The organism is Achromobacter kerstersii, from assembly GCF_902859595.1.
Classification (GTDB): domain Bacteria; phylum Pseudomonadota; class Gammaproteobacteria; order Burkholderiales; family Burkholderiaceae_B; genus Achromobacter; species Achromobacter kerstersii.
This window is the reverse complement of sequence record NZ_CADIJQ010000001.1, coordinates 114,711-170,328: the sequence shown is the minus strand read 5'-3', so window position 1 is coordinate 170,328 and position 55,618 is coordinate 114,711. Positions and strand designations below refer to the sequence as shown.

General features: G+C 63.6%; 58 protein-coding genes and 1 pseudogene (2 of these 59 only partly in view). 25 read left to right on the top strand and 34 right to left on the bottom strand.

The window, feature by feature from the left end; genetic code table 11:
- The 4 genes from HV765_RS00790 to HV765_RS00775 all read right to left on the bottom strand — a co-directional run.
- Positions 1–1,076 carry the 5' portion of an enoyl-CoA hydratase/isomerase family protein gene (locus HV765_RS00790; protein WP_054425812.1) on the bottom strand. Its footprint begins 100 nt before the window's first position, so 1,076 of the gene's 1,176 nt are visible here — the first part of the coding sequence; the start codon lies at positions 1,074–1,076; its stop codon lies beyond the left edge, outside the window.
- Complete coding sequence (locus tag HV765_RS00785; protein WP_175168452.1) at positions 1,073–2,227, bottom strand: acyl-CoA dehydrogenase family protein; 1,155 nt, start codon at positions 2,225–2,227, stop codon at positions 1,073–1,075. Before HV765_RS00785 ends, HV765_RS00790 begins: the two co-directional genes overlap by 4 nt.
- 208 nt (positions 2,228–2,435) lie before the next feature.
- Complete coding sequence (locus HV765_RS00780) at positions 2,436–2,801, bottom strand: RnfH family protein (protein ID WP_175168451.1); 366 nt, start codon at positions 2,799–2,801, stop codon at positions 2,436–2,438.
- Entirely contained in the window at positions 2,791–3,225 is a 435-nt protein-coding gene (locus HV765_RS00775) for a type II toxin-antitoxin system RatA family toxin (RefSeq protein ID WP_054425818.1), read from the bottom strand. The genes HV765_RS00780 and HV765_RS00775 overlap by 11 nt, the downstream gene beginning before the upstream one ends.
- Positions 3,226–3,286: 61 nt before the next feature.
- Between HV765_RS00775 and smpB the strand changes: the two genes are divergently transcribed.
- On the top strand, positions 3,287–3,892 hold the full coding sequence (gene smpB / locus HV765_RS00770) for an SsrA-binding protein SmpB (RefSeq protein WP_276529717.1): 606 nt from the start codon (positions 3,287–3,289) through the stop codon (positions 3,890–3,892).
- Between the two features lies 1 nt (position 3,893).
- Here the strand turns inward: smpB and HV765_RS00765 are convergent, their stop codons facing one another.
- The 3 genes from HV765_RS00765 to HV765_RS00755 all read right to left on the bottom strand — a co-directional run bounded on the left by HV765_RS00765 (position 3,894) and on the right by HV765_RS00755 (position 6,610).
- Positions 3,894–5,087, bottom strand: coding sequence for a GGDEF domain-containing protein (locus HV765_RS00765; RefSeq protein ID WP_175168450.1), 1,194 nt, complete (start codon positions 5,085–5,087; stop codon positions 3,894–3,896).
- Between the two features lie 25 nt (positions 5,088–5,112).
- Entirely contained in the window at positions 5,113–6,039 is a 927-nt protein-coding gene (locus HV765_RS00760) for an SPFH domain-containing protein (RefSeq protein WP_156336837.1), read from the bottom strand.
- Between the two features lie 133 nt (positions 6,040–6,172).
- The gene (locus HV765_RS00755) at positions 6,173–6,610 is read right to left on the bottom strand and encodes an NfeD family protein (protein WP_054425824.1); all 438 of its coding nucleotides are present in this window, start codon (positions 6,608–6,610) and stop codon (positions 6,173–6,175) included.
- 169 nt (positions 6,611–6,779) lie between these two features.
- Here HV765_RS00755 and HV765_RS00750 point away from each other — a divergent pair, with 169 nt between their 5' ends.
- Together HV765_RS00750 and HV765_RS00745 are read left to right on the top strand one after the other, a co-directional pair.
- Positions 6,780–7,517 carry a glutamine amidotransferase gene (locus HV765_RS00750; RefSeq protein ID WP_175168449.1) on the top strand — a complete coding sequence of 246 codons (738 nt, stop codon included), beginning with the start codon at positions 6,780–6,782 and terminating at the stop codon, positions 7,515–7,517.
- A gap of 96 nt (positions 7,518–7,613) precedes the next feature.
- Positions 7,614–8,459, top strand: a complete 846-nt coding sequence (locus tag HV765_RS00745; RefSeq protein WP_054425827.1) for a bifunctional transcriptional activator/DNA repair enzyme AdaA — start codon at positions 7,614–7,616, stop codon at positions 8,457–8,459.
- A gap of 67 nt (positions 8,460–8,526) precedes the next feature.
- Here the strand turns inward: HV765_RS00745 and HV765_RS00740 are convergent, their stop codons facing one another.
- A complete protein-coding gene (locus HV765_RS00740) occupies positions 8,527–9,303 on the bottom strand; it encodes an alpha/beta fold hydrolase (protein WP_175168448.1) in 777 nt (258 codons plus the stop codon).
- A gap of 116 nt (positions 9,304–9,419) precedes the next feature.
- Here HV765_RS00740 and HV765_RS00735 point away from each other — a divergent pair, with 116 nt between their 5' ends.
- A complete protein-coding gene (locus HV765_RS00735; protein ID WP_175168447.1) occupies positions 9,420–10,205 on the top strand; it encodes an AraC family transcriptional regulator in 786 nt (261 codons plus the stop codon).
- 225 nt (positions 10,206–10,430) lie between these two features.
- On the opposite strand, the gene ppsA is transcribed toward HV765_RS00735, so the two are convergent.
- Positions 10,431–12,794 carry a phosphoenolpyruvate synthase gene (ppsA, locus tag HV765_RS00730; RefSeq protein WP_175168446.1) on the bottom strand — a complete coding sequence of 788 codons (2,364 nt, stop codon included), beginning with the start codon at positions 12,792–12,794 and terminating at the stop codon, positions 10,431–10,433.
- A 181-nt stretch (positions 12,795–12,975) separates the two neighbouring features.
- Between ppsA and ppsR the strand changes: the two genes are divergently transcribed.
- Positions 12,976–13,803, top strand: coding sequence for a posphoenolpyruvate synthetase regulatory kinase/phosphorylase PpsR (gene ppsR, locus HV765_RS00725; RefSeq protein ID WP_054425834.1), 828 nt, complete (start codon positions 12,976–12,978; stop codon positions 13,801–13,803).
- Positions 13,804–13,865: 62 nt separating this feature from the next.
- Here the strand turns inward: ppsR and HV765_RS00720 are convergent, their stop codons facing one another.
- The 19 genes from HV765_RS00720 to rpsB form a co-directional block, all read right to left on the bottom strand.
- Positions 13,866–14,336: a DUF2846 domain-containing protein gene (locus HV765_RS00720; protein WP_054425836.1), complete on the bottom strand. Its 471-nt coding sequence runs from the start codon at positions 14,334–14,336 to the stop codon at positions 13,866–13,868.
- Positions 14,333–14,758, bottom strand: coding sequence for a hypothetical protein (locus HV765_RS00715; RefSeq protein ID WP_254600383.1), 426 nt, complete (start codon positions 14,756–14,758; stop codon positions 14,333–14,335). Before HV765_RS00715 ends, HV765_RS00720 begins: the two co-directional genes overlap by 4 nt.
- A 65-nt stretch (positions 14,759–14,823) precedes the next feature.
- Positions 14,824–15,285 carry a DUF2846 domain-containing protein gene (locus tag HV765_RS00710; protein ID WP_175168444.1) on the bottom strand — a complete coding sequence of 154 codons (462 nt, stop codon included), beginning with the start codon at positions 15,283–15,285 and terminating at the stop codon, positions 14,824–14,826.
- Positions 15,286–15,394: 109 nt separating this feature from the next.
- A complete protein-coding gene (locus HV765_RS00705; protein ID WP_175168443.1) occupies positions 15,395–16,183 on the bottom strand; it encodes a TrmH family RNA methyltransferase in 789 nt (262 codons plus the stop codon).
- A complete protein-coding gene (gene rnhB / locus HV765_RS00700; protein ID WP_054425844.1) occupies positions 16,180–16,788 on the bottom strand; it encodes a ribonuclease HII in 609 nt (202 codons plus the stop codon). The genes HV765_RS00705 and rnhB overlap by 4 nt, the downstream gene beginning before the upstream one ends.
- On the bottom strand, positions 16,775–17,971 hold the full coding sequence (gene lpxB, locus HV765_RS00695; RefSeq protein ID WP_175168442.1) for a lipid-A-disaccharide synthase: 1,197 nt from the start codon (positions 17,969–17,971) through the stop codon (positions 16,775–16,777). The genes rnhB and lpxB overlap by 14 nt, the downstream gene beginning before the upstream one ends.
- Positions 17,968–18,762, bottom strand: coding sequence for an acyl-ACP--UDP-N-acetylglucosamine O-acyltransferase (gene lpxA, locus HV765_RS00690; RefSeq protein ID WP_175168441.1), 795 nt, complete (start codon positions 18,760–18,762; stop codon positions 17,968–17,970). Before lpxA ends, lpxB begins: the two co-directional genes overlap by 4 nt.
- The gene (gene fabZ / locus HV765_RS00685) at positions 18,763–19,218 is read right to left on the bottom strand and encodes a 3-hydroxyacyl-ACP dehydratase FabZ (RefSeq protein ID WP_006219108.1); all 456 of its coding nucleotides are present in this window, start codon (positions 19,216–19,218) and stop codon (positions 18,763–18,765) included.
- A gap of 65 nt (positions 19,219–19,283) precedes the next feature.
- Positions 19,284–20,381 (bottom strand): UDP-3-O-(3-hydroxymyristoyl)glucosamine N-acyltransferase, encoded by a 1,098-nt coding sequence (lpxD, locus tag HV765_RS00680; protein ID WP_054425849.1) that lies wholly within the window; start codon positions 20,379–20,381, stop codon positions 19,284–19,286.
- Between the two features lie 17 nt (positions 20,382–20,398).
- Complete coding sequence (locus HV765_RS00675) at positions 20,399–20,959, bottom strand: OmpH/Skp family outer membrane protein (protein ID WP_046807180.1); 561 nt, start codon at positions 20,957–20,959, stop codon at positions 20,399–20,401.
- A 107-nt stretch (positions 20,960–21,066) separates the two neighbouring features.
- Positions 21,067–23,394, bottom strand: coding sequence for an outer membrane protein assembly factor BamA (gene bamA / locus HV765_RS00670; RefSeq protein WP_054425852.1), 2,328 nt, complete (start codon positions 23,392–23,394; stop codon positions 21,067–21,069).
- Positions 23,395–23,447: 53 nt separating this feature from the next.
- Positions 23,448–24,779: an RIP metalloprotease RseP gene (gene rseP, locus HV765_RS00665; RefSeq protein WP_175168440.1), complete on the bottom strand. Its 1,332-nt coding sequence runs from the start codon at positions 24,777–24,779 to the stop codon at positions 23,448–23,450.
- 43 nt (positions 24,780–24,822) lie between these two features.
- Positions 24,823–26,022: a 1-deoxy-D-xylulose-5-phosphate reductoisomerase gene (locus HV765_RS00660; protein ID WP_054425856.1), complete on the bottom strand. Its 1,200-nt coding sequence runs from the start codon at positions 26,020–26,022 to the stop codon at positions 24,823–24,825.
- Complete coding sequence (locus HV765_RS00655; protein ID WP_175168439.1) at positions 26,019–26,876, bottom strand: phosphatidate cytidylyltransferase; 858 nt, start codon at positions 26,874–26,876, stop codon at positions 26,019–26,021. Before HV765_RS00655 ends, HV765_RS00660 begins: the two co-directional genes overlap by 4 nt.
- A 52-nt stretch (positions 26,877–26,928) precedes the next feature.
- On the bottom strand, positions 26,929–27,693 hold the full coding sequence (gene uppS, locus HV765_RS00650; RefSeq protein ID WP_054425860.1) for a polyprenyl diphosphate synthase: 765 nt from the start codon (positions 27,691–27,693) through the stop codon (positions 26,929–26,931).
- 179 nt (positions 27,694–27,872) lie between these two features.
- A complete protein-coding gene (frr, locus tag HV765_RS00645; RefSeq protein ID WP_054425862.1) occupies positions 27,873–28,433 on the bottom strand; it encodes a ribosome recycling factor in 561 nt (186 codons plus the stop codon).
- A 15-nt stretch (positions 28,434–28,448) separates the two neighbouring features.
- Positions 28,449–29,165: a UMP kinase gene (pyrH, locus tag HV765_RS00640; protein WP_054425864.1), complete on the bottom strand. Its 717-nt coding sequence runs from the start codon at positions 29,163–29,165 to the stop codon at positions 28,449–28,451.
- 180 nt (positions 29,166–29,345) lie between these two features.
- A complete protein-coding gene (gene tsf, locus HV765_RS00635) occupies positions 29,346–30,224 on the bottom strand; it encodes a translation elongation factor Ts (protein ID WP_054425866.1) in 879 nt (292 codons plus the stop codon).
- Positions 30,225–30,404: 180 nt separating this feature from the next.
- Positions 30,405–31,154, bottom strand: a complete 750-nt coding sequence (gene rpsB, locus HV765_RS00630) for a 30S ribosomal protein S2 (protein ID WP_050446560.1) — start codon at positions 31,152–31,154, stop codon at positions 30,405–30,407.
- 205 nt (positions 31,155–31,359) lie between these two features.
- Here rpsB and HV765_RS00625 point away from each other — a divergent pair, with 205 nt between their 5' ends.
- The 6 genes from HV765_RS00625 to HV765_RS00600 all read left to right on the top strand — a co-directional run bounded on the left by HV765_RS00625 (position 31,360) and on the right by HV765_RS00600 (position 37,275).
- Complete coding sequence (locus tag HV765_RS00625; RefSeq protein ID WP_156336818.1) at positions 31,360–31,596, top strand: hypothetical protein; 237 nt, start codon at positions 31,360–31,362, stop codon at positions 31,594–31,596.
- Positions 31,597–31,939: 343 nt separating this feature from the next.
- Positions 31,940–32,761 carry a type I methionyl aminopeptidase gene (gene map / locus HV765_RS00620; protein ID WP_175168438.1) on the top strand — a complete coding sequence of 274 codons (822 nt, stop codon included), beginning with the start codon at positions 31,940–31,942 and terminating at the stop codon, positions 32,759–32,761.
- 19 nt (positions 32,762–32,780) lie between these two features.
- Complete coding sequence (locus HV765_RS00615) at positions 32,781–35,387, top strand: [protein-PII] uridylyltransferase (protein ID WP_054425870.1); 2,607 nt, start codon at positions 32,781–32,783, stop codon at positions 35,385–35,387.
- Positions 35,388–35,466: 79 nt separating this feature from the next.
- Entirely contained in the window at positions 35,467–36,180 is a 714-nt protein-coding gene (locus HV765_RS00610; RefSeq protein ID WP_054425872.1) for a MarC family protein, read from the top strand.
- A gap of 51 nt (positions 36,181–36,231) precedes the next feature.
- Positions 36,232–36,717 carry a disulfide bond formation protein B gene (locus HV765_RS00605; protein ID WP_175168437.1) on the top strand — a complete coding sequence of 162 codons (486 nt, stop codon included), beginning with the start codon at positions 36,232–36,234 and terminating at the stop codon, positions 36,715–36,717.
- A gap of 36 nt (positions 36,718–36,753) precedes the next feature.
- Positions 36,754–37,275: a M48 metallopeptidase family protein gene (locus HV765_RS00600; RefSeq protein WP_054425876.1), complete on the top strand. Its 522-nt coding sequence runs from the start codon at positions 36,754–36,756 to the stop codon at positions 37,273–37,275.
- A 150-nt stretch (positions 37,276–37,425) separates the two neighbouring features.
- On the opposite strand, the gene purF is transcribed toward HV765_RS00600, so the two are convergent.
- The 4 genes from purF to folC all read right to left on the bottom strand — a co-directional run bounded on the left by purF (position 37,426) and on the right by folC (position 41,645).
- Positions 37,426–38,946, bottom strand: a complete 1,521-nt coding sequence (gene purF / locus HV765_RS00595; protein ID WP_054425878.1) for an amidophosphoribosyltransferase — start codon at positions 38,944–38,946, stop codon at positions 37,426–37,428.
- Positions 38,947–38,976: 30 nt separating this feature from the next.
- Positions 38,977–39,465, bottom strand: coding sequence for a CvpA family protein (locus HV765_RS00590; RefSeq protein ID WP_050446568.1), 489 nt, complete (start codon positions 39,463–39,465; stop codon positions 38,977–38,979).
- Positions 39,465–40,271 carry an SPOR domain-containing protein gene (locus HV765_RS00585; protein ID WP_175168436.1) on the bottom strand — a complete coding sequence of 269 codons (807 nt, stop codon included), beginning with the start codon at positions 40,269–40,271 and terminating at the stop codon, positions 39,465–39,467. The genes HV765_RS00590 and HV765_RS00585 overlap by 1 nt, the downstream gene beginning before the upstream one ends.
- A 63-nt stretch (positions 40,272–40,334) precedes the next feature.
- Positions 40,335–41,645 (bottom strand): bifunctional tetrahydrofolate synthase/dihydrofolate synthase, encoded by a 1,311-nt coding sequence (gene folC / locus HV765_RS00580; RefSeq protein ID WP_175168435.1) that lies wholly within the window; start codon positions 41,643–41,645, stop codon positions 40,335–40,337.
- A 174-nt stretch (positions 41,646–41,819) separates the two neighbouring features.
- On the opposite strand from folC, the gene HV765_RS00575 reads away from it, so the two are divergent.
- The 4 genes and pseudogenes from HV765_RS00575 to HV765_RS00560 all read left to right on the top strand — a co-directional run bounded on the left by HV765_RS00575 (position 41,820) and on the right by HV765_RS00560 (position 45,677).
- The gene (locus tag HV765_RS00575; RefSeq protein WP_054426340.1) at positions 41,820–42,236 is read left to right on the top strand and encodes a cupin domain-containing protein; all 417 of its coding nucleotides are present in this window, start codon (positions 41,820–41,822) and stop codon (positions 42,234–42,236) included.
- Positions 42,237–42,305: 69 nt separating this feature from the next.
- Positions 42,306–43,277 carry a Bug family tripartite tricarboxylate transporter substrate binding protein gene (locus HV765_RS00570; RefSeq protein WP_054425884.1) on the top strand — a complete coding sequence of 324 codons (972 nt, stop codon included), beginning with the start codon at positions 42,306–42,308 and terminating at the stop codon, positions 43,275–43,277.
- Entirely contained in the window at positions 43,274–44,521 is a 1,248-nt protein-coding gene (locus HV765_RS00565; protein ID WP_054425885.1) for a CaiB/BaiF CoA transferase family protein, read from the top strand. Before HV765_RS00570 ends, HV765_RS00565 begins: the two co-directional genes overlap by 4 nt.
- Positions 44,521–45,677: pseudogene (locus tag HV765_RS00560) on the top strand (acyl-CoA dehydrogenase family protein). Before HV765_RS00565 ends, HV765_RS00560 begins: the two are co-directional and overlap by 1 nt.
- A gap of 55 nt (positions 45,678–45,732) precedes the next feature.
- On the opposite strand, the gene HV765_RS00555 reads toward HV765_RS00560, so the two are convergent.
- Positions 45,733–46,470 (bottom strand): IclR family transcriptional regulator, encoded by a 738-nt coding sequence (locus HV765_RS00555; protein ID WP_054425889.1) that lies wholly within the window; start codon positions 46,468–46,470, stop codon positions 45,733–45,735.
- Positions 46,471–46,612: 142 nt separating this feature from the next.
- Here HV765_RS00555 and HV765_RS00550 point away from each other — a divergent pair, with 142 nt between their 5' ends.
- From HV765_RS00550 to HV765_RS00520, 7 genes are all read left to right on the top strand, one after another.
- Positions 46,613–46,990, top strand: a complete 378-nt coding sequence (locus HV765_RS00550; protein WP_054425891.1) for a flagellar protein FlaG — start codon at positions 46,613–46,615, stop codon at positions 46,988–46,990.
- A gap of 144 nt (positions 46,991–47,134) precedes the next feature.
- Positions 47,135–48,517, top strand: coding sequence for a flagellar filament capping protein FliD (gene fliD / locus HV765_RS00545; protein WP_054425893.1), 1,383 nt, complete (start codon positions 47,135–47,137; stop codon positions 48,515–48,517).
- A gap of 18 nt (positions 48,518–48,535) precedes the next feature.
- Entirely contained in the window at positions 48,536–48,964 is a 429-nt protein-coding gene (fliS, locus tag HV765_RS00540; RefSeq protein ID WP_175168434.1) for a flagellar export chaperone FliS, read from the top strand.
- 49 nt (positions 48,965–49,013) lie between these two features.
- Positions 49,014–49,367, top strand: coding sequence for a flagellar protein FliT (locus HV765_RS00535; RefSeq protein WP_054426342.1), 354 nt, complete (start codon positions 49,014–49,016; stop codon positions 49,365–49,367).
- Positions 49,364–50,713, top strand: coding sequence for a flagellar hook-length control protein FliK (gene fliK / locus HV765_RS00530; protein ID WP_175168433.1), 1,350 nt, complete (start codon positions 49,364–49,366; stop codon positions 50,711–50,713). The genes HV765_RS00535 and fliK overlap by 4 nt, the downstream gene beginning before the upstream one ends.
- Positions 50,713–51,054 carry an EscU/YscU/HrcU family type III secretion system export apparatus switch protein gene (locus HV765_RS00525; RefSeq protein ID WP_054425899.1) on the top strand — a complete coding sequence of 114 codons (342 nt, stop codon included), beginning with the start codon at positions 50,713–50,715 and terminating at the stop codon, positions 51,052–51,054. Before fliK ends, HV765_RS00525 begins: the two co-directional genes overlap by 1 nt.
- Positions 51,055–51,078: 24 nt before the next feature.
- Positions 51,079–51,882: a flagellar brake protein gene (locus HV765_RS00520; protein ID WP_054425901.1), complete on the top strand. Its 804-nt coding sequence runs from the start codon at positions 51,079–51,081 to the stop codon at positions 51,880–51,882.
- Between the two features lie 69 nt (positions 51,883–51,951).
- On the opposite strand, the gene fliE is transcribed toward HV765_RS00520, so the two are convergent.
- Positions 51,952–52,284 (bottom strand): flagellar hook-basal body complex protein FliE, encoded by a 333-nt coding sequence (fliE, locus tag HV765_RS00515; protein WP_054425903.1) that lies wholly within the window; start codon positions 52,282–52,284, stop codon positions 51,952–51,954.
- A gap of 330 nt (positions 52,285–52,614) precedes the next feature.
- Between fliE and fliF the strand changes: the two genes are divergently transcribed.
- The 3 genes in view from fliF to fliH are tightly spaced (each overlapping or abutting the next) and all read left to right on the top strand, a layout consistent with a single transcriptional unit that may run on beyond the window.
- Positions 52,615–54,294, top strand: coding sequence for a flagellar basal-body MS-ring/collar protein FliF (gene fliF / locus HV765_RS00510; protein ID WP_054425905.1), 1,680 nt, complete (start codon positions 52,615–52,617; stop codon positions 54,292–54,294).
- Positions 54,284–55,294, top strand: coding sequence for a flagellar motor switch protein FliG (gene fliG, locus HV765_RS00505; protein ID WP_054425907.1), 1,011 nt, complete (start codon positions 54,284–54,286; stop codon positions 55,292–55,294). Before fliF ends, fliG begins: the two co-directional genes overlap by 11 nt.
- Positions 55,287–55,618, top strand: the 5' end (the start) of a protein-coding gene (gene fliH, locus HV765_RS00500) for a flagellar assembly protein FliH (protein WP_175168432.1). Its footprint extends 412 nt past the window's final position; only the first 332 of its 744 coding nucleotides appear in the window; the start codon lies at positions 55,287–55,289; the stop codon falls past the right edge of the window. The genes fliG and fliH overlap by 8 nt, the downstream gene beginning before the upstream one ends.

The following is a 55,618-nucleotide window of genomic DNA, read 5'->3' as shown; positions in this document are numbered from 1 at the left end:
ATGACGGCGGGATTCCAGCGCGGGTTCTTGTCCTTGTCGACCAGCAAGGCCCGGATGCCTTCGGCGAAATCGCCATGCGCGGTGCACGCCAGCGCGGCGATGTACTCGGCGCGGAATACGTCATCCAGCGAACGCAGGCGCGTGCGCTGCTGCAAGGCGAAGGCCAGGCGCACCGAACCCGGCGAGCCCGCCAGCATGGTCTTGGCGGCGCGCGCCAGCCAGGGGTCGGCGTGGTCTTTCAGCAAGGCGAGTTCTTCGTAGATCTCATCCAGGCGGTTGCCGTTGCACAGGTTGTTGATCAGGAAAGAATGCTGGCGCAGGTGGCCAGGTTCAAGCGGCGCCTGCGGCTCCAAAGCCGTCAGCGCGCGGCGCAGCAAGCCATCGTTGAGCGAACGCGGTGCAATCGCCTCCTCGGACGCGCCACCTGCCTGCCCGGCCCAGGGCTGCTCTTCCAGCGACGCCAGCAGCTTCGGCCAATCAGCGTGGTTCAGCCGGAAGTCCGCCAGCCCCGCAAAAAATGCGTCAGCCGTATTCATCTGCGCGCCGGTCAGCGCCAGGAACAAACCGATGCGGCCCGGCATGCGGTTCAGCAGCCAGCTGCCGCCCACATCAGGAAACAGGCCGATCGATACTTCGGGCATGGCCAGCCGGGACGATTCGCTGACCACACGGTGGCTCGCGCCCATCATCAGGCCAATACCGCCGCCCATGACGATGCCATGGCCCCAGCACAGGACGGGCTTCGGATAGGTGTGGATGCGGTAGTCCAGCCGATACTCGTGCTCGAAGAAGCGGCGCGCATAGGCATTGCTCCAACCGTTCTTGCCCTGGTTCTCGCTCATGCTGCGATACAGGCCGTGCAGGTCGCCGCCTGCGCAAAACGCCTTTTCGCCCGCGCCTTGCAGCACGACCAGCGCAACCCCCGGGTCGCGCGCCCACTCGTCCAGCCGCGCCGCCAGCAAGTCCACCATTTCCAGCGACAGGCCGTTCAGGGTCTGCGGCGCGTTCAGCGTCGCAATCCCGAACCGCATGCCGTTCGCCGCGCTTCTTTCTTCGAACAACACCGGTGCATTCATCTTATGTCGGCTCCTTTTTCCAACAATTGGCGGGCAATGATCACTCGCATGATCTCGTTGGTGCCCTCCAGAATCTGATGAACGCGAGTATCGCGCACCAGACGCTCCAAGGGATAGTCCCGCAAGTATCCATAGCCGCCATGAATCTGTTGCGCATCCAGACAAATCTGAAAACCCATATCGGTGGCGAAGCGCTTGGCCATCGCGCAGTAGGTGGCTGCGTCCGGCGACCCTGCATCCAGCTTGCACGCGGCCAGGCGCACCATCTGGCGCGCTGCGACCAAATGCGTGGCCATATCCGCCAGCTTGAATTGCAACGCCTGGAATTCGGCCAACCGGCGGTTGAATTGCCGGCGTTCGTCCATGTAGCGGCGGGCGGCGTCCAGCGCGCCCTGCGCCGCGCCAACCGAGCAGGTGCCGATGTTGATGCGTCCGCCGTCCAGGCCTTTCATGGCGATCTTGAAGCCTTCGCCCTCTTGCCCGAGCATATTCGCGGCCGGCACGCGCACGTTCTCAAAGGTGATGGGACGCGTGGACTGGCTGTTCCAGCCCATCTTTTCTTCCTTGCGCCCGTAACTGATGCCCGCGCTATCGGCCGGCACCGCGAAGGCGCTGATGCCGCTGGCGCCCTCACCGCCCGTGCGCGCCATGACCACCAGCAGATCGGTGTCGCCGCCGCCCGAAATGAAGGCCTTGGCGCCGTTGAGCACATAGTCGTCGCCTTGGCGCTGCGCCCGCGTGGACAGGGACGCCGCGTCGGAACCGGCGCCAGGCTCGGTCAGGCAGTAGGACGCCAGCTTCTGGCCGCTGGCCAGCAAGGGGCCCCAGTGTTCGCGCAAGGCAGGCTGACCCCATTTTCCGACCATCCAGGTGGCCATGTTGTGGATCGTCAGGAAGGCTGTGGTCGACGGGTCCACCGCCGCCATTTCCTCGAACACCAGGGTGGCGTCCAGGCGCGGCAGCCCCAGGCCGCCGATGTCTTCACTGGCATAGATGGCGCAAAAGCCCATTTCGCCAGCGCGGGCGAAGGCCTCGCGGGGGAAGATACCTTCGGCGTCCCAGCGCGCCGCATGGGGCGCGAGCTCGCCCTCGGCGTAGTCGCGGGCGGCTTGCGCAAAGGCGCGCTGCTCGTCAGTCAGTTCCAAGTCCACAGCCTGTCTCCTGTTGTCATCAGTATTGTCTGCTGGCGTTGCTGCCGTCTCGTGAACGCCAGCCCGTCGATTTTGACATGACGTTAACGTAAACGTAAGTACGAAACGGTGCCTATGTTACGCCGGAAGGCCCGGCGCCACTTGTCGCGATGATGACAATGTGTACCCGGTTATCCGGGTCCGACAGGCGGCTGGCCCGCCCCCACGCCTACAACAGACCGGCCGGCCGGACCCTGCCGTTTCTGGCGGTTTTGGCGCGGCGGTGCTCAGCGCGGCGGCGGCGCGATTCCTTGGGGTCGAAGCTCAAGCCCCGATAGATTTCAACGCGGTCGCCATCGGCCAGCCGCGCTTGGGGTTCCGTGGCGCGGCCAAAGATACCCACGCCGCGCTCCCAGGGCTGCACCACCGGGAACGCCTGCGCGAAGCCGCTGGCCGCCAAGGCGTCAGCCACCGTCGCCCCCGCCGGCAGGCTCAGTTCGCGCAACCACACGTGGCCCGGCAAGGCGTAGCAGACGCTGACGCTGACGTTAGCGCTGGCGTCGACCTGCGGCGCGGCAGTCGGCTCATTCGCCATACTTGGACTGCGCCCGCTTGGTGAAGGAATCAATGAAGCTGGTGGCGATGCGGTTGAACACCGGGCCCACCACCATTTCCAGTGCGCGGTTCGAAAACGCGTACTCCATTGTGAACAACACCTTGCACGCGTCTTCGGCCAGGGGCTGGAATTCCCAATGGCCGACCAGGCTGGAGAACGGCCCGTCCACCAGTTCAAGGTCGATCCGGTCGGGATAGACGTGGGTGTTGCGCGTGGTGAAGCGCTGCTTCATCCCCGCGAAGCTGATCAGGATAGAGGCCTGCATGCCGTGCTCGTCGCGGGTTTGCACCTCGGCGCCGCCACACCACGGCATGAACTCGGGGTACTTTTCCACGTCGGCAACCAGATCAAACATCTGGGCGGCGCTGTAAGGCACCAGGACGGATCGTTGTACTTTGTGCATCGACTATCGCAAATGGCTAGAATGGCAAGATTTTACCGGCACTGCACGACCTAAGCCTAATGTGGGTATCCACCGGGCCATCAACCCTCAGGCAAAACCCTCAGGCAAAACCCCCAGGCGAAACCTCAGGCAAAAAACAAGCCCCGGGCAAAAGACACGAGGGGCAAAAAAGCAATATGAGCAAAAAGGCGTTATGAGCATTATCGACAATCGCAAAGCCACGCACGACTATTTCATCGAAGACCGCTACGAAGCCGGCCTTGTCCTGCAAGGCTGGGAAGTCAAAGCGATTCGCGATGGCCGCGTGCAGCTCAAGGAAAGCTACGTCATCGTACGCGATGGCGAACTGTACCTGCTGGGCATGCACGTCAGCCCGCTGCCCACGGCGTCCACCCATATCCACCCCGACGCCATGCGCACGCGCAAGCTGCTGCTCAAGGCCGAAGAAATCAGCAAGCTCATCGGCAAGGTCGAGCAGCGCGGCTACACCTTGGTGCCGCTGAACCTGCACTATAAGAACGGCCGCATCAAGCTGGATTTCGCGTTGGGCCGCGGCAAGAAGCTGTTCGACAAGCGCGACACCGCGCGCGAGAAAGACTGGCAGCGCGAGAAAGAACGCATCATGAAGCACGACACGCGCGCGCCGCGCAAAGACAAAGACGATTGATTCACGCAGCAGCCGGGACGGGCGGCGCCAGCACCTCGGCCGGCTCACCCGGCCCGACGATGCGGTTGCGCCCCGCCGCCTTGGCGGCGTAGAGCTTGCGATCCGCCCGTTCAAAAAAGGCCTCGAAGTTCTCGCCCGGCACCCAATCCGCAACGCCCGCGCTGAACGTGTACGAGATCGTGCTGCCGCCGTGCGCACAAGGCGTGCGCCGGGTGGAGTCCAGCAATCTGGCCGCCACCTCCATCACCGCGTCGCTGCGCAGGTCGGGAAACAGCACGCCGAATTCCTCGCCGCCCACGCGGCCCACATGATCTCCCGTACGCAGCGTGACCGTGGCCAGCAGGCCAAAATGCCGCAGTACCGCATCGCCCGCCGCGTGCCCATGCATGTCGTTGATGCGCTTGAAGTGGTCGACATCCAATAGCAACAAGGTCAGCGGCCGCCGCGTGCGCAGCGCCTGCGCGCAGTAGCGCTCGGCCTGCATCCACCACGCCTTGCGCGACATCAGCCCGGTCAGGAAGTCGGTATTCAGTTCGTGCTCGCGATCCGCCAGCATGCGATCGTGAATGATCATGATCGTGCCCAGCGTCAGGCACGGCATGGTCAGCACACCCAAGGTCAGGAAGGTGATGTTCCAGACCGTGGGTTCCAGCAAGGTCTGGGGAATGGCCAGGTCGAACAGGTAGACCGCCGCCCGCAGCGCGCAGACCAGGGCCGAAATCAGCGCGGCAACCCACAGAAAGCGATAGCTATAGCGCGAGCGGTGGGCAGGCATGTTGCGCTGGAGGGTGTGCGCCACGGCCAGCATGAAGCCCATCTGCAAGAACGACATCGCCACGATGCGCGGCCCGATCTGCCAGTCCAAATAGGTGCAGACCAGCACCACCGGCAGGGCCAGCAGGCAGCCCAGCATCATCAGATGCCGCGGAACGCTTAGGCCCAGCAGCCGCCTGACGCCCGTGTAATACGAGCACAGCGCCAGCGCGACGGCCACGTTGGGTACCAGCACCGACAACCACAGCGGCGCCGCCGTGTTCTGTAGCCCGAACGTAAAAAACGCCAACAGCGTGAGCAAGTTGGCGCGTATGGTTTCGCGGATGCCCGCCATGCCGCTGCGAGCCAGGGACCCCAGCACGCAAAGAGAAAGGACTCCCGCCAGTGCTGCTATCAGAAGCAAATTAACGGGAGCGATCATGGGCGGCGCGCGGTAAGGCGCGAGGTCAGGTGTTGCGCGTGGACTTCACGATGGTCATGGCCGAGGCGATCATGCCGCCAACGTCGGACATGTTGGCCGGCAGGATCAGCGTGTTGCCTTCCTTGGCCACATTGGCGAACGCTTCGACATAGCGTTCTGCGACCTTCAGGTTGACGGCTTCCATGCCGCCCGGCTGACGCACGGCGTCGGCCACTTGCGTGATGGCCTTGGCGGTGGCTTCAGCAATGGCCAGCACTGCGGCAGCTTCACCTTGCGCCTGGTTGATCTGCGCCTGCTTTTCACCTTCCGAGCGGGCGATGGCGGCTTCGCGTTCACCGGTGGCGATGTTGATCTGTTCCTGGCGGCGGCCTTCGGAAGCGGCGATCAGCGCACGCTTTTCACGCTCGGCGGTGATCTGCGCCTGCATCGAACGCAAGATCTCGTTGGGCGGCGTCAAATCCTTGATCTCGTAGCGCAACACCTTCACGCCCCAGTTCAGCGCGGCCTCGTCCAACGACGCGACGATATTGCTGTTGATGGAATCACGCTCTTCGAACGTGCGGTCCAGCTCCATCTTGCCGATGACCGAACGCAAGGTCGTCTGCGCCAGCTGCGTGATGGCCGAGATGTAGTTCGACGAGCCATACGATGCACGCATCGGATCGGTCACCTGGAAGTACAGCACGCCGTCGACTTGCAGCTGCGTGTTGTCACGCGTGATGCAAACCTGGCTGGGCACGTCCAGCGGAATTTCCTTCAGCGAATGCTTGTAGGACACGCGCTCGATAAACGGAATGACAAAGCCCGCGCCCGGTGACAGAACGCGGTCGAATTTGCCCAGGCGTTCGACCACCCAGGCGTGCTGCTGGGGCACGATGGCGATCGCTTTGATGACGATAAGAATCGCCAGTGCGACGACAACGAGCAGGACGATAGTGGAAGTATCGATGATCATTTGGAACTTCTCCTGGAGTGAGTGCGGAGGCGGCCTTGCTTGCCGGCAAGGGCGCCCGCCTCGGGCTGCGCGAAGCGTGGCCCGGTGTTACTGCGCCGACATTTCTACGCCGGCATTTTTTACGCCGAGATTATTGCGCCGAATCCGGCTTGCCCCTTGGGGTCAGCACCAGCGTCGAGCCGCGCAATTCGGTGATGGTGTGTTCGCCCGCATGCGGCGTTTTGCCTGGGGCCAATTCCGCTTGCCAGTGCGCGCCGCGATACCAGACGCGCGCGGTGCGGTGTTCCGACCAGGCCTCGACGGTAACCGTCTGGCCGATATCCAGATTCACATCGACATTGCGGGCCGAATTGACTTCACGCTTTTTCAGGACACGCGTCTTGCGCAGGACCAGCAGGCCCAGCAGCAACACGACGCCGCAGGCCACCAGTTGCCATTCCTGGCCAATGTTCAACCACGCGGCAACGCCGCCGGCCGCCAGCCCCAGGGCCACCAGCAGCAAATAGAAAGTACCCGTCGCCAGTTCCCCGATGAGGGCCAGCGCGGCCAATCCCAACCAAATCCACATGGTGTTTAAGTCGCCTGAAAGGATGAGTCGTGAGCGGATTGTACGTATTTCCGGGACGCAACGGGTACGCTGGCGGCGGTCATGAACAATTGCACTGGATTATGATGTGCCCTGACGCGGCGGTCCCACCCGGATTTTCCGCGTCTGCCTTTTCTTCGATCAAGCATCCATGACCGCTGCAACTTCCACTGCCCTACCCGTTCTGATCCTGCACACCGGGGACCCGGACGACACGCTTAAAAGCCAGTTCGGCGGCTATGCCGAACAACTGTCGAAGGCGGCCGGCTTGGCCACGGACGACATCGAGATCGTGGCCGTGCATGAAGGCCAGCGCCCCCAGTTGCCCGCGCAATACCGCGCCGCGCTGATCACGGGCTCGCCCGCCATGGTGACGGATAAGGAACCCTGGAGCGAAGACACCGCCGCGTGGCTGCGCGACGCCGCCGCCGCAGGCTTGCCGATGTTCGGCGTGTGCTACGGCCACCAATTGCTGGCGCATGCCCTGGGCGGCAAGGTCGGCTACAACCCGTCTGGCCGCGAAGTGGGCACGCAAACGGTGGAACTGCTGCCGCAGGCCTCGGGCGACAAGCTGCTGGCCGGCCTGCCGCCGACCTTCCCCGCGCAGATGCTACATGCGCAAACTGTGCTGCAACCGCCGCCGGGCGCCGCCGTGCTGGCGCGCTCGGACCTGGACGAGCACCAGATGATCCGTATCGGCAGAAACGTGTTTTCGACCCAGTTCCACCCGGAATTCGGCCCCGACTTTGTCCGCGCCCACCTGGAGCGTTACGGCCGCCGTTACGCTGCCGAAAACCTGGATATGCCCGACCTGACGGCGAACGTGCGCGCGACCCCGGTGGCGGGCGAACTGCTGCGCCGCTTTCTGGACGCGTACGCGCCCGCCTGAACGCACGGCGCGCGCAATATCCGGAGTGCGGTGCGCGGCGGGGCTTGAGACCATGAGTCATAGCGTATTTCTCCACGCGCATGTCAGGAGTCCCTTATGAGCCCCGCCGTCGCCCCCTTGAGCAAACAGCACGCCGCCGCCGTCGAGCGTGCCTGCCGCGCGCTCGAGGCCGAGCAGCCGCCCGATCTGTCCACGCTGGCCGAGCAGGCCGGCATGAGCCGCTACCATTTCCACCGCATCTTCAAGGCCGTCACGGGCATCACGCCCAAGGCCTACGCCAGCGCCCTGCGCGCCGGGCGCGCGCGCCAACACCTGAAAGCCAGCGCCAGCGTCACCGACGCCATGTATGACGCCGGCTTCAATTCCAGCGGCCGCTTCTATGAAGCCGCGCCCGCCATCCTGGGCATGACGCCCACCGCTTTTCGCAAGAACGGCGAAGGCGTCGACATCCGTTTCGCCGTGGCGCAATGTTCATTGGGCGCGCTGCTGGTGGCGGCCAGCGACACCGGCATCTGCGAAATCGCCCTGGATGCCGATCCCGAAACCCTGGTTCGCAACTTGCAAGACCGCTTCAAGGCCGCCCGCCTGATTGGCGCGGATGCGGAATTTGAAACCTGGGTCGCCGCCGTGGTGGGCTTTGTGGAAGACCCATCGCGGGGCTTGGACCTGCCCCTGGATGTGCGCGGCACCGCATTCCAGCGCCGGGTCTGGGAAGCGCTGCGCGAGATTCCGGTAGGCGCTACCGCCACGTATACGCAAGTGGCCGAACGCATCGGACACCCGCGAGCCGTGCGCGCCGTGGCCCGCGCTTGCGCCACCAACAACATCGCGCTTGCCATCCCCTGCCACCGCGTGGTGCGCACCGATGGCTCCATGGCCGGCTACCGCTGGGGCATCGACCGCAAGCGCGAACTGATCGCGCGCGAGGCGCAGGCGGCCTGATCCTTGCGCCGCGCGCCGTCCGTCTCGGTCAGGCGGTGGCGATACGCCTTGCCGCCGTCCGACTCGATCATGCCGTCGTGATCTCCCTTGCCACCTCCCCCAGAAACGCCTCGATCGCGGCCGCAAGCGCGAGCGGCGTTTCGTTCATGGGATAGTGGCCGGCGTTATCCAGCACCTCAACACTGGCCCGGCGATAGCGGCGCAGATAGGTTTGCGCCATCAACTCCGCGTTGAAGGTCGGGTCGTGCTTGCCCACCAGGACTTTCACGGGATGGCGCCCGTCGATAGCCTCAGTGAAATCCGTATCGGCCCACGCGTGCAGGTAAGCAGCGAAGGCGTCGGGGATTGAGCACGCCACTGAATACGCCGCCTTCCATTCGACCCACTGCGCGGGCAAACGGCCACCGGTGCTGCGGTCAATGATGGTCTGGCGAAGCTCGGCGCGCGTTGCGGCCGCCTCCAGCATCTGGTGCGTCGCCGGGTCGTACCGGATACCCCCGCAAGGCACGGGCGCAATCGCCACCAGTGCGCGTACCCGCTCGGGCGCCAAGGTGGCGATACGCTCGATTGCCATGCCGCCCATGGAATGCCCAATCAGGCTGAAGGTCTCGAATCCGAGTTTGTCTGCAAGCGCCAGCGCATCGGCAGCGATTTCGTCGATGGTGTACGTCCCCGATTCGTCGCGCCTGCCGCCGTAACCGCGGTAGTTCATGAACACGTAGCGATAGGCGTCGCGGGACAGCCACGGTTCGATCGGCTCGAACGCATGCGCGTCGCCAAACCAGCCATGCAGAACAAGAACAGCGTGGGGGCCATTACCCACGGAATGAAAAGTGCCGGGCATCCTGCCTCCGATGCGGATGAAACGTCGCCGGCATCCGGCGACACGAGGCAGGAATCGTATGCCGGCCCTACATGGCCCGCCTTCGTTATCGGGTCATTCTCTGTAGAATTCAGGCCATGCGAAATACCCTGGTCGATCCGTTTGAAGACATTCCGCGCGCGGTGGTCGTGACCGCGAACGAGTATGCGGCCGGGTCGACGTTTCCCGTGCACGCGCACCGGCGGGGCCAGTTCGCGTTTGCCTCGCGCGGCACCATCAGCGTCGCCACGCCAGCGGGCCGGTGGCTCGTGCCCCCGCAACGGGCGTGCTGGGTGCCTGCCGGCGTCACGCACGAAATGACCATGTCGGGCCAGGTCACCATGCTTAACGCCTTCGTATCGCAACGCGAAGCCGACGCCGCCCGGATGCCGGACCATTGCTGCGTCTACGGCGTATCGGCCTTGCTCAAGCAGCTATTGCAGGACGCAGTCGACCTGCCTGCGCTGTACGACACCCAAGGCCGCGCGGGCAAGCTGATGGCGATGCTGGTGGCGGAAATCGCGTTCATGCCCCGCCTGTCGCTGCATGCCCCTCTGCCGCAAGACCCGCGGCTGGTGCGCGCATGCCAGCAAGTGTTCGATACGCCCTCGATTTCGGTCGGGCTCGACGTCATGGCCAGCCAGGCGGGCATGAGCCGTCGCACCTTTACCCGCTTGTTCCGCGCACAAACCGGCGCGAGTTTTGCCGATTGGCGCCAGCAAGTCTGCCTGCTTGCCGCCATCGAACGTTTAAGCCAAGGGCAGCCCGTCACCCGCGTTGCACTGGATCTGGGTTACGCCAGCCCGAGTGCGTTCGCGTCTGCGTTCCGCCGTGCGCTTGGGCAAACGCCGACCCGTTACCTGGAAGCGCGCCGGGCGGCGTGACATCGCCCCTGCCCCCGCGCCCTTGCACCCTTGCACCCTTGCGCCCTTGCACCCTTGTGCCCTTGTGCCCTTGCACCCTTGCACCCTTGCGCCCTTGCACCCTTGTGCCCTTGTGCACTTGCGCCCTTGTGAACGCATCCCCTTGCTCTCACCCCCTCGCATCCGCATAGAAAAAAAGCCCCGCATCCTTTCAGATGCGGGGCTTTTTACTGGCCAGTCAGCCGATTACTTGGCCAGACGCTGCCACGTTTCGACAACGGTATCCGGGTTGAGCGACATCGACAGGATGCCCTCGTCCTTCAGCCATTGCGCGAAGTCCGGGTGATCGCTGGGGCCTTGGCCGCAGATACCCACGTACTTGTTGGCGGCCAGGCAAGCCTTGATCGCGCGGCGCAGCATGAACTTCACGGCTTCGTCGCGTTCGTCGAAGTCGGCAGCCAGCAGCTCCATACCCGAGTCGCGGTCCAGGCCCAGCGTGAGCTGGGTCATGTCGTTCGAACCGATCGAGAAGCCGTCGAAGAATTGCAGGAATTCGTCGGCCAGGATGGCGTTGGACGGCACTTCGCACATCATGATCAGCTTCAGGCCGTTTTCGCCACGCGCCAGACCGTGCTTGGCCAGCAGGTTCACAACCTTTTCGGCCTGACCCACCGTGCGCACGAACGGCACCATGATTTCAACGTTGGTCAGGCCCATGTCGTCGCGGACCTTCTTCAGCGCTTCGCATTCCATGCGGAAGCACTCGGCGAAGTCTTCAGCGATGTAGCGCGACGCGCCGCGGAAGCCCAGCATGGGGTTCTCTTCCTCGGGCTCGTAGCGCGAACCGCCCACCAGCTTGCGGTACTCGTTGGACTTGAAGTCCGACATGCGCACGATGACCGGCTTCGGGTAGAACGCGGCGGCAATCGTCGCCACGCCTTCCGCCATCTTCTCGACGAAGAATGCGCGCGGGCTGGCGTGCCCGCGAGCGGCCGATTCCACGGCCTTCTTCAGCTCGCCGTCCACATTCGGGTAGTCCAGGACTGCCTTCGGGTGGATGCCGATGTTGTTGTTGATGATGAATTCCAGACGCGCCAGGCCCACGCCGCTGTTGGGGATCTGCGCGAAGTCGAACGCCAGCTGGGGGTTGCCCACGTTCATCATGATCTTCAGATCGATGGCGGGCATTTCGCCGCGGCGCACTTCTTCCACTTCGGTTTCGATCAAGCCGTCATAGATGCGGCCTTCGTCGCCTTCCGCGCAAGACACGGTCACGGCCTGGCCTTCCTTCAGCAGGTCAGTCGCGTTACCGCAACCCACCACAGCCGGAATGCCCAGTTCGCGCGCGATGATCGCGGCGTGGCACGTACGGCCGCCACGGTTCGTCACGATGGCCGCGGCACGCTTCATCACGGGCTCCCAGTTGGGGTCCGTCATGTCGGTGACCAGCACGTCGCCCGGCTGGACCTTGTCCATGTCGGAGATGTCGCCCACGACGCGGACGGGGCCGGCGCCAATCTTCTGGCCAATTGCGCGGCCCGTAATCAGGACCTGGCCGGTGGCCTTCAGGCGGTAGCGCTGCTGCACGTCGTTCACGCCCTGCTGCGACTTCACCGTTTCCGGACGCGCTTGCAGGATGTAGATCTTGCCGTCGACGCCGTCGCGGCCCCACTCGATGTCCATCGGGCGCTTGTAGTGCTGTTCGATGATGACGGCGTAGCGGGCCAGTTCATTGACCTCGTCGTCGGTCAGCGAGTAGCGGTTGCGCTCGGACACGGGCACGTCAACGGTACGCACGGCGCGGCCTTCCGGACGCTCCGGGTCGAATTCCATCTTGATCAGCTTGGAGCCAATGCGGCGGCCAACGATCGGGAACTTGCCTTGAGCCAGCGTGGGCTTGAAGACGTAGAACTCGTCGGGGTTGACGGCGCCTTGCACAACGGTTTCGCCCAGGCCGTAGGACGACGTGATGAACACGACGTCTTCAAAACCCGATTCGGTGTCGATGGTGAACATGACGCCGGCGCTGCCCTTGTCGGAACGCACCATCCGCTGAATGCCGGCCGACAGGGCGACATCGGCGTGGGCGTAGCCCTTGTGCACGCGATAGGAAATGGCGCGGTCGTTGTACAGCGACGCGAACACGTGGCGGATCTTGTCCAGCACGTCATCAATGCCAACGACGTTCAGGAAGGTTTCCTGCTGGCCGGCGAACGAGGCGTCGGGCAAGTCTTCTGCGGTGGCGGAGGAGCGCACGGCAAACGAGCCCTTGCCGTCAGCGTCGAGCTTGGCAAAGGCTTCGCGGATTTGTGCTTCGAATTCAGCCGAGAACGGCGCTTCGACGATCCATTGGCGGATCTGCGCGCCGGCGTTGGCCAGCTCGCGCACGTCTTCGGGGTTCAGCGTGGTCAGGCGTTCAGCAATGCGCTGGTCCAGGCCCGAGGCTTTCAGGAAATCACGGAAAGCGTCGGCGGTCGTGGCAAAGCCGCCCGGAACGCGGACACCCGCGCCAGACAGCTGGCTGATCATTTCGCCTAGTGATGCGTTCTTGCCTCCTACCGAGTCCACGTCCGTCATGCGGAGCTGCTCGAACAAAACAACATACGACATTGAAGTCACCTTTTACAATGGAATGAAAGCGAGTTAGGTCAAAGCATGAATCAAGCACAAAACACTGCTTTTTCAGACGCTGACCAAACTGGCCTTGGACCGCCCTTGGGGTGACTTATAGGGGCCTGATTGTACTCGGTGGAGTACCCTCGGCTATCTGACTGGTTGGAATTTTTTACACATGACATCTACCCCGATCGTACGCACGGTATACATCGTTTCCGACAGTACCGGCATCACCGCTGAAACGTTCAGCCAGTCGGTGCTTTCCCAGTTCGAAGAAGTCGATTTCAAGCCGATCCGCCTGCCTTTTGTCGACACGCTCGAAAAAGCCGCTGAAGTCGCCATGCGCATCGACCGCAGCGCCCTGGAAGCCGGCGTGCCGCCCATTGTGTTCAGCACCCTGGTCAACCCCGAAATCCTGGCCCGCGTTCGCCAGGCGAACGGCATTTTCATGGACCTGTTTGGCACCTTCGTCAGCCATATCGAACAGGCGCTAGGCTTGAAGTCCAGCCACTCCATTGGCCGCTCGCACATGCAGGCCAATTCAGAAAAGTACCGCAATCGTATCGACGCCATCAACTTCAGCCTGGCGCACGATGACGGGCAGTTCGTGAACCAGCTGGACCAGGCCGACGTCATCCTGGTGGGAGTGTCCCGCTGCGGCAAGACGCCAACCAGCCTGTACCTGGCCATGCAGTACGCCATCAAGGCGGCCAACTTCCCGCTGACGCCTGACGATTTCGAGCGCGGCACCCTGCCCTCGACCATCGCCCCGCATCGGGCCAAGCTGTTTGGCCTGTCCATCCAACCCGAGCGCCTGGCTGAAGTGCGCAACGAACGCCGCCCCAACAGCCGCTACTCGCAACTGGAACAGTGCCGCTATGAAGTGGCCGAAGCCGAACGCATGATGCGCCGCGAAGGCATTTCCTGGCTGTCCAGCACCACGAAGTCCATCGAAGAAATCGCGACGACGGTGCTGCAGGAAGTGGGCCTGGATCGGGGCTAAAAAAACCAGGGCGCATCATGGATGCGCCCTGGCTGTTTTCGGGTGAAGGAAACGCGGCCGAATTACAGGCCCGGCGCGCGCTCGGGGCTTGCTGCGCCCCAATAGCGCAGCCCGCGCATTTCGTTTTCGGCCACTTCCGCCGGGTCGACCAGTTGCATCGACAATTTTCCGACTGCGCCCGTGGCGCCATACACTTCGGCCATCACCCGCACGTAACGCGTTTGGCCGGGGTCGAGCATGAAGCTCACGCCGTCGCCCGTCCAGTACAGGTTGGTGACCACGTAGCTGCCTGCAGGCCGATCCACAAAGAAAAAGCTGCCCGGCTTATTGCGGCCAACGACGACATTGTTGACGCGCAGTTTTTGCTGTGCGGCCGCCAGATTGGTCGGCTGGGGCTGATAGAAATAGATCCGGCCCTTGCCCTCGGCAATCGGGGGAAGCTGGCCATGCAGCGCGTCGTACTTCGGACCAGCGCACCCTGCCAATACCACTGCAATGGCGGCCGCTGCCACCCCTTTCAACCACGATTTCATTGACGCATCTCCACGGGCAGCGTAACGGGGCGGGAAAGCGGCATGAATGCGCTTTCGCCTGGCAGATAAAAACCCAGCAGCTTGCCGGACGACGCGACCAGATACGCTTCGCCCTGGCGGCGGGTTTGAATGGTGAACAAGCCATTCATCGAGCGGTAGACATCGCCTTGCGGCAACGCGCCGACACGGCGCCATTGCGACCCCGACGGCAGCGTCACGCTGCTGTCATTCGGCAATGCCGCGATGACGACTCGCGACAATTGAATGCTGTAGACCGGGTCTGCGGCGGCCACGGGAACCATGCCGACTTTTTGCGTGCTGACCGACATGCATGCGCTCAACGCCAGCATGCTCGACGTCAACAGCAGCGCCCGGCCCGCACGCGCCCAACCCTGGAATTTGTGAAACGGCGATGACGCCATAGCCACCTCGGAATTTCAAAGCGTGAAGTATATGAGTGCGACCGAATTTTACAAACCGTGCAACATCAATAGCGCAGCTTTTCCCGGTCGCGATGCCCCGCGCCCCAGTACTTCAAATCCGCCAATGATTGCGTAGCCGCCTCGGCCGACGCTTCCGGGCGCAACACCTGCTTGCCGCCCTCGATGTCGACGCGCACGTACCTCGTCTGGCCAGCAGGCAGATCCAATTTAATCCCGGCATCTGGGTCCTTGCGATCCGGCGCCAAGGTCAGGGTGGTCATGCCGGCTGGCCGGTCCACGAAGAAAAACCGGCCGGCCTTCGAGCGACCGACTTTGCGGCCATTGACCATAATGGCTGGCTGCGCGACATCCTTGGCGTTGGCGAGCTGATAGACATAGATGCGGCCCAACCCCGGCTCAATGTCGGGAATCTGCGATGACACGTCCGCATAACGCGGCCCCGCGCATCCGGCCAACAGCAACACCGCACCTGCCATGGCAAGCGCCAACCTGAACATTGTTTTCATTGATCTCCCCTGGGATTCGCGGCATGGGTGAACCGATGTCATGCCCGCGCAACGCGCGAGTATAAACGGGGTCAGTCAAGAAATTGGGGAATGTAAGGAAATGAACAGATCAGCGCGCCGCGCCAGACAGGGCCTGGCGGCGTTGTTCGAACAGGCAGATCGCGGCGGCCGCGCCCACGTTCAGCGATTCGACGGCAGCCATGTCGTGCGGGATGCACACCTTCAGACGCGCGGCGGCCAGCAAGGCCGGGTCCACGCCCTGACCTTCGTGCCCGAAGACCCAGGCGCAACTCGGCGGCAGGCGGCCTTGGTACAAGTCTTGCGCGCCCTCCAGCGCGGTGGCGACCAGCGGCACACGCAGGTTCGGCAACAGCGCTTGAAGGTCGACGTGCTCGTGGATGGCCAGCGCAAAGTGCGCGCCCTGCCCGCTGCGCAACACTTTGGGAGACCAGGCGGCGGCGGTGCCGGTAGCCAGGAACACGCGTTTAACGCCAGCCGCCGCGCAGGTGCGCAGCAAGGTGCCGACGTTGCCCGGGTCTTGAATGCGGTCGAACAACACGCAATTCTCGTCGACCTCTGCGGGCAATTCCATCGCAGGAGGCGTGACCAAAAACGCCACGCCCTGCCCGCTTTCCACGCTGGCCAGTGATTGCATCAGCCGCGCGTCCAGCGCCAGGCAGCGCGCGTCCGGCACTGCGGCAGCAAGCGCCGCGATATCAGGCTGAGACAAGCGATCAATATCAAAGACGGCCTGATCCGGCGCGCCATGGTGTTGCAACCAGGCCTGGCACAAGTGCACCCCGTCCAGCAGCACGGGCGCACCGCGCTTGCCCGCCGTGCCGGCCAGCTTGGCCAGCGCCTTGACCGCGGGATTGTCGCGGGAACTGATGTGCTTCATGGGGTCAGGCCGAATGCCTTGATGGGCGCAAAGCTGCGCCGATGTTCCGCGCAGGGGCCGTGTTCGCGCAGCAGTTGCAGATGCAGCGCCGTGCCGTAGCCCTTGTGCTGATCGAACGCGTACTGAGGATATAGGGCGTGCAGGCGCACCAGATCGGCGTCGCGCGCCGTCTTGGCCAGAATTGAAGCGGCGGAAATCGCCGGCACGAGCGCGTCGCCCTTGATGACCGTCTGCACGGTGCATGTAAGTTTGGGCGCCTGATTGCCGTCCACCAGCGCCAACTGCGCGGGCGTGGACAGGCCTTGCACGGCCCGCTGCATCGCCAGCATGGTGGCGCGCAGGATGTTCAGCGTGTCGATTTCATCCACGCTGGCGCTGGCAATACACCAGGCCAACGCGTGTTCCTTGATTTGTACCGCCAACGCTTCGCGCGTGGCGGCCTTCAGCACTTTCGAATCGGCCAGGCCGTCGATGGGGCGATCAGGGTGCAGGATAACGGCCGCCGCATAAACCGCGCCCGCCAACGGCCCCCTGCCCGCCTCGTCGACACCCGCCGTGATCAAGGCGGGCTGAATCGGGGCCGCGAACAGATCAGGCTGCTCCACCTGCCACCTCCAGAATCGCCTGGGCAGCCAGCGCCGGCGTATCGCGCAACAGCTCCTGGTGCATGGCGGTAAAGCGCGCTTCGACGCGCGCGATCAGCGCATCATCGGTCAACGACGCCCACGTGGCTTCGGCGAGCTTTTCGGGGGTGGCGTCGTCTTGCAGCAATTCAGGCACCGCGAAATCGCGCAACAGCACGTTGGGCAGACCCACCCAAGGCAGATACGGCCGCTGCTGTCCGGACTTCCAGGTCATGATGCGGCGCATCCACGGCGACAACACGTACGAGATCACCATGGGGCGCTTGTACAGCGCGGTCTCGAGCGTGGCCGTGCCGCTGGCCACCAGTACCGCGTTGGCCGCTTCCATGACAGACCACGCCACGGGCGCCTTGCGGTCACCGCCCGCACCATGCAGATCTTCTGCGGTGATGCAGCGCAGACCCGGCACGGGATACTGCGCCAGCAGGGCCTGGAATTCAGCACGCCGCTGGTCATTGACCATCGGTACCACGCATTGCAGCGCCGGATCTTTCTTCAGCAGCAATTGCGCCGCTTGCAGGAAGCGCGGCGCCAACAGCCGGATCTCGGACGAACGGCTGCCCGGCAGAATCGCCAGCACGCGCGCATTCTGGTCGATGCCCAGCCGCTCGCGCGCCGCCGCGCGATCGGGCTCCATGGGAATGGCGCCCGCCAGCGGATGACCCACATACGTGACCGGGATGCCTTCCTTGCGGTAGATCTCTTCCTCGAACGGAAACAGCACAAGCATGTGCGACACCGATTCGCGGATCTTATGAATGCGTTCGTAACGCCAGGCCCAGATGGAGGGGCCGACGAAATGCACCGTCGGCGTACCCGCCAGGCGCAGTTGATGTTCCAAGCGCAGATTGAAGTCGGGCGCGTCGATGCCAACGAAGACGGCTGGCGGCTCGGCCAGCCAGCGGCGCTTGACGTCGCGATACGTGCTCAGCAGGCTGGGCAGGCGCTTCAAGGCATCGACATAGCCGAACACCGTCAGCGCATGCATGGGATGCCAGGTGTCGAACTCGCGTGCCTGCATCTGGGGGCCGCCGATACCTTCACAGCGCACACCGGCGTCGCGCGCTTGCAAACCGGCAATGATGCGACCGGCCAGCAAGTCGCCCGAAGGCTCGCCGGCCACCATGCCGATCCGCGTGTTCATGGACGAATGATGCCGCGCGACGCGACGTCGAGGAAATCGAGCAGCGTTTGCAGATGCTCGGCGGCCTCGGGGATTTCTTGCTGGCGCTTGCGCAATTCAGCGCGCGCCGCATCCAGCGGCAAGCCACGACGGAAGATGATCTTGTAGGCTTCACGCAGCGCCGAGATCATCACCGGGGTAAAGCCACGGCGCTTCAGGCCTTCGACGTTGACGCCCACCGGGCGGCACGGGTTGCCGGCCGCCAGCACGAACGGCGGCGAATCTTGCATGAGCGAGCTGTTGCCGCCCGTCATGGAGTGCGCGCCCACGCGCGAAAACTGATGCACGCCGGTCAGGCCACCGATGATGGCCCAGTCGCCCACGTGAACGTGGCCGCCCAGTTGCACCGAATTGGCCAGAATCGTGTGGCTGCCGATATGGCAGTCATGCGCGACGTGTACATAGGCCATGATCCAGTTGTCATTGCCTATCGTCGTCTCGCCACCATCCTGCACCGTGCCGGTATTCAGCGTGACAAACTCACGCACCGTGTTGCCGTCGCCGATCGTCAGACGCGTCTTCTCGCCCGCGTACTTCTTGTCTTGCGGCATGCCGCCGATCGAGCAATAGCGGTAGAAGCGGTTATTGCGACCGATGGTCGTGACGCCGTCCACCATGCAGTACGGGCCGATTTCGGTGCCCGCGCCGATGGTCACGTCCGGCCCAACCACCGCGAAGGGTCCGATCACGGCACTCGGGTCAATATTTGCCGCCGGATCAACGACAGCGGTGGGATGGATGTTTCCTGCCATTTACTCTTCCAGGCTGCGAATCGCGCACATCAGTTTGGCGGACGCCACTTCTTGTCCGTCGACGGTTGCGCGCGCGGCGTATTTACAGATGCTGCGGCTCAAGCGTTCGGCTTCAACTTCAATGCGCAACTGGTCACCCGGCACGACGGGGCGGCGGAAACGCGCGCCATCGACACCGACCAGGTAGTACGCGGTCTTGGAGCTATCGCACTTCAGGCCGCCGTTTTCGTCCGTGAACGAGAACAGCGCCGAGGCCTGGGCCATGGCTTCCACGATGAGCACGCCCGGCATCACCGGATGGTGAGGAAAGTGACCGTTGAAAAACGGTTCGTTGATCGAGACGTTCTTGATGGCCACGATGGATTTACCGGGCACCATTTCAACGACGCGATCAATCAGCAGCATCGGGTAACGATGCGGCAGCCTCTCCATGATCCCCTTGATGTCGAGTTCCATTTTTCTATGCTTTCCTGCGAAATGAAATAATTTTGGCGCGTGCACGCCACGGCGGCAAACGCGCCTTAGTCTTTTTCCAGCGTGCGCACGCGGCGGCGCAGTTGCGCCAACTGTTGTATCACGGCGGCGTTGCGCTGCCATTCGCCATGCTCCGCATACGGGAACACCCCGGTATAGCGGCCAGGTTTCGAAATGCTGGACGTCACCGCAGTGCCGCCCGAAATATGCACGTCGTCGCCCAGGGTCAAATGGCCTGACAGCATCGCGGCGCCACCAATGGTGCAGCGTTCGCCGATGGTCGTCGAACCCGCGATGCCGACACATGCCGCTACCGCGGTATGCGCACCGATGCGCACGTTGTGCGCCACCATGATCTGGTTGTCGAGCTTCACGCCGTCAGACACCACGGTGTCATCCAGCGCGCCTCGGTCGATGGTTGTGTTGGCGCCGATTTCGACGTCATCGCCCACCGTCACACCCCCCAGCTGGGGAATCTTGCCCCAGGCGCCCTTGCCCAGCGTCGGGTCCGGCGCAAAGCCAAAACCGTCAGCACCCAGCACGGCGCCACTGTGGATGATGGCTCGCGCGCCCACTTTCACGCCTTCATAAAGCGTGACGTGTGCGTGCAAACGGCTGCCCGGCCCGATGGACGAGCCCACGCCAACGACGCAACCCGGCCCCAGGACGGTATCCCGGCCGATGCGCGCACCCGCTTCCACGACGCAATTAGGGCCAATACGCACGCCCTCTTCGAGGGTGGCGTCCGGCGCAATCACGGCGGAAGGATGCGTGGACCCAGGCAGCACAGGCCGGCGCGCAGCGTCGAACCATTGCGCCACACGGGCGTAAAGCAGATAGGGGTGTTTGCAGACGACCAGCGCGAACGGCGGCCGGGTGGCCCCGGGCGCTTCCAGGGCCTCGGCCACGTCGGCCGAGACGATGACCGCCCCTGCCTGCGTCGCGCCGAGTTGGCTCTGGTAGCGGGGGTTGGCCAGGAAAGTGATTTCCTGAGGCCCCGCCGAAGACAGCGTCCCGACGCCGCAGACCTTGAAGGGCTCCGACGCGGGCGCCGCGCTGATACGCCAGTCCATACCCTGGGTGTTGGCGGCGCTCAACAGTGCTTCGAGTGTGGGCGCTCGGGCAAGATCCAGTAAAACCGGCATAACGTCGCGGGTACTGCTTACTTGCCCAGGCTCTGAATCACCTTGTCGGTGATGTCGATGCGCGGATTGACCGTCACGGCGTCCTGAATGATCAGGTCGTAGCTTTCTTGCTCGGCGATGCGCTTGATGGCTTCGTTAGCCTTCGTGACGATGCCCGAGAACTCTTCGTTGCGGCGGCGGTTGAAGTCTTCCTGGAATTCACGACGCTTGCGTTGCAGGTCGGTATCCAGATTGGACAACTCGCGCTGGCGCTTCACGCGATCCGATTCCGACAGAACGGGTGCGTCCTTGTCGAATTTTTCGGCTTGCGAACGCAGGCTGTTATTCAGGCGTTGAAGTTCATCGTCGCGCTTCTTGAATTCGGCTTCGATCTTGCTTTGCGCCGTCTTCGCCGGACCGGATTCACGCAGAATCCGCTCGGTATTGACGAAGCCGATCTTGGTGTTTTGAGCCTGCGCGGGAATCGCAGCAGCCGAACCGAGAATGAGCGCACCCACCAGGGCAATGGAGCCGCCCAGCTTGCCACGGCGCTTGGCGCGCGGCGTATTCGATGATTTAAGTGCGAAATCAGACATCATGAAAATCTCACCTTCCAGTAAGGCAAAGCCAAAGTGTGTATTGTGCCACTAAATAGCAAGGGAGCCGGGCCAGGGGGCCCCTCCCTTGTTTTCAAGCGTAACGGTGCTTAGAAACCGGTCCCGATCTGGAACTGGAAGCTTTGCTTGTCGTCGCCAGCCTTGGAATTAAGCGGACGAGCATACGACAACTGCAACGGACCCATCGGCGACTGCCACGACAGGCCGATACCGGCCGAGAAACGCCAGCCGCAAGGATCTTCCACTTCGCTGCCCGCCTTGCCGGCCGAGCAACCCAGATCCGACGAAACCTGGCCCGCGTCGCTGAAGATGAACCAGCGCAGCGTGCGGTCTTTCGACGCGCCCGGGAACGGCAGATACAACTGCGCGTTGGCGATGATACGGCGCGTGCCGCCCAGGTAGTCGCCCGTCTTGGTATCACGCGGACCCAGCGACGAACCTTCGTAACCGCGGACGGTGCCGATACCGCCGGCATACACGTTCTTGATGACCGGGTAGTCCTTGCCACCGTAGCTCTTGCCCCAATCCGCCATGCCGTTCAGGGCCAGCGTGTAGGAGCCGCCGAGCGGCACAAAATACTGTTGCTGCGCGGTGAGCAGCGTGTACTTCAGGTCGACCGTGGACACGTCGGCCTTCAGGCGGGTGTACGAACCCTTCGTCGGCGCCAGTGCGCTGTCACGGGTGTCGTTGGACCAGCCGGTGTTGAAGATCAGCGAATTGGTCGAATCGCCGTAGTCCTTCACGAACTTGTCGTAGGCGGCGGGCGAGTTGTCGAACAGATCGATCTGGTTGTGTTCGAGGTTCGCGCCCATGAAGATCCGGTCGTATTCCGAAATCGGAATGCCGAAGTTCATGCCCAGGCCGATTGCCTTGACGCGGTAATCACCGTCGTTGTTGTTCCAGGGTTCGGTCACGCGGTAGTACGCAGACGTCGTGCGGCTGATGCCGTCCTTGGTCCAGTACGGATCGGTGTGCGACAGCACAACCGCGCGGTTCGTCTTGCTGGTGTTCAATTGCAGCGTCAGGTTCGTGCCGCTGCCGAAGACGTTGTCTTCGCTGATACCGGCCGACAGAATCGCCTTTTCAGACGAGCCGTAACCCACACCCAGGTTGATCATACCGGTGGGCTTTTCTTTCACGTCGACGTTCACGTCGACCTGGTCGGGCGAACCCGGAACCGGATCGGTCTTGACGTTGACGTCGCTGAAGTAGCCCAGGCGATCCACGCGGTCGCGCGAGGTCTTGATGTCTTTGGCGTCGTACCAGGCGGCTTCCTGCTGGCGCATTTCGCGGCGCACGACTTCGTCGCGCGTGCGGGTGTTGCCGCCAATCTGAATGCGGCGCACGTACACACGGCGGCTCGGGTCGACGTAGAACGTCAGGTCGGCTTCGTGCTTGGCGCGGTCCAGCTGCGGGTTCGGGTTCACGTTGGCGAACGCGTAGCCCAGTTCGCCCAGGTAGTCGGTGATGGCCTTGGCCGAATCGTTCGCCTTGGCGGCCGAGAACGTTTCGTCCGGCTTGACCTGCACCAGCGCGTTGATCTCCTTGTCCAGACCCAGCAGATTGCCGGCCAGCTTCACGCTGCGGACCTTGTACGGTTCGCCTTCGTGAACGGTGATCGTGATGTTGATGTCTTTGCGGTCAGGCGAGATCGTGACTTGCGGCGGCTCAACCGTGAATTCCAGGTAGCCCTTGTCCAGATAGAACGAGCGCAGGCGTTCCAGATCGCCCTCGAGCTTTTCGCGCGAGTACTTGTCGGTATCGGTGTACCAGGTCAGCCAGCCCGGCGTGGTCAGCTTGAACTCGTCCAGCAGATCGCTTTCCGAGAAGGCCTTGTTGCCCACGAAGCGAATTTGCTGAATGCGCGCCACCGAGCCTTCGAACACGTCGAAGCTCACGCCCACGCGGTTACGCGGCAGCGGGGTCACGGTGGAGGTCACTTCAACGCCGTACTTGCCCTTGGACAGGTACTGCTGCTTCAGTTCGTATTCCGCGCGTTCAAGCATGGAACGGTCGAAGATGCGGCCCTCGGCAAACCCCACCTGGCCCAGCGAGGTGGTGATGGCCTTGGAGTCGAACTCGCGCATGCCGTTGAAGTTGACGGAGGCGATCGTCGGGCGCTCTTGCACCACGACGACCACGACGTTGTTGTCCGTCTGGATCTGCACGTCGGTGAAAAAGCCCGTGCCGTACAGGCGGCGAATTGCTTCGGTGGCTTCTTCTTCGGTGAATTTCTCGCCCACCTTGACGGGGAGATAACCAAACACCGTGCCGGCGTCAGTCCGTTGAATACCCTCTACGCGGATATCCCGCACGACAAAAGGGTCGAAGGCTTGGGCCATGGCCGGCAGCAATAAGGCGGCGATGAGACCCGGCAGTACACCCTTTTTGTGATGAAACATCCGGCGAAAAGACATCCTTGAGTATCCTCGGTCGTGCAAATGGCGGGGGATTTTATGCTAAATCGCGCTTAAGTGAATAAGCGCGTGAAATCGTTAAACAGCGCAAGGCCCATCAGGCCGGCTAATAAACCAATGCCAGCGCGCTGTCCGATGTCGATCCACTTGGCTGGCGGCGGGCTGCCCCGCACAATTTCGACGAGATAGTACAGCAGATGGCCGCCATCCAGCATAGGTATGGGAAGCAAATTTAGTACGCCCAGGCTGATACTGATCAACGCAATATAGGCGATGTACGCAACAATCCCGATTCGGGCGGTCTGTCCGGCGTAGTCGGCGATGGTGACGGGCCCACTGACGTTGCGCCAGGAAACATCGCCCGTGACCATGCGGCCCATCATGCGCAGCGAGAACCAGGCCGTGTCCCAGGTGCGGACTGCGCCGCGCCAGACGCTTTCGAACAAGCCGTAGCGCACGGTGACCATGGGGATGTCGCCACCCAGCTGGACGCCAAGCCGGCCCACTTCCTGGCCGTTGACCGTCTCTGCGCGGGGCGTGACATTCAGCGAAATTTGGGCGCCGTCGCGCACCAGGGTCAGCGCCAGCGTCTTGCCTGCGCTTTCCTGAATTTGTTTGACGAGACCGCCCGTGTCCGGCGTGGGCTTGCCATCCACCGAGACGATCAGGTCGCCCGTGCGCAACCCGGCGGCCTGCCCTTCCCCGCCATCAATGACGGCGCGCACGGCAGGCTTGGGTTGGGCCAGGCGGATGCCGGCTGCAGCAAGCGGGTCGCCCGTGGACGGGTCCATGGCGTTCGCGGGCAAGTTCAGTTCACGCTGCTGGACAGCGCCGGAAGGCGTGCTGACTTCAATCAGCGCGCGGCCACCGGTGGCCATGACGTCCATCAGGCGCCAGCGTGCGTCGGACCACGACCCGACTTCCTGGCCGTCGATGGCCAGGATGCGATCACCCAGCAGCAGACCGGCGTGCGCCGCCGGGGTTTCGGCCGCGGGCTGCGCGACGATCGCTTGCGGCTCTTCGGTGCCGGCCATGTTCAGGCCCGCATACAGAAAGACGGCAAGGATCAGATTGAAGATGGGGCCGGCAGCGACGATCGCGATGCGCTTGCCGACGGATTTGTTGTTGAAGGCGCCGGCCGCCTCGGACGGGCTGGCGCCCGCTGGCGCTTCGTCCTGCATCTTGACGTAGCCGCCCAGCGGCAACGCGGACACGGCCCATTCCGTGCCGTGGCGGTCGGTGCGGCGCAGGATGACCTTGCCAAAGCCCACAGAGAACCGCAGCACCTTCACGCCGCACAGGCGCGCCACCCAGTAATGTCCGAGCTCATGAAAAATGATCAGGGAGCCAAGCGCAACGGCAAAGGCCAACAGGGTGAAAAGCATCGGGATCGGAATCTAGGGAATCAGAAGCAAGCGCGGCCAGCCATCAGGCCAGCCCCAGGTTACCTGCGAAGATGCGCGCCTCTGCATCCAGCGCGAGCACATCGTCAAGACTGCTGAGCGTAACAGATGCTTGCCGCGCCTGCCACTCAAGAGAGGCCTCGATCACGCGCGGAATCCAGGTATAGGCCAGCCGGCCGCCCAAAAACGCGTCGACGGCGATCTCGTTGGCGGCGTTGAGCGCCACGCAAGCGCTCTGCCCCGCCCGCAAGGCCGCGAACGACAGCGCCAGGCAGGGAAACCGGGCGAGATCCGGCTTTTCGAAGTCCAGGCGGCCCAGGCGCGTCAGATCCAGCGGTCCGACCCCGCTTTCCAGCCGCTCAGGGAACCCCAGCCCGTAAGCAATGGGGGTCCGCATATCCGGCTGGCCCAGCTGCGCCAGGACCGAGCCGTCGTCGTATTCGACCATGGAATGCACCACGCTTTGCGGGTGCACCACGACCTCGATGCGGTCGGCAGGCATGGCGAACAGCCAGTGCGCCTCGATCACTTCCAGGCCCTTGTTAAGCATGGTCGCCGAGTCCACCGAAATCTTGCGGCCCATGCTCCAGTTGGGATGGGCGCAAGCTTGGGCTGGCGTTACGTCGTGCAGGTCTTCCAGGTCGCGTCCGCGGAACGGGCCGCCAGAGGCCGTCAGCAACAGCCGGCGCACACCCGGCGCGGGCGCGTCGGGCGCCTGCGCCCGCCCGCCATGGGGCAGGCACTGAAAAATGGCGTTGTGCTCGCTGTCGATCGGCAATAGTTCGGCGCCGTTATCGCGGATGGCCTGCATGAACAGCGAGCCCGCTGCGACCAGCGCTTCTTTATTGGCCAGCAGCACGCGCTTGCCGCTGCGTGCGGCCGCCAGCGCGGCGGGCAGCCCGGCTGCGCCAACAATCGCCGCCATCACGGAATCACAGTGCGGATCGGCGGCCGTGTCGGCCAAGGCCTGCGCGCCCACGCGGATTTCGGGCATGGGCTGCCCGCCTGCCCACGCGGCGGTAAATTTTTTGCGGGCGGCCTCATCGGGGACCACCACCACAGCGGCTCGGCAGGCCTGCGCCTGCTCGGCCAAACGCTCCATCCGGCTGTAAGCGGACAGCGCATAAACCGCCAGCCGATCAGGGTGGCGGGCAATCACATCCAGCGTGCTTTCACCGATCGACCCCGTCGATCCCAGCACGACGACGCGTTGAAAAGCCCTCAAAACAACACTCCAGACAAAAGTAGCGCGAACGGCGCAACCGGAAGAATCGCGTCGATGCGGTCATAGACCCCGCCATGGCCCGGCAGCAGCGTGCTGGAGTCTTTGCGGCCCGCGCGTCGCTTGAGCAGCGATTCGAACAGGTCACCCACAATGGACACAACACCCAGCAACGCGGCGATCGGCAGCGCCAACCAGAAGCTCCAGCGTTCGACCAAAGCGTGGCCGAAAGATCCCGCCCACAAGCTCGACAGGCCGATCCAGATCACTGCGCCCAGCACACCGGCAATGGCGCCTTCGATGGTCTTGCCCGGGCTGACCCGCGGGGCCAGTTTACGCTTGCCGAACGCGCGGCCGGCAAAATACGCCGCAATGTCGGCCACCCAGACCAGCGCCAGCAACGACACGACGAACCCTGCCCCGCGCGCGACGAACATCTGCGCCAGCACGGCCCAGGCGGCAAACGCAGCGGGCACGGAAAACACAGACCAGCCCAGGCTGGCGGGCGGCGCGTCGGAGCGGCCACGCACCACCGCCGTCAGACCGCCAAACAACCACACGGCCGACACCGCCGGCACCACGTAACGCACCACCCAGGCGGGATCGCTCCAGCCCGTGCGGTCGCCAGCCAGCCAGGCGGACGCCAGCGCCAGCATGCCGGCAAACAGCAGCACGGCGACACCAATGGAAATCAGGGGGGACGGAGGTTGCGGCAGCGTCAGGCGCAGCCATTCCCAGTTGGCGCACGCGGCGGCCAGGGCTAGCAAGGCAACAAACCACCAGGGGTTCGCGCTGATCATTGCGGCGGCCAGAATGGCCAACAGAATGACGGCGGTAACGATACGCTGGCCCAACATATGACGGTCTCCTCGTGTGCTGCTTTGGAAAGACGCGCTTGTCGCCGTCTGTTTACTGCGCGCCGCTTTCGCTGACTTGCGCGCTGGTGCGGCCGAAGCGCCGCTCGCGGGTGCGGTACCAGTCAAAAGCCGCTTGCAGCTCGGCGGCGCCGAAATCCGGCCAGAAGCGATCCGTGAAGTAGAACTCCGCGTAGGCCATCTGCCAGATCAGGAAATTGGAAATGCGCTGCTCGCCGCCGGTGCGGATGAACAGGTCGGGCTCGGGCGCCCACGACATCGAGAGATGACGAGCCAGGCGCGCTTCGTCCACCAGCTCGGGCTTGGCGGCAAGCGCGGGCTCGGCGGCCAGCATGGCGCGGGTGGCTTGAAGGATGTCCCAGCGTCCGCCGTAGTTGGCGGCCACCGTCAGGTGCAGACGGTCGTTGTGCGCGGTGCGCTCTTGGGCGGCGAAAATCAGCTCTTGCAGACGGGGCTCAAACGCGCTCAAGTCGCCGATGACGTGCAAGCGCACGCCCTGCTCGTCCAGCTTGCCGATTTCGCGTTCCAGCGCCTGCACAAACAGGCGCATCAGCAACGACACCTCTTCGGCGGGCCGGCGCCAGTTCTCGGAACTGAACGCGAACAGGGTCAGATAGCGCACGCCTGCGCGGCCGCAGGCTTCCACCACACGGCGCACCGCTTGCACGCCCTTGGCGTGTCCGGCCGTGCGAGGCAGCAGCCGTCGCGTCGCCCACCGGCCATTGCCATCCATGATGATGGCGACGTGCTCGGGGATGTCGCGAGTGTCGGGAACCGCCTGGGTCGAACTGGTTGCCATGGGTCTGGGGCTGCGCGCGGAGGGCCGGCGAAAATCAGTAGTACGGGAGAAAAACCTGCGCCGTCATTCCATCGCTGCAACAGGGACTTGCAAGGCAATGGTAAGGACGGCGCATAGGCAAGAAAATCCTGACGCCGGAGCGAAGCGGCAACGCCGCCCCGCCCCGAAGCAATCAAGGATTATACGGTCATGATTTCCGCTTCTTTCTGGACGACCATCTTGTCGATGTCGGTCACGGCGCGATCGGTCAGCTTTTGGACGTCATCCTGCGAACGACGCTCGTCGTCTTCGGAGATTTCCTTGTCCTTGACCAGCTTCTTCAGCGCTTCGTTCGCTTCACGGCGCAGGTTGCGCACGGCGATCTTGGCGTCTTCACCTTCGCTGCGCACGACCTTGGTCAGATCGCGGCGGCGCTCTTCGGTCAGGGCGGGCATCGGCACGCGGATGGTGTCGCCCATCGAGATGGGGTTCAGACCCAGGTCCGATTCACGGATGGCCTTTTCGATCGGGCCGGCCATGTGCTTTTCGTAGGGCTGCACGCTGATGGTGCGAGCGTCCACGAGGTTCACGTTGGCGACCTGGCCGACCGGAACGGGCGAGCCGTAGTAATCGACCTGCACGTGGTCCAGGATGCCGGTGTGGGCACGGCCCGTGCGGATCTTGCCCAGGTTGATCTTGAGCGTATCAAGCGACTTGGCCATCCTGGCTTCGGCGGATTTGCGGATTTCTGCTGCGCTCATGGAATTTCCTTTTTTTTAAACGTGTACCAAGGTGCCTTCGTCTTCGCCGCTGACGACTCGCTTGAGCGCGCCGGACTTATTGATCGAAAACACTTTGATCGGCAGTTTCTGGTCACGGCACAGCGCGAACGCGGTGGCGTCCATGACTTCCAGACGGCGGACAATCGCTTCATCGAAGCTGATGCGCGCATAACGCGTCGCAGTGGGGTCCTTGTTGGGGTCCGCACTGTAGATGCCGTCCACTTTGGTGGCCTTCAACACAATCTCCGCTCCGATTTCGGCGCCACGCAAGGCAGCGGCGGTGTCGGTGGTGAAGAAGGGGTTGCCGGTGCCCGCGGCGAAAATAACGACCTTGCCCTCTTCGAGGTAACGCAAGGCTTTCGGGCGGATGTAGGGTTCGACGACCTGATCAATGTTCAGGGCGGATTGTACGCGGGTGTCGATGCCCTTGTGTTTGAGCGCGTCTTGCAGGGCAAGCGCGTTCATGATGGTGGCCATCATGCCCATGTAGTCGGCGGTGGCGCGGTCCATGCCCTGCGCACCCGGGGCGACGCCACGGAAAATATTACCTCCGCCGATGACGATGGCCAGTTCGACGCCGGTGGCGGCGACTTCAGCGATCTCATCGGTCATGCGGACGATGGTGGAACGATTGATGCCAAATGCATCGTCGCCCATCAGCGCCTCGCCGGAAAGTTTGAGAAGAACCCGTTTGTATGCTCTGCTGCTCATAGGTGATATCCCGAAGAACAATCCGACGAAAGTGTAAGACAAGAATGGGGTAAGCCCCCAACGCCGCACCCGCCACGCGGGTACACAGGCTTCCCAAGCATTTCAACTTGCAGCGCCCTGCGGCGAAAAAGGCCGGACTAGAATTTAATCTAGCGCCGGCCTTTAAGCACTACCGTGAGGTCAGGCGGCGCCGGCGGCGGCTGCTGCAACCTCAGCGGCGAAGTCGCTGGTCTTCTTCTCGATACCTTCGCCGACAACGAACAGCACGAACTTGCTGATCGAAGCGCCGTTTGCCTTCAGGTGTTGTTCCACCGTGTGCTTGTCGTTCTTGACGAACGGCTGCGACAACAGGGTCACTTCCTTCAGGTACTTGGCGACCGAACCTTCAACCATCTTGGCGACGATGTCAGCCGGCTTGCCCGATTCAGCAGCCTTCTGCTCGGCAACCGAGCGCTCGGCGGCGATGTCAGCCGGGTTCACGCCGTCGGCGTTCAGGGCCTTGGGCTTGGTGGCGGCGATGTGCATCGCCAAGTCCTTGCCCACTTCCTCGGCGCCCGAGTATTCCACCAGCACGCCGATCTTGCCGCCGTGCACGTAGCTGGCCAGCGCGTTCGGGGTCTCGATGCGCTCGAAGCGGCGGATCGAGATGTTTTCGCCGATCTTGCCGATCAGGGTGGTGCGGGTCGTTTCAACGGTGCCTTCACCGAACGACAGCGCCGACAGAGCGGCCACATCGGCCGGGTTCTGCGTGGCGACCAGTTCGGCCAGCTTGTTCACGAAGCCCACGAAGTCGTCGTTCTTGGCGACGAAGTCGGTTTCGCAGTTGATTTCGATCACGGCGCCTTGCTTGGCGTCGGCGGAGATGAACAGACCGATCAGGCCTTCGGCGGTGACGCGGGCAGCAGCCTTGCTGGCCTTGTTGCCCAGCTTGACGCGCAGGATTTCCTCGGCGCGAACCAGGTCGCCTTCGGCTTCCGTCAGGGCCTTCTTGCACTCCATCATGGGCGCGTCGGTCTTCTCGCGCAGTTCCTTGACCAGGGCAGCGGTAATTTCAGCCATGTTTGCTCCAATTTTGCTAAGACACGCCCCGGCTCGCCGGGGCAGTGATTTGATTCGATGGGACGCCCGCAAGTCGCGGGTTCGGAAGATGGGAGCCCACCTTCGCAGTGCCGGCGAGGCGGGAGCGGATCTTTTGCAAAAACCGCTCCCGAACGCTAACCGCCGGACATGACAATAGGCTTAGGCCTGGTTGTCCTGCACTTCGACGAACTCTTCCTGACCTTCACCCAGCTCTTCGACCAGACCGTTCATGTTCTGTTCGCGGCCTTCCAGCACGGCGTCGGCGATGCCCTTGGCGTACAGCGCGATGGCCTTGGCCGAGTCATCGTTACCCGGGATGACGTAGTCGATACCGTCGGGCGAGTGGTTGGTGTCAACCACGGCGACGACCGGGATACCCAGCGTCTTGGCTTCGGCGATGGCGATCTTGTGGTAGCCGACGTCGATGACGAACATGGCGTCAGGCAGACCGTTCATGTCCTTGATGCCGCCGATCGACTTGTTCAGCTTGTCCAGTTCGCGTTGGAACAGCAGGCCTTCCTTCTTGATCATGCGCTCGGCGCCGCCTTCGGCGACGACGACTTCCATGTCCTTCAGGCGCTTGACCGAGGTCTTGACCGTCTTGAAGTTGGTCAGCATGCCGCCGAGCCAGCGGGCGTCGACGAAGGGCATGCCGCAACGAGCGGCTTCGGAGGCGACCAGTTCACGCGCAGCGCGCTTGGTGCCAACGAACAGGATGTTGCCGCCGCGAGCAGCGATCTGCTTCACGAACTTGGTGGCTTCCTGGTACTTATCAACCGTCTTTTCCAGGTTGATGATGTGAATCTTGTTGCGGTGACCGAAGATGTACGGAGCCATCTTGGGGTTCCAGTAACGGGTTTGGTGACCGAAGTGGACACCCGCTTCCAGCATTTCGCGCATCAAAGACATGTAATTCTCCAAGGGTTGATTTCTTGCGCCGCACCTGCATCAGCTTCTGCTGACACCCTGGGTGGTGTTGCGCGCGATTTCCCGCAACATGCGGGATGGACAAAATTTTAACCGGGCCGACCGATCACTGTCGCAATAAAAATACTGCTTCCGCGATAAACCCAGACGGCCGCCACGACGAGAGCCTTGCACTGCACACTTGAACATGCCTGTACTGGACAGATATGGCGCTGAGCCAGACACTCCAGGAGATTCCTGGAAGTTTCCGGGGATTCAGCGCACCCGGACTTGTTTTGTTGGCAGCGAAATCCAGCTCTTCGCGCTCAGGCTTGACGCCATCCCGCGCATCAGGCCGCCAGGGCATTTCTTCAAAAAACCCGAAGGTTTTCAAGAACTTAATCTGGCGCCCATACCGAACCTGCATCGCCGCTCAAAAACATGACCGGGCTTACAAGCACGCCGCGCCCCGGCTCCGCTGATTTCAAATACCCCCACAAATCCTGCTTGACCTCTTACGCACCTTGCGCGCCCTTCAGAACCTGACAACCTGCCCGATTTCGCTCCACAACCTTCGCTTGCGGTGAAACTTCAGGGCTTGCTGCCGATCTCATGAAAAGATCGCTCGGGGCAAAGAGGCTGGCGGAACTTATGTGGCGCACTCTTCGACCACTTTCGCCAGGATCGGCCCTTGCCGTAACCCGATTGCTCCCCAAAATTTTAGGGAAGCCTATAATTCTACTATTCTTTCAAGCAGACATTCAAGCGAGAGATCGTCAAGTTACTCCATGGGCACAATTACCAATCCGGCCGACCTGGCCAAGATGCGCGCCGCCTGCCAGGACGCCGCCAAAGTCCTCGATTTCATCACCCCCTATGTGAAGCCGGGTGTAACAACCGGAGAGCTGGACCGCCTCTGCCTGGAATACCTGACTGACGAACTCAAGGTTAAGTCTGCCACCGTGGGCTACGCCCCGCCCGGCTACCCGCCCTTTCCTGGCGCCATCTGTACGTCGGTGAATCACCAGGTCTGCCACGGCATTCCGGGCGACAAGGTGCTGAAAAACGGCGATTCGCTGAACATTGACGTCACCATCATCAAAGACGGCTGGTTTGGCGACACCAGCCGCATGTACGCCGTGGGCGAGCAATCCATTCTGTCGCGCCGCCTGACCGAGATCACCTTCGAGTGCATGTGGAAGGGTATTCAGCAGGTCAAGAACGGCGCCACCCTGGGCGACATCGGCAACGCCATTCAGAAGCACGCGGAATCGAACGGCTTTTCCGTCGTGCGCGAATTCTGCGGCCATGGCATTGGCCAGCGCTTTCACGAAGACCCGCAAGTGTTGCACTACGGCAAGCCTGGCTCGGGCGTGAAATTGGTGACGGGTATGCTCTTCACGATCGAGCCCATGATCAACGCCGGCCGCCGCGAGATCCGCCAATTGTCCGATGGTTGGACGGTTGTTACCCGCGATCACAGCCTGTCCGCCCAGTGGGAGCATGCTGTATGTGTTACGGATACGGGCTATGAAGTGCTGACCTTGTCCCCCGGCATGCCGCAGCCGCCCGCCTTCATCACCGAGCCCATCGTCATCCCCGCCGTCTGAGGCCTAGCCGTCCGCCACCATGACCGCCGAATTTCTTAGCTCCCTGCGTGAACGCATCCAGCAATCCCGGCGGGCCGCGGTGGCCCAGTTCCGCGAGCACGAACGCCCGGACACGTTGCTGTCCGAGCTGCGCCGCATCGTTGACGCCGCCCTGCGCGACCTGGTCAAGCACTACCCGCTGCCGATCGGCGCCACGCTGGCGGCCGTGGGCGGCTATGGCCGCGGCGAGCTCTATCCCCATTCCGACGTCGACCTGCTGATTCTGTTGCCGCACGTGCCCACGCGCGAAGACGAATCGGCCATTGAACAATTGGTGGCGGCACTGTGGGACCTGGGGCTTGAGCCCGGCCACAGCGTGCGCACCATAGAAGACTGCGAACGCGAGGCCGACGCGGACATCACCGTCGAAACCGCGCTGCTGGAATCGCGCTGGCTGGCGGGCAGCCGCGTACTGATGAGAAAGTTCGACGCGGCGACCAAGTCGCGCCTGGACCCGCGCGCCTTTTTCCGCGCCAAGCGCGTTGAAATGCAGCAGCGCCACGCGCGCTATCACGACACGCCCTACGCGCTGGAGCCGAACTGCAAAGAGTCGCCCGGCGGTTTGCGCGATCTGCAAGTCATCTTGTGGATGGCGCGCGCCGCGGGCTTTGGCAATAGCTGGCGTTCGGTCGCGCAAGCGGGCCTGTTGACGTCATCGGAAGCGCGCGACCTGCGCAAGGCGGAACAAGCCTTCAAGCGCCTGCGCATCGAACTGCACCTGCTGTCGAACCGCCGCGAAGACCGCGTGCTGTTTGACCTGCAACCGGCGCTGGCCGAGGTCTATCGCATTCACGCGACCGCCACGCGGCGCAGCAGCGAACTGCTGATGCAACGCTACTACTGGGCGGCGCGGCTGGTCACGCAGTTGAATGGCATCTTGGTGCAGAACATCGAAGAGCGCCTGTTTCCGCGCCCTGACAGCGATGCGCGCGACATCGACGACGATTTCCGCAACCTGCGCGACCGTCTCGACATCATTCGCGACGACGGCTTCGAACGCAACCCCACCCTGCTGCTGCGCGCCTTCCTGGTGATGCAGCAACACCCCGAACTCACCGGCATGTCGGCCCGCACGCTGCGCGCCATCTGGCATTCCCGCCACCGCATCGACGCGCAGTTCCGCCGCAACCCGGTCAACCGCAAGCTGTTCCTGCAAATCTTGCAACAGCCGCGCGGCATCGTGCATGAATTGCGCCGCATGACGATGCTGAACATTCTGCCGCGCTACCTGCCGGTGTTCCGCCGCATCGTGGGCCAGATGCAGCACGACCTTTTCCATGCCTACACGGTGGACCAGCACACGCTGGCCGTGGTGCGCAACCTGCGCCGCTTCACCATGCCGGAACACGCGCAAGAATATCCGCTGGCCAGCCAGCTGATCGCCGGGCTGGACCGGCACTGGCTGCTGTATGTGGCCGCGCTGTTCCATGACATCGCCAAGGGACGTGGCGGCGACCACTCCGAACTGGGCGCGCGCGAAGTGCGCAAGTTCGCGCAAGACCACGGCATGGAGCCCGAGGACACGAAACTCGTCGAGTTCCTGGTGCGCCAGCACTTGCTGATGTCGGCCGTGGCGCAAAAACGCGATCTCTCCGACCCGGCCGTCGTGCAGGAATTCGCCGCCACCGTGAAGGACGAGCGCCATCTGACCGCGCTCTACCTGCTGACCGTGGCCGATATCCGCGGCACCAGCCCCAAGGTCTGGAACGCCTGGAAGGGCAAGCTGCTGGAAGACTTGTACAAGCTGACGCTGGCGGCATTGGGCGGCGCGCACGCCGACGCGCACACCGTGCTGACCGAACGCAAGGAAGAAGCCGCCCGCCTGACGCGGCTGGCCGGCCTGCGCGACGACGCTCGCGAAGCCTTCTGGAACCAGCTCGACGTGGCCTACTTCCTGCGCCACGATGCGTCCGACATCGCCTGGCACACGCGCCATCTGTATCACCAGGTGGCGCCCGCTCAGGCTGTCGTCAGGGCGCGGCCCACCGAGCAGGGCGAAGGCCTGCAAATCATGGTCTACACGCGTGACGCGCCGGACCTGTTCGTGGCGATCTGCGGCTACTTCGACGCCAAGTGCCTGTCGATTCAAGACGCCCGCATCCACACAACGCGCCACGGCTGGGCGCTGGACAGCTTCATCGTGCTGCTGCCCGAAGGCACCAGCGACCTGCGCGCGCAGGCCACGCTTGTCGAACACGAACTTGCCGAACGCCTGAAAGACCCGCACGCCGCAGCGCAAGCGCAGCCCAGCCGCGGCGGCTACTACGGCCGCGGACGGCAATCACGGGTGTCGCGCGTGTTCCCGGTGATGCCGCAAGCCGAATTGCAGCCGGATGAGCGCAGCACGTCGTGGCGCCTGTCGGTGACCGCTACCGACCGCCCCGGCCTGCTGCACGCGCTGGCCCGCGTGTTCGCGCAACATGAAGTCAACCTGCTGATGGCCAAGATCATGACGCTGGGCGACCGCGTGGAAGACGTGTTCATCGTTGACGGTTCGGCCCTGGCCCGCCCGCGCAGCCAGATGCAGTTCGAACGCGACGTGCTGGACGCCCTGGCGGGCGAAGAGGCGCAACAGCGGGTGGCTTGATCCGCCCCCGAGACGGACATCGCCAGACAGCGCCCGGACCGCATACAATCCGGGTTTTCGGCCAGGCGATGTCCGCTCCATGCAGCTCAACGACTATTTGCGCTTTTTTGGTGGCAGCTTTTTCTTCGCGCTGGCCACGCTCCTGCCCTTCCTTAACCCGCCCGCCATCGCGCCGATTTTCCTGTCGCTGACCGAAGGCGCATCGTCTTCCACCCGGATGGTGCTGGCCAAGCGCGTCGCCATCAACGTCTGCCTGATGCTGATCGTGGCCATGGTCGCCGGCAACGTGCTGCTCAGCTTCTTCGGCATTTCGCTGTCGATCGTGCGAGTGGGCGGCGGCATGCTGGTGATTGCCAGCGCGTGGCGGCTGGTGAATTCGCCGGATGCCGACACGGAACGCGTGGCGCGCATGGCGGAATCCTTCACCCCCGAAATGGCGAAAGCCCGCGCGTTCTACCCGCTGACGTTCCCGATCAGCTGCGGCCCGGGCTCCATCGCCGCCGCCATCACCGTGGGCGTGTCACTGCGCGACCAGAACCACGTGCTGAGCCTGGTGCGGCTGGGCGGCTCCATCCCCGGCATCATCGTTGTGTCGTTGACGCTGTATATCTGCCTGCGCTTCGCCGCCCAAATGCTGCACCGGCTGGGTGACAACGGCACCGCGGTATTCATGCGGCTGTCGGCGTTCATCATGCTGTGCCTGGGGGTGCAGATCTTCTGGGAAGGCGCGCGCGACCTGATGTTGGGCCTGCTGACGCAAGTGATGCAACCAATTCCAATTCCCAAGGCCTAAGCCTAGCCGGGCGCCCTGCCCGCTCCGACTCATCCCTGACGTAGAACAACAATGACTACCCGCTCTGAACGCCTGCTTCGCCTGATCGCCCTATTCTGTTTTGGCGCTGTGGGTGTGGCCCTGATTTCCCAACACGTTTTCGATATGCCGCCCTGCGCCTGGTGCGTGCTGCAACGCCTGATTTATCTGGTGATTGGCGTGGTGGCCCTGATCGGCGGCTTTGGCGGCGGACGCGCGCTGACCCGTATCGCGGGTGCCTTGGCCGCCCTGCTGTCGCTGTCTGGCGTGGTCGCCGCCTGGTATCAGTACACGGTTGCCGCCAACATGCTGTCTTGCGACCAGACCTTCGCCGACCGCTTCATGACCGGCATCGGCCTGGAAGGCAACGTGCCCTGGGTGTTCGGCATCTTCGCCACCTGCATGGACGCCAAGGTGCCGCTGCTGGGCATCGAGTATGCGTTGTGGAGCCTGGCGCTGTTTGTGGTCCTGTTCCTCATGGCGCTGCCGGTGGTGTTCGGCCGCGGCCGCCCCCAGTAATACCGAGCTTTTGTCTCTTGCTGTGACTCACCCGCTGTGACCGCTTTGAAGTACCTGACCGGCTATCCCGAAAATCTGCTGCTCCAGGCCCAGACGCTGCTTGACCAAGGCAAGCTGGGCCCGGCGCTCAAGTCCCGCTACCCCGACGGCCCGCACGATGTGCGCACCGACCGTGCGCTGTACGAGTACGTGACGGACTTGAAGAACACCTATATGCGCAATGGCGACCTGATCAACAAGGTGGCCTATGACAGCAAGATCCATGTCATTCAGCATGCGCTGGGGCAGCACACCTACATCTCGCGCGTGCAAGGCGGCAAGCTGCGCGCCAAGCACGAGATCCGCGTGGCGACGCTGTTCAAGACGGTGCCGGCCGAGTTTTTGAAGATGATCACCGTGCATGAGCTGGCGCACCTGAAAGAGAAGGATCACAACAAGGCCTTCTACAACCTGTGCCTGCGCATGGAGCCGCACTATCACCAGTACGAGTTCGACTTGCGGCTGTACCTGACGCATCTGGAAGCGACGCGCGAAACGCTGTGGGATACCAAGGGCTGACGGGCGCCGCATTGGCTGGCGCCGCCTAAAAAAGCGCTATATAGAAAGCGCTACATAGAAAGCGCCACGAAAATGCGTGACAAAAAGGCGCGACGAAAAAAATGCCGTCCCAAGGGACGGCATTTTTATTGAGCTTATTCGCGCGACGGATCAGGCGTCGTTGGCGGCGTAGCCCATGTTGAATTGCAGGCCGCTTGCGCCTTCGTCCTGGCCCGGCTCCGCGCGCGACTGACCCAGGCGGGCCAGGTATTCGGCAGTGATGTCGCCCGTGACATACTCGCCGTCGAAGCACGAAGCCTCGAAGCGCGACATCTTGGGGTTCAGGTCACGCACCGATTGCTGCATGTCGGCCAGATCCTGGTAGATCAGCGAGTCAGCGCCGATGGCGCGGGCGATTTCTTCGTCGCTGCGGCCGGTGGCGATCAGTTCCGATTGCGTGGGCATGTCGATGCCGTACACGTTCGGGAAGCGAACCGGAGGCGCGGCGGACGCGAAGTACACCTTGTTGGCGCCAGCAGCGCGCGCCATGTCGACGATTTCACGGCTGGTGGTGCCACGCACGATGGAGTCATCAACCAGCAGCACGTTCTTGCCCTTGAACTCCATGCCGATGGCATTGAGCTTCTGGCGCACGGACTTACGGCGCACCGCTTGGCCCGGCATGATGAACGTGCGGCCCACGTAGCGGTTCTTGATGAGCCCTTCGCGGTAGTCCAGGTTCAGGCGGGCGGCCAGCTGCATGGCGGCCGGACGCGAGGAATCCGGAATCGGCATGACGACGTCGATGTCGCCCAGACGCATGTTGCGCGCCACCTTGTCGGCCAGGTATTCACCCATGCGCAGACGGGCGTCGTAGACCGACACGCCGTCGATCAGCGAGTCCGGACGCGCGAAGTACACGTATTCGAAAATGCACGGCACCAGCTGCGGATTGTCGGCGCACTGGCGGCTGACGAAGCGGCCGTCCAGGTCGACAAACACGGCTTCGCCCGGCTCGACATCGCGCACGAAGACAAAACCGCTGCCTTCCAGCGCCACCGATTCCGAGGCCACCATCCATTCCACGCCTTCATCGGTTTCCATGCGGCCGATACACAACGGGCGGATGCCGTTGGGGTCGCGGAAAGCGAGCAGGCCGTAGCCGGAAATCTGCGCCACGACGGCGTAGGCGCCGCGCACGCGCTTGTGCACGGCCGACACCGCGCGGAAGATCGCGTCATCATCCAGCGACACGCCGTTCGCCGACGATTGCAGTTCGTGCGCAAGCACGTTCAGCAGCACTTCGGAATCGGAATTCGTGTTGATGTGGCGGCGATCGACCCGGTAGAGCGATTCGCGCAGTTCACGCCAGTTCGTCAGGTTGCCGTTGTGGGCGAACATGATGCCGAACGGGGCGTTGACGTAGAACGGCTGGGCCTCTTCTTCGCTGGCGCTGGAGCCCGCGGTGGGATAGCGGACCTGGCCGACGCCAGACGTACCCGGCAACGAACGCATGTTGCGCGTACGGAAAACGTCGCGCACCAGGCCGTGGGCCTTGTACATATTGAATTGGTTGCCTTGCGACGTCGCGATGCCCGCGGCGTCCTGCCCGCGATGCTGCAACAGCAGCAAGCTGTCATAGAGCAGCTGGTTGACCGGCCCGCGCCCGATGACCCCTACGATTCCACACATGGTGAGATTTCCTGGTTGATTTGAAGCTAATCAATACGGCAGCCAAGTCGCCAAAGACGGCGGCAGCCACGTTTTGATATGTTTGATGGCCTCGATGGCCGAATGCGAAAACATGGCGTCCTTCCACCACGGCTCTTGGGGTAGCGGCGTGTAGCCTGCAGCGGCCACCAACGCCAGCACGATCACCAGACCACGGGCCAGCCCGAACATTCCGCCCAGGCCGTGATCGGCGGGGCTGAGTCCGGTACTGCGGATCAAGGCGGCTAGCGTCATGTTGACCAAACCCACACCGAGCAGCACTAGGATGAACACCACGGCGTATGAGACTCCCATGCGCAGCAGCGTCGTTTCAATATAGGGCTCCAGCCACGTATATACCGTGGGGCCCCACCATATCGCGGCCACAAAGGCCAGCAGATAGGCGACCAGCGACAGCACCTCTTTGAGCAGGCCGCGCACCAGGCCCAGCACACCCGAGACCACCAGGATGGCCAGTACGACGAAGTCGAAACCGGTCACTATTGGGCAGCAATGAAACCATTGTCATAGCCCAAGGTGCGCAAACGCGCCTGGGCCGCCTGTGCCGCCTCACGCGAAGGGAACGGCCCCACGCGCAGACGGTACTGCTGTTTGCCTCCAATGGAGGCTTGTTCCACAAATGCATTGGTGACGCCGGCCTGATGCAGCTTGGCGCGGCGCGATTGGGCGTCTTCCGACGTCGTGTAAGCCGCAATCTGCAGCACGAAATTACCCTTGGCGGCGGCGGGCTTGGGGGCCGGCGCGGTGGCGGCCGGCGCCGAACGCCCTTCCAGCAAGGCCAGCGCGCGGGCGCCGTCGTCGGAACGCGTCTCGGGCTTGGGCGTCGGTTTGGGCTCGGGCTTGGATTCCGGCTTGGGTTCGGGCTTGGGCTTGGTTTCCGGCTTGGGCGGCACAAGCGGCGGCGTGACTTGCACGGTCGTCTGCGGCGTCGGGGCCGTTGCCACGGGCGGCACGGACGTGACCGGCGGCGGCGTGGGAACGGCGGAACCTTCCGTGGGCGCAGCATCCGGCGTGGTGGGGGCAGCCGCTTGCGGCTCGCCTACCTGCGGCTGGAACGGCGTGTTGCGATCCGGCACCCGGATGGGAATGTTGTCGGCAACCGGTACGGGCTGCGAATCAAGCACCATGGGAAGAATGATGACAGCCGCCAGCACCAGCGCGACGGCGCCTGCCAACCTGCGCCGCGCGCGCCCGCGCAGCTCCGCAGCCTGAACCTCGCTAGGCACTGCCGCCCGTTTAGAGGACTGCGCCTGGTCGGCAGGATCTTTGCGTTTGAAAAAACCCATGGAAGAGAATTCCTTGCGGCGCCTTTCGGCAATATGGCGGTGGGCCGCCACGAGCCGATTTGCCTATGCCTTGCGACCCAGAGCCTGCAAAACCGAGGCCACGGTGAGAAACGACCCAAACACGACGATTCTATCATTCTCGACCGCCCGTTCGCGCGCTGCGGCGTAGGCCTCGGCGGGATCTTCGAAGGCGGCGATGCTGGGGCTTTCCGCCCCCGCGGGCGACGGCGGCAAGGCGGCGGCAACCTGATCCGCCAGCGCCTGCCCGGACGTTCCGCGCGGGCCCGACAGGCCTGCGCAGTACCAGTGATCAATGCGCGTGCCCATTTTGGCGACGACGCCAGCCAGGTCCTTGTCGTTCAACATGCCGAATACCGCGTGGGTATAGGGATGAAAGCCCATGTTGTCCAGATTCTGCGCCAGCACGGCGGCGGCGTGCGGGTTGTGCGCCACGTCCAGAATCACGGACGGCTGGCCCGGCAGGATCTGGAAGCGGCCCGGCAGCGATGCCTGCAGCAGCCCCAGGCGCACGGCCTGCGCCGGCACCGGCAGGCGATCGCGCACGGACTCCAGCGCGGCCAGCGCGGCCGATGCGTTCAGCAATTGATTGGCGCCGCGCAGGGCCGGATAGGCCAGCGCGCTGCGGCGTTGTTCGCGGCCTCCGAACGCCCATTGCTGGCGGTCGCCGGAATAGTTGAAGTCGCGCCCAAACAACCAGAGGTCGGCGCCGATCTTTTCGACGTAATCCAGCAGCGATTGCGGCGGCACCGGGTCGCTGCAAATAGCGGGACGGCCGGCGCGGTAGATGTGCGCTTTTTCGAAACCGATTTTTTCGCGGGTGTCGCCCAGCCAGTCGGTGTGGTCAAGGTCGACGCTGGTGACGATTGAGCAGTCGGCGTCAACGATGTTGACGGCGTCCAGCCGGCCGCCCAGACCCACTTCCAGCACCACCGCGTCCAGGCGCGATTGCGAGAACAGGCGCAGGATGGCCAGCGTGGTGAATTCGAAGTACGTCAGCGAGACCTCGCCGCGCGCCGCTTCCACCGCCTGGAACTGGGCGATCAGCGCATCATCGGAGGCGATCTGCCCGTTGACGCGGGCGCGTTCGTTGAAATCGATCAGGTGCGGGGAGGTGTACAGCCCCACTTTGTAGCCCGCCGCCAGCAGAATGGCTTCCAGCATGGCACAGGTGGACCCTTTGCCGTTGGTGCCGCCGACAACGAACTTCACGCCGGACAGCTCAAGCCCCATGCGCGTGGCAACCTCGCGCACGCGATCCAGGCCCATGTCGATCGCGGTGGCGTGGATGGATTCCAGATACTGGAGCCAATCAGACAGGGTGGCGGATGCGTCAGGCTGGGAAACAGGGGACATGGCGGGGGTGGAGACGGGGGTCGTGTTGAATCAGCCCCGGATTTTAGCAGTCTGCGCCCGGTGTTTTCCCTAATCCCCTAGGGCGCGACACAGTATCTGCACCGAAAAAGCGCTTGCCGATGTTTTTCTCATACGTGAAAATAAATTTACGTATGAAAATTTAAACGGATGAACATGACGCAGCAAAAAACCCCCAGCTGGCTGGTCCGCGAGGCCGACGTTCCGGGCTACCACCCCGCCAACCACACCGGCACGTTGAACCGCCGGCTGATCGGCCCCGACACCGTCGGCTCGCGCGGCGTGGAAGTGCTGCTGGGCGTGATCGACAAGGGCAAAGGCGCGCTGCCCCATGCTCACCCCGGCATCGAACAGGTCTGTTATCTGTTGTCGGGCACCGCCCGCGCGCAAGTGCAGGACGAATGGGCCGACATGGGCCCCGGCGATTGCTGCTACTTCCCGCCCGACATCCCCCACGTGTTCACCGTGACCAGCGACGAGCCCGCCCGCCTGCTGGTGATCTATACCCCCCCGTATGAAGAATCCCCCGACCGCGTGATCCGGGACTTTCCGGCGCCACCCGCTGCCGCCTGACTCGGCGCAGCAATAGGCAGCGGCCGCAGAGCCGCGCCTGACCCCTTATAAAAAACTGGAGACAACCCCATGCACACGTATCGCCTGCTCGCCGCCGCGCTCGTCAGCGGCGCGGCCTTGATGGCCGCCCCCGCCGCCCACGCCGCCGACTATCCCAACAAACCGATCACGCTGGTCGTGCCCTTCCCGGCCGGCTCCGGCACCGATGCCGTTGGCCGAATCTTTGGACAGGAACTGTCGGCCATCCTGGGCCAAACAATCGTCGTCGAGAACAAGCCCGGCGCCAACGCCACCATCGCCGCCGCCTATGTCGCCCGCGCCAAGCCCGACGGCTACACCTTGTTCGTCACCACCAACACCTCGCACTCGGCCGCGCCCTGGCTGATGAAGAACGTGCCTTATGACCCGGTCAAGGACTTCACCCCGATCGCCCGGGGCGGCAACCTGCCCTTCATCCTGGTTGTGAATCCGAAGCGCCCATGGAAGAACGTCGGCGAGCTAGTGGCCGACGCGAAGAAGAACCCCGGCCGCATCACCTACGCCAGCGGCAACAGCACCGGCATCGTTGCGGGCGCCACGCTGGCCGACCGCGCCAAGATCGACATCCTGCACGTGCCTTACAAGGGCACCCCGCAAGGGCTGACGGATGTGGTCGGCGGACAAGTCGACTTCATGTTCACGGACCTGGCCTCGGGGCTGCCCTTCGTGCAATCGGGCCAGTTGCGCGCCCTGGCCGTATCCACCGCCGAACGCAGCGCCATCGTGCCCGACCTGCCCTCCATGGCCGAAGCGGGCGTGAAGGACTTTGACCTGAACTCCTGGAACGGCTACTTCGGCCCGGCCGGGCTGCCGCCGGAAGTGGTGGCCAAATTGAATGCCGCCATCAATCAGGTGGTGGCCAAACCCGAGGTGAAGAAGCGCCTGGCCGGCCTGGGCTTCGACGCCTTTTCCAGCACGCCCGAGGCCTTTGCGCAGTTCGTCAGCGAACAGCGCGACCTGTGGGGCAAGCTGATCAAAGATGCAGGAATCGAACAGCAATGACAGCAGCCACGCCTGACCAGGCCCGCCACAACACGCCCCCTGCCGCCGGCCCGCTGTCGGGCGTGCGCATCCTGGACCTGAGTTCGGTGGTGATGGGGCCGTACGCCACGCAGATCCTGGCGGACCTGGGGGCCGACGTGATCAAGGTCGAGTCGCCCGCGGGCGACAACATGCGGGCCGTGGGCCCCATGCGCAATCCGGGCATGGGCCACTTGTATCTGCACTTGAACCGCAACAAGCGGTCGATTGTGCTGGACCTGAAAACGCCTGAAGGCCGCGAAGCCTGCCTGCAACTGGCCGAAAGCTGCGACGCCCTGCTCTACAACATCCGGCCGCAAGCGATGGCCCGGCTGGGGCTGTCGTACGAAGCAGTGGCCGCGCGCAATCCGCGCATCGTCTATCTAGGCGCCTATGGCTTTGGCGAGGCCGGCCCTTACGCCGGGCGGCCCGCCTACGATGACCTGATCCAGGGCCAGACCGGCATCGCCGCGCTGTCCGCCCAGCAAAGCGGCGATGTGCCGCGCTACGCGCCCCTGACGTTGGCGGACCGCGCCGTGGGCCTGCACGTGGGCATCGCGCTGGTGTCGGCGGTGCTGCACGCCAAGACCACGGGCCACGGCCAGCAGGTGGAAATTCCCATGTTCGAAGGCATGGCCCATCTGGTGCTGGGCGACCACCTGGGCGGGGCCACGTTCGACCCGCCGATGGGGCCGACGGGTTACGCGCGCCTGCTGGCCCCGCACCGCCGCCCGTATGCCACCGCCGACGGCTATATCTGTCTGCTGATTTACAACGACAAGCACTGGCGCAACTTCTTCAACCTGATCGGCCAGCCCGAACTGGCGCAGGACCCGCGCTTTTGCACGCATGGCGCCCGCGCGGTGCATATCAGCGAGGTCTATGCGTTTGTGGCGGACGTGATCCGCACGCGCCCCAGCCAGGAATGGCTGGACGCGCTGACGCAAGCCGACATCCCCGCCTCGCAGCTCTACACGGTGGACGACCTGCTGGAAGACGAGCACCTGACCGCCACCGGCTTCATCCGAGAAATGGATCACCCCACCGAAGGCCGGATACGCACGACCGCGCCGCTGGGCCAGTTCCAAGGCACGCCGACATCGATACGCCGGCCCGCCCCGACGCTGGGCCAGCACAGCCGCGAAATATTGGCCCAAGCCGGTTACGACGACGCCCGGATCGACACCCTGTTCGCCCGTGGCATTACCCAAGATGGAAACGACTGATGGACTTCGCCTTTACCCCTGACCAATTGGCGCTGCGCGACGCCGTTTCGCGCATCTGTGACCGTTACCCCGACGAATACTGGCTGGAACGCGACCGCGAAGGCGGCTTCCCCGAACCGCTGCACGCTGATCTGGCGCGCGACGGATGGCTGGGCATCGCCATGCCGCAGGAATACGGCGGCGCCGGGCTCGGCATGACCGAAGCGGCGCTGATGATGCAGACCATCGCGGCGTCCGGCGCGGGCTTTACCGGCGCATCCGCCGTACACATGAACATCTTCGGGCTGAACCCCGTCGTGGTGTTCGGCAGCGATGAGCAGCGCGCGCGCTGGCTCGAACCGCTGATCGCCGGCCGCGAAAAGGCCTGCTTCGCCGTCACCGAACCCGATGCCGGCCTGGACACCACCAAGCTGTCAACGCGCGCGGTGCGCCAGGGCGATGGGTACGCCGCAAAATCTGGATCTCGACGGCGCAAGTCGCCAACAAGATGCTGCTGCTGGCGCGCACCACCCCGCTGTCCGAGGTGGATAAACCCACGCAAGGCCTGTCGCTGTTCTATACAGACCTGGACCGCGAGAAGATCGAAGTGCGGGAAATCGAGAAAATGGGCCGCAAAGCCGTGGACTCGAACATGCTGTTCATCGATGGGCTACGCATTCCGGTGGCCGATCGCATCGGCGAAGAAGGCCGCGGTTTTGAATACATCCTGCATGGCCTGAACCCCGAACGCATCCTGATCGCGGCGGAAGCTGTGGGCATCGGCCGCGCCGCGCTGGACCGGGCGGTAAAGTACGCCGGCGAACGCACCGTGTTCGGCCGCCCCATCGGCCAGAACCAGGGCATCCAGCACCCGCTGGCGCAGGCCTGGATGCAGCTGGAAGCGGCGGATCTGATGGTGTTCAAGGCGGCCAGCATGTATGACGCCGGCCAGCCCTGCGGCCCCTACGCCAACACGGCCAAGTACCTGGCGGCCGAAGCCGGCTACAACGCCTGCCAGACGGCGGTGATGACGCTGGGCGGCATGGGCTACGCCAAGGAATACCACGTGGAACGGCTGCTGCGCGAGAGCTTCATCCCCCGCATCGCCCCGGTCAGCCCGCAGCTGATCATGTGCTTCATCGCAGAAAAAGTGCTGGGGCTGCCGAAGTCGTACTAAGGCGCAGGTCGCGGCCCAGGCTCGCGCCCAACCCACCCGAAAGACCGGCAGCCGTTCAGGCCTGCTGTTCCAGGGCGGTGCACGCCGCCCGCAGGATGCGCGCATAGGCTTCCTGCTGCGGCTCGATCCGGTAGATCGGGCCGCCCACGGAAATCGCATAGTGTTCGCCCGACAAGGTGACGGGCCAGGCGATGGCGCCCACATCGGCGATGGATTCCCCGCTATTCATGAACCAGCCCCGTTGGCGTGACCGCAGAAGATCGTCCTGCAACGCCTGCGGCGTGACAAGCGTGCGCTCGTTGTAGCGGGTCATCGTCATGCCAGCCATCATCGCGCCGCGGGCGGCGTCATCCATCAGCGACATCAGCGCCTTGCCCAGCGAATTGGCGTGTACGTCTTTGAACTCGCCGGCAACGGGCGCGTATCGGATGGTATGAGGTGAATCCAGCACATCCAGATAGACCACGCGGCCGTCCTGGGTCAGCTTGGCGAAAACAATCGTTTCGCGGGTAGCGTCCCTTAATTCAAGCAGGCTGGGATAAACGCGATCCAGAACGGGATCTGAGCGAGCAATGCGCTGGGCCATGGCCAAGAGGCGGCCCGTGGGGTAGTAGCCCTGGCGCCGGCCGGTTTCATACAGATAGCCCAGGCTGGTCAGGGTGCGGATCAGGGCCAGGCAGCTGGAGACGGGGACATCCAGAAGACGGGCCAATTCCGACAAGGGCAGCGCGCGTTTTTCGCGGGCAAAGGTTTCGATGATTTCGATGACTCGCAGCGCCGTCTTGACACTCATTGCCCGATCCGAACTATTTAGCACGTGAAACATCTGGCTCGCCGGGGGCTAAAGTTCCCTGCGGATATGCCGTTATGGTAGCTGAGAATTCCCTGAAAACAGCGCGTTCCTCCGAGACGCCCACATCGCCGCTGGAGTGATCATGGCCGTAACCCCCTTAGCCCCCGCTACGTTCGCACCCACCGCGATCGCGCCGGCACCCGTCGTGGCCGATCCGGCCGTGAGCGTGACGCCGACCGTCGCTGCGACCAATAGCGGCGCCTCCGACAGCGCCACGTCGGAACAATCAGACTCGCAGAAGCTGCCTTTGGACAAGGCGCTGGATGAAATCAACGACCAGATGAAAGCCTGGTCGACGCAACTTCAGTTCGAGATTGACCCCAACGTGCACCAAGTCGTGGTTTCGGTCGTGGACGCTGAATCAGGTGACGTTATTCGCACCATCCCCAGCGAAACGGTGCTGAAAATCGCCAAAATGATCGTAAACATGCAAGGCAACGGCATCAAAACAACAGCCTGATACGACCCTTAAAACGGCGTTTATCGCCTGTTTTGGCGCCAATCCGTGAGGGAAGCGCCGAATTAGGCCCGCCTTATGCCCTTACCCGGCCAATCGCCGGCACCGTATTTTTGACAGAATCGCATCGCTAGGAAGGAATTTCACATGGCCACCATCACTAACCTCGGTTCGACCTCCGGTTTGCCCCTGGAAGAGATCCTCACGAAGCTGCAGGCAGCTGAGGATAAACGGCTGAGCATTTACTCCACCCGCCAGGCTAGCTACGAGGCCCGCGTCAGCGCATTCGGCCAAGTGCAAAGCGCCGTCGAAGCGCTGCAAAAGGCTGCCGAGACGCTGGGCAAGACGACCACGCTTGATGCCGTGAAGGCGAGCGTAGTGGGCGACGGCCTGAGCGCCACCGTGGGTACCGATGGTGCGACCGTGGGCGAGTACAGCATCAATGTGAAAAACCTGGCTGCCGCCCAGACGCTGCAATCGGGTGTGGTCGCCGACCGCAAGACCTCCCACGGCGCCTCCGGCTCGTTTGAAATCGAGCTGGCCAACGGCGACAAGCGCACGATCACGCTGGATGACACGTCGCTCAATGGCATTGCAAAAGCCATCAACGCGGATGACGAAGCTGGCGTGCGCGCCACCATCATCACCGACGGCAACGGTGCAAGCTACCTGATGCTGAGCGCCAGAAACACGGGCGAACAAGCCGCGGTGAAGTCCATCACGGTGACGGGTACGCCCGAGCTCAAGGACATCCTGAACTACAACACCGATCCGGCCGACACCAGCGCCAAGCTCACGCAGCAAACGGCGGCGGCCGATGCCGAAATCGAGATCAACGGCATCACGGTCAAGAGCGGCAGCAACAACATTTCGACCGCAATTGACGGCATCACCCTGAACCTCACGGCCAAGACTGAAATTGGCAAATCCGTGACGTTGAAGCTGACCAGCGATACCGCGGTGGCCAGCAAGGCCGTGCAGGACTTCGTCACGGCCTACAACGCACTGCAAAGCACGATCACGAAGCTGACCGCTTTCGACATCACCGCCGAGACCAACCAGGCCTTGACCGGCGACAACACCACGCGCGGCATCCAGTCGTCGATGTCGAATGCATTGCAGGTGTTCACGGGCGGCGATACCGTTCGCTCCATCGCCGACCTGGGCATTTCGACGGACCCTAAGACGGGCCTGCTGAAGCTGGACCAAACCAAGCTGGACAAGGCGCTGACCGGCAACCCCGCCGACGTCAAGCGTCTGCTGACCTCGACGGATGGCCTTGCCTCGAAGTTCGCCGTCGCCACCGGCAACGTGCTTGGCGACAACGGCTCGATCAAGGCCAGCAAAGACGGCCTGGCCAAGTCGATCGAAGATGTGAAGGAACAGCTGGCCCGCGCGACCAGCTCCAGCACCGCCCAAATGGACATCATGCGCGCGCAGTTTGTTGCGCTGGACAAGTTCGTGGCACAACAAACGGTGACGGCCAACTACCTCACCCAGCAATTCGCGGCCCTGGCCAAATCAACGTAATTTTTAGAAGATGCATTAATGACTTACGCCGCCCGCCGCCCCACTGGCTCGCATTCTGTCCGGTCCTACGCCGATATCGGCCTGGAAACGCAGATCCTGGGCGCCAGCCCGGAACGGCTGATCTCTCTGTTGTATCTCGGTGCCCGCGCGGCCATCGGACAGGCACGTATCCATTTGCAGGAAGAGCGGATCACAGAGCGCGGCGCGGCCATCTCGAAGGCGATCAAGATCGTCGACGAAGGCCTGAAGACCGGACTGAACATGGAGGCGGGCGGGGAAATTGCCGCGAACCTTGCTCGCCTCTACGACTACATTGTCCGTACGCTTTTGATGGCAAATCTGAAGGCGGACGCCGATCAGCTTGAAATTGCCGATCGCCTGTTGGCGGACTTGGCCGACGCTTGGCAGACATCCATTGACCGCCCTGCCGGCGGTATGCAGCCTTGATGGCACGGCGCAAACCATCCCAGCCCGCCAGCAAACGCCCGAGATTTCCATGACGTCCCTTACCCAGCCCACCACCCCCATCCTGGAACGCTACCAGGAAATTGCTCTCATCACGAGCGACATGCTCGCGGCCGCCCAGGCGGGCGACTGGGATGCCGCGATGGTCCACGGGCAACAATACTGCGAACAGGTCGAGCGCCTTCGGCTCACCGAACGCACCCATCCCCTGGATGACGCCGCGCGCGCCATGAAGTACGACCTGCTCGTCCGCATTCTCGAAAACGATGCGTTGACACGGGACCTGGCTCTGCCCCAATTGGCTCGGCTTGGCGAACTGCTGGGCCGCATGAAGCGCCAGCAGACCCTGCTGTCCGCCTACGGCAACCGAGCGCCTGAAGAATGAGCGTAGGTCCCGCCGCACTCGGTAACGTCCTGGTGCAGCGGTTGGACGCCGTGCTTGGCACGACGATGTCCGCCGCCAACGCCAACCAGGTCTCAGGGGCACGGCCAGACGCCGTCAGCCAGCCCGGCAACCTTGAAAAGCCGGGTTCCGCGGACGGCTCCGCCCGCGACCCTAGGCAAGGCATTCAAACTGGCGGCGCCCGAGGCGACCGCCAGAATACTGTTGTCGACGCGAAGACCGCTGCCGCGCTGGCGCTCGCGGCGCGTGGCCTCGTCACCAGCAGCGACACTACGGCCTCTGCCCCGACAACGCTCGGCACAACCGCCCGCACGATTCTCGCGCTGCTAGCCCAGTACCCGGAAGCTGCGCCTGCAGTCCAGGGGCGCGCACCGCTTTGGAACGCCAATGGCGCGCCGGGCCAGCCGGCGGAACAGCCAGGCCAGCCTGGCCAAGCCACTACCGCCGGCCAGCCGCCCGCGAACACGACGGCAGCGCAGGCCGCCGCGCCGATGGCGGGCGCGGCCACCACAGCTGCTGCTGCCGCAGCGACGGCTGCAGCAACCACGGCTGCAGCAACCACGACTGCAGCGGCGACGGCCAAAGCTGGCCAACCCGGCGCTCCCACCGACGCTGCGCGCGGCGCCGATGCCACGACGCATGCCTCGCTGGCAGCCAGCGGACCGTCCGCCCGGCTGCTGGGCCAGGCGCTACGCCAAGCCCTGCAAACGAGCGGCCTGTTTTATGAATCGCATCTGACAGACATGGTGTTTGGCCGAACCAACCCGTCGTCGCTGCAGAACGAGCCGCAAGCCAAGCTGACCAAGGATGCCGCAGCCCAAAATACGGCAGCGCCGCGTGGCCGGGCGGATTCCGCTACCGCCGGGCGCGCGGGTGGCGGCGCCGATGCGCCGTCCGGCACGGGTTCCTCTGCCACGTCGGCTCCAGGCGGCCCGGTTGCCGGCATTCACCAGGACTTGACCGTTCTGGTGCGACAGCAACTCGATGTCCTGGCCAACCAGTCCCTGACCTGGCAAGGCGAAGCCTGGCCCGGCACGCCGATGGAATGGGAAGTGGAACGCGACCCTTATGGCGGCGACCCTGATTCCGCCACGCCCACCTGGGCCACGCGCCTGAAGCTGGACCTGCCCCGCCTGGGTCTGGTCGACGCCCGGCTGAACCTGGCGGGCGATCAGATCGTGCTGCAATTGGTTGCGCCGCTTGCCGCCGGTGAAATCAATGATGCGTCAGATCAGTTGCGCTCGCGCCTCTTGGCGGCCGGCCTGACCCTGAGCAATCTGGCGGTCAGCGTGACCGACCCGCGCCCCGTCATCCCGGCCGATTTCTGATGAGCACCCGCAGCCCCTCCCCGGACGACGGCCTGGACGTGAACCCCAACGCGAATCCCAACGCCAACCGCAACGCCGCGGTCGCCATTTCCTATGACGACAAGGACGGCGCGCCGCGCGTGGTCGCCAAGGGTTACGGCCAGCTGGCGGACACCATCGTCCGCGCCGCCGAAGAAAATGGCCTTTATGTGCACGAATCCCGCGAATTGGTGGGCTTGCTCATGCAAGTCGACCTGGATGCACATATTCCCCCCCAACTGTACGTAGCAGTGGCAGAATTGCTGGCCTGGCTGTATCGCCTGGAATCGCGCGAGCTTCCCGACGCGCCGCCACCTGCCTGATCTCACTCTCTAAGGACCACCATCGTGTTGGATGCCAGCGACCCGGAATTCCTGCTGACCCGGCCGGAAGACATGCGCTCAGCCCTGTTTGAACTGACGCACCCCGACAGTCACATCCTCGTACGCGACGCCGCCGACCGCGAAATGGCCGTGCTGGTGCTGGGTGCGGACAAGCAGACCCGCCAATTCTTCTGGCGCCCGCGCGACTATGCCGGCGCCGACTTCGAACAGTCGGACAACATGGGGTTGCTAAGCGGCACCACGTTCCACTTCCATGCCACCGCCTACGGCGGCGTGCAGATCCGCTTTCGCGTGCAGCGCCCGGAAGTCATTCATTTCGATGACGGCAGCGCGGCGCTCATGTCGCCCTTCCCCGACCGCCTGGCCCGCATCCAGCGCCGCAAGATGTTCCGCGCCTCGCTGGCGACCGGCGGCGGCCTGTGCCAGGCATCCTGGCAGCCGGACCCCAAGCAAAAGCCCTACCGCTTCACCGTGCGCGACATCTCCGTCGACGGTGTGGGCCTGCGCGTGGAACTTGCGGTGCCCACCCTGCCGGAACGCGGCACGGTGATGGAAGACGTGCAGCTGGATTTCGGCGACCTGGGCAAATTCAACGCCAACCTTGAAGTGCGCAATGTCTATCCGATTTCAGGCCAGCCGATGATCCAGCCTGACAGCCCGGACGAACCGGCGCCCAAGCACGTATCGCTGACCGGCGAACCGCCGATGAGCCACATGGGCGCCGTGTTTCTGAATCTGGATGCGCGCCAGGAAAACTGGCTGCAGAAAGTGGTGTGGCGCCTGGAAAAAGGCGCGCAGCGCGATTGATGTGCAAAGGGCCTTTCCACTGGAAAGGCCCTTTTTCAATGGCCCGCGTAGCGGACCAGGATCGATGCCTTAAACGGCCATCGACGAGATTTCCTTGTAGGCCGCAACCAGCTTGTTGCGCACCTGCACCGCCGTTTGAAAGCCAAGGCTGGCTTTCTGCATGTCGATGATGACATCGTTCAACGAAATGTCGGGAGCGCCCATTTCAAAGGCGCGAGCCTGCGCCGACGACGCGTTCTGTGCCGACGTCACGCGGCGGATCGAGCGCTGCAACTCGGCGGCGAAACCGTCGGGCTGACCGACCATTTCCCCTGCGGCGAGATTGCCGGTTTCCGCCTTGCTCACGACGGTGCGCATCTGCTGGAGCATGCTTTCGATGCCGGACAAGCCTGATACAGCCATTACTGATTCCTTGCTGGTGGGGCATGACGCCAATGTTGCGCAAAGCGTAACGCCGTTCGCGCAAGTCCATAGCCGATAAAAACCGCCAAAAACCCCGACATTTCCACGAATGCCGCCGCCCCTGCAGAACAGCATGGCGGCCAAGCCCGCTTTGGTGTCGACATAGAAGATAAGTAACGCCAAAAACCCGCTGTTTTCATCGATTGGGATTGTCGTACCAACGGCAATAATCCAGGCTCTCCCCAGACCAGAAGCACGTTGCATGTGTAATCTGCCCCACCAAGACATGAAGTCATTTTCCCTGCTCCGCGTAGCCAGCGGGAGCCGTCGATGAATCAGCAAGCCACTCTGAGCTCGTCGCTGCTCGCGAAGTTCCCCGTGCTGGAAAAGGTTCGCGCACTGCCCAAGCCCATTTTGCTGGGCGCGGCCGCTGCCATCGTTGCGCTGATCGCCGCGGCGGTAATGTGGAGCAGCGAACCCAAGTACAAGGTGCTGTTCTCGAACCTGGACGACCGCGATGGCGGCGCCATCGTGACGGCCCTGGGCACAATGAACGTCCCCTACCGCTACAACGAAACCGGCACCGCGCTGCTCGTTCCGGCCGACCGCGTCTATGACGCCCGGCTGCAACTGGCTTCGCAAGGGTTGCCGCGCGGCGGTTCGGTCGGCTTCGAGCTGATGGACAACGCCCGCTTTGGCGCCAGCCAGTTCGCGGAACAGATCAACTATCAGCGCGGCCTGGAAGGCGAGCTGGCGCGTTCGATCGAAGCCATGCACACGGTGCAACACGCCCGCGTCCACCTGGCCATGCCGCGCCAGTCGCTGTTCGTGCGTGAACGCCAGGCGCCCACCGCGTCGGTGCTGCTGAACGTGTACCCCGGCCGCAGCCTGAGCGACTCCCAGGTGTCTGCGATTTCCTGGCTGGTGGCCTCCAGCGTGCCCGAACTGACCGCCGAAAGCGTGTCGATCGTTGACCAGAACGGCCGCCTGCTGTCGGCGCCGGCTGGCGAAGGCCGCGGCATGGATGCTGACCAGATGCGCTACGTGCGCGAGATGGAACAGCGCACCGTTGAACGCATCCTGACGATCTTGAATCCGCTGGTTGGCCCGGGCAACGTCCACGCCCAAGCCAGCGCCGACATGGACTTCGCCCGCCGCGAAGAAACGTCCGAGGTCTATCGTCCGAACCAGGAACCTGGCCAGTCCGCGGTGCGCAGCCAGCAAACCAGCGACTCCACCCAGCGCGGCATCAACCCCGCTCAAGGCGTGCCGGGCGCGCTGTCGAACCAGGCGCCTCCGAATGCGCAAGCGCCGCTGGCCAACCCGCCCGCGCAGCAGCCGCCCCGCCCGGGCCAGCCGCAGCAGCCGGCCAATGCCCAGCAGCAACAGCAACAACAGCAGCAGACCGGCACCCAAAACGCCGGTGGCAGCCTGAACGAACGCCGCGACGCCACGACGAACTACGAAGTGGACCGCACGATCAGCCACATCAAGCAGCCGGTGGGCAACCTGAAGCGCCTGTCGGTGGCCGTGGTGGTGAATTACATCCGCGACAAGGACGGCGAGCCGCAAGCCCTGCCGCCCGAAGAACTGAGCAAGCTGACCAATCTGGTGCGCGAAGCCATGGGCTATTCGGAAACGCGTGGCGACTCGCTGAACCTGGTCAACAGCCAGTTCAACGATGGCCCGCCGCCGGTGCCGATGTGGCGTGATCCGGAAATGATCGCCCTGTTCAAGACGATTCTGGCTTGGCTGGTGGGTCTGGTGATTGCGCTGTGGCTGTACCGCAAGGTCCGCCGTTCGGTCACCGAATACCTGTACCCGGTGGTTGATCCGGAAGTGGCTGAAGCCGAGCGCGTTGAAGCTGCCCGTGAAGCACAAGACGCCGCCCGCGCCAAGGAAACGAACCGCTACGAAGACAACCTGGAACGTGCCCGCACGATGGCTAATAAAGATCCGCGCGCCGTCGCGATGGTTCTGCGCACCTGGATGAGCAAAGATGACAAATGATTCCACTCCGATGGACGGCATGACGCGCAGCGCCGTCCTGATGATGTCGCTGGGCGAAGACGCCGCGGCCGAGGTCTTCAAATACCTCAGCGCCCGTGAAGTGCAGCAGGTCGGCGGGGCCATGGCCAGCTTGAAGCAGGTCACCCGCAACGACGTGGCCGTGGTGCTGGAAGAATTCCGCCAGGAAGCCGACCAGTTCATGGCCGTCACGCTGGGTTCGGACGACTACATCCGCAGCGTGCTGACCAAGGCGCTGGGCAGCGACCGCGCGGCCGGCCTGATCGAAGACATTCTGGAAGCCGGCGACAGCGGCAGCGGCATCGATGCGCTGAACTGGCTGGACCCCAACACCGTGGCCGAACTCATCGGCGACGAACACCCGCAGATCATCGCAACGATCCTGGTGCACCTGGAGCGCGACCGCGCGGCCGGCGTGCTGGCGCTGCTGACCGACCGCCTGCGCAACGACGTCATGCTGCGTATCGCCACCTTCGGCGGCGTGCAGCCGGCAGCCTTGTCCGAACTGACCGAAGTGTTGAATTCCGTGCTGGCTGGCCAGGGCGCCAAGCGCAGCAAGATGGGCGGCGTGCGTACCGCGGCCGAGATCCTGAACATGATGAATTCCTCGGACGAGGAAACCGTTGTGGCCAGCCTGCGCGAACGCGACAACGACCTGGCGCAGAAGATCATCGACGAGATGTTCGTGTTCGACAACCTGCTCGACGTCGAAGACCGCGCCATCCAGCTCATCCTCAAGGAAATCGACAACGACACGCTCATGGTTGCGCTCAAGGGCGCCCAGGAAGAGCTGCGTGCGAAGTTCCTGCGCAACATGTCCAGCCGCGCCGCCGAAATGCTGCGCGAGGACCTGGAAGCGCAAGGCCCGATCCGCATGTCGAAGGTCGAAGCCGAACAGAAGAAGATTCTGCAGATCGCCCGCCGCCTGGCCGAAAGCGGCCAGATCGTGCTGGGCAACTCCGGAGACGACGCGTATGTCTGAAGCGGACAACGGCGCGACGACGCTCATCTCGCGCAGCGCCGCCTGGCGGCGCTGGCAGATGCTGTCGTTCAACGAGCCGGCGACCGTCGAAGTCGAGCCCGAACCGGAACCCGATCCGGGCCCGGACCCGGCTGTGGTGATGGCGCAACTGCGCGCCCAGGCCATGGCCGAAGGGCGCGAGGAAGGCTACGCGCAAGGCCATGCGGCCGGCGCCGAAGCCGGGCAGCAGACCGGCCACGAAGCGGGTTTTGCCGCGGGCCGCGAAGCCGGTTACGCCGAGGGCCTGGCCCAGGCGCGCGAACAAGGCGCGGCAGAAGCGCAGCG

Bases quoted from the DNA above. Each gene is read 5' to 3' on its own strand.
- HV765_RS00550 (WP_054425891.1), top strand. From the start codon at position 46,613: ATGGCCGTAACCCCCTTAGCCCCCGCTACGTTCGCACCCACCGCGATC.
- HV765_RS00715 (WP_254600383.1), bottom strand. From the start codon at position 14,758: ATGGCGTCATCGCCGTTTCACAAATTCCAGGGTTGGGCGCGTGCGGGC.
- HV765_RS00710 (WP_175168444.1), bottom strand. From the start codon at position 15,285: ATGAAAACAATGTTCAGGTTGGCGCTTGCCATGGCAGGTGCGGTGTTG.
- rpsB (WP_050446560.1), bottom strand. From the start codon at position 31,154: ATGTCTTTGATGCGCGAAATGCTGGAAGCGGGTGTCCACTTCGGTCAC.
- fliG (WP_054425907.1), top strand. From the start codon at position 54,284: ATGACAAATGATTCCACTCCGATGGACGGCATGACGCGCAGCGCCGTC.
- HV765_RS00585 (WP_175168436.1), bottom strand. From the start codon at position 40,271: ATGGGTTTTTTCAAACGCAAAGATCCTGCCGACCAGGCGCAGTCCTCT.
- HV765_RS00555 (WP_054425889.1), bottom strand. From the start codon at position 46,470: ATGAGTGTCAAGACGGCGCTGCGAGTCATCGAAATCATCGAAACCTTT.
- ppsA (WP_175168446.1), bottom strand. From the start codon at position 12,794: ATGTCGTATGTTGTTTTGTTCGAGCAGCTCCGCATGACGGACGTGGAC.
- HV765_RS00755 (WP_054425824.1), bottom strand. From the start codon at position 6,610: ATGTGGATTTGGTTGGGATTGGCCGCGCTGGCCCTCATCGGGGAACTG.
- pyrH (WP_054425864.1), bottom strand. From the start codon at position 29,165: ATGAGCAGCAGAGCATACAAACGGGTTCTTCTCAAACTTTCCGGCGAG.
- HV765_RS00735 (WP_175168447.1), top strand. From the start codon at position 9,420: ATGCGAAATACCCTGGTCGATCCGTTTGAAGACATTCCGCGCGCGGTG.
- map (WP_175168438.1), top strand. From the start codon at position 31,940: ATGGGCACAATTACCAATCCGGCCGACCTGGCCAAGATGCGCGCCGCC.
- HV765_RS00570 (WP_054425884.1), top strand. From the start codon at position 42,306: ATGCACACGTATCGCCTGCTCGCCGCCGCGCTCGTCAGCGGCGCGGCC.
- folC (WP_175168435.1), bottom strand. From the start codon at position 41,645: ATGTCCCCTGTTTCCCAGCCTGACGCATCCGCCACCCTGTCTGATTGG.
- bamA (WP_054425852.1), bottom strand. From the start codon at position 23,394: ATGTCTTTTCGCCGGATGTTTCATCACAAAAAGGGTGTACTGCCGGGT.
- HV765_RS00750 (WP_175168449.1), top strand. From the start codon at position 6,780: ATGACCGCTGCAACTTCCACTGCCCTACCCGTTCTGATCCTGCACACC.
- lpxB (WP_175168442.1), bottom strand. From the start codon at position 17,971: ATGAACACGCGGATCGGCATGGTGGCCGGCGAGCCTTCGGGCGACTTG.
- HV765_RS00535 (WP_054426342.1), top strand. From the start codon at position 49,014: ATGACGTCCCTTACCCAGCCCACCACCCCCATCCTGGAACGCTACCAG.
- HV765_RS00775 (WP_054425818.1), bottom strand. From the start codon at position 3,225: ATGCACAAAGTACAACGATCCGTCCTGGTGCCTTACAGCGCCGCCCAG.
- purF (WP_054425878.1), bottom strand. From the start codon at position 38,946: ATGTGTGGAATCGTAGGGGTCATCGGGCGCGGGCCGGTCAACCAGCTG.
- lpxD (WP_054425849.1), bottom strand. From the start codon at position 20,381: ATGCCGGTTTTACTGGATCTTGCCCGAGCGCCCACACTCGAAGCACTG.
- HV765_RS00675 (WP_046807180.1), bottom strand. From the start codon at position 20,959: ATGATGTCTGATTTCGCACTTAAATCATCGAATACGCCGCGCGCCAAG.
- fliK (WP_175168433.1), top strand. From the start codon at position 49,364: ATGAGCGTAGGTCCCGCCGCACTCGGTAACGTCCTGGTGCAGCGGTTG.
- HV765_RS00615 (WP_054425870.1), top strand. From the start codon at position 32,781: ATGACCGCCGAATTTCTTAGCTCCCTGCGTGAACGCATCCAGCAATCC.
- HV765_RS00605 (WP_175168437.1), top strand. From the start codon at position 36,232: ATGACTACCCGCTCTGAACGCCTGCTTCGCCTGATCGCCCTATTCTGT.
- HV765_RS00765 (WP_175168450.1), bottom strand. From the start codon at position 5,087: ATGATCGCTCCCGTTAATTTGCTTCTGATAGCAGCACTGGCGGGAGTC.
- fabZ (WP_006219108.1), bottom strand. From the start codon at position 19,218: ATGGAACTCGACATCAAGGGGATCATGGAGAGGCTGCCGCATCGTTAC.
- rseP (WP_175168440.1), bottom strand. From the start codon at position 24,779: ATGCTTTTCACCCTGTTGGCCTTTGCCGTTGCGCTTGGCTCCCTGATC.
- fliS (WP_175168434.1), top strand. From the start codon at position 48,536: ATGACTTACGCCGCCCGCCGCCCCACTGGCTCGCATTCTGTCCGGTCC.
- HV765_RS00525 (WP_054425899.1), top strand. From the start codon at position 50,713: ATGAGCACCCGCAGCCCCTCCCCGGACGACGGCCTGGACGTGAACCCC.
- uppS (WP_054425860.1), bottom strand. From the start codon at position 27,693: ATGGCAACCAGTTCGACCCAGGCGGTTCCCGACACTCGCGACATCCCC.
- HV765_RS00610 (WP_054425872.1), top strand. From the start codon at position 35,467: ATGCAGCTCAACGACTATTTGCGCTTTTTTGGTGGCAGCTTTTTCTTC.
- HV765_RS00705 (WP_175168443.1), bottom strand. From the start codon at position 16,183: ATGAAGCACATCAGTTCCCGCGACAATCCCGCGGTCAAGGCGCTGGCC.
- tsf (WP_054425866.1), bottom strand. From the start codon at position 30,224: ATGGCTGAAATTACCGCTGCCCTGGTCAAGGAACTGCGCGAGAAGACC.
- ppsR (WP_054425834.1), top strand. From the start codon at position 12,976: ATGACATCTACCCCGATCGTACGCACGGTATACATCGTTTCCGACAGT.
- HV765_RS00720 (WP_054425836.1), bottom strand. From the start codon at position 14,336: ATGAAATCGTGGTTGAAAGGGGTGGCAGCGGCCGCCATTGCAGTGGTA.
- HV765_RS00655 (WP_175168439.1), bottom strand. From the start codon at position 26,876: ATGTTGGGCCAGCGTATCGTTACCGCCGTCATTCTGTTGGCCATTCTG.
- fliE (WP_054425903.1), bottom strand. From the start codon at position 52,284: ATGGCTGTATCAGGCTTGTCCGGCATCGAAAGCATGCTCCAGCAGATG.
- HV765_RS00625 (WP_156336818.1), top strand. From the start codon at position 31,360: ATGCCTGTACTGGACAGATATGGCGCTGAGCCAGACACTCCAGGAGAT.
- frr (WP_054425862.1), bottom strand. From the start codon at position 28,433: ATGAGCGCAGCAGAAATCCGCAAATCCGCCGAAGCCAGGATGGCCAAG.
- HV765_RS00740 (WP_175168448.1), bottom strand. From the start codon at position 9,303: ATGCCCGGCACTTTTCATTCCGTGGGTAATGGCCCCCACGCTGTTCTT.
- lpxA (WP_175168441.1), bottom strand. From the start codon at position 18,762: ATGGCAGGAAACATCCATCCCACCGCTGTCGTTGATCCGGCGGCAAAT.
- HV765_RS00575 (WP_054426340.1), top strand. From the start codon at position 41,820: ATGACGCAGCAAAAAACCCCCAGCTGGCTGGTCCGCGAGGCCGACGTT.
- HV765_RS00565 (WP_054425885.1), top strand. From the start codon at position 43,274: ATGACAGCAGCCACGCCTGACCAGGCCCGCCACAACACGCCCCCTGCC.
- fliD (WP_054425893.1), top strand. From the start codon at position 47,135: ATGGCCACCATCACTAACCTCGGTTCGACCTCCGGTTTGCCCCTGGAA.
- fliF (WP_054425905.1), top strand. From the start codon at position 52,615: ATGAATCAGCAAGCCACTCTGAGCTCGTCGCTGCTCGCGAAGTTCCCC.
- HV765_RS00745 (WP_054425827.1), top strand. From the start codon at position 7,614: ATGAGCCCCGCCGTCGCCCCCTTGAGCAAACAGCACGCCGCCGCCGTC.
- HV765_RS00780 (WP_175168451.1), bottom strand. From the start codon at position 2,801: ATGGCGAATGAGCCGACTGCCGCGCCGCAGGTCGACGCCAGCGCTAAC.